This is a genomic window from Halomonas bluephagenesis, assembly GCF_054790765.1.
Window position 1 is genome coordinate 1,844,371 of the sequence record NZ_CP133631.1, and the last position, 57,671, is coordinate 1,902,041.

The following is a 57,671-nucleotide window of genomic DNA, read 5'->3' on the forward strand; positions in this document are numbered from 1 at the left end:
GGTACATGCCCATGGCGTAACCGCCAATGGCAAAAAACGCCCCGTGGCCCAAGCTCAAAATGCCCAAATAGCCCCATACCAAATCCACCGCCACTGCCAGCAGCGCGTAGCTTAAGTACTTGCCGAACAGGTTCACGGTGTAAGCATTGACGTGCAGCGGGTGGCCTTGGGGCACCGCTAAATGCAGTACCGTGACTAGCAGCAGTGCGGCAAACAGCACCCCAAGAAAGATCTGCGTAGCCCGTTCGCCAAACGGGCGGGTTAGCCAAAACTGGCTTGAAGATGAGTGCGTCATCATAGGTTAGCCCTCCGCAGCCCGGCCCTTCTGCGGGAAGAGTCCACGCGGGCGTTTTTGAATAAACAGAATGATAAATACCAGCACGATAATTTTGGCCAGCACGGCGCCTGCCCAGGGCTCCAACACTTGGTTGATAATGCCCAGGGAAAGCCCGGCCACCAACGTGCCCCACAGGTTACCTACGCCGCCAAACACCACCACCATGAACGAATCAATAATGTAGTTCTGGCCCAGGTTGGGGCCGACGTTAGTAAGCTGTGATAACGCAACGCCTGCCAAACCTGCGACGCCAGACCCTAACGCGAAGGTCATAATATCGACCCGCGTGGCGCGGATGCCCATGGAACGCGCCATGGCACGGTTTTGGGTCACTGCGCGTACTTCAAGCCCCAGGCGCGTGCGGCGCATAATCAGCATCAGCACGGCAAACACCACTAGTGCAAAACCAAGTACAAACATACGGTTAAGGGTCAGCGACAGGGCGTCGTTAATCACTAATGAACCGCTCATCCATTCTGGCGTTATAACCGTACGGTTTAGCGGTGAAATCACCGTGCGCACCAGTTGCTGTAAAATCAGGCTGATACCGAACGTCGCCAGCAAGGTTTCCAACGGGCGGCCTTTCAGGAACTGAATGACGCCTCGCTCAATGGCAATGCCCACAAGGGCGGCCACCATAAAGCCTGCGGGAATCGACAGAATTAGCGCCAGCCCCGGCTGGCCGGGCAAGAGCTGCTGCATCATCCAGGTGGTATAAGCGCCCAGCATGATCAGCTCGCCGTGGGCCATATTGATAACACCCATCACGCCGAAGGTAATCGCTAGGCCAATCGCTGCCAGCACCAACACCGAGCCAAGCGAAAGCCCGAAGTAGAGCGTTTCTAAACCACGATTAATTTTGAGATTCTGCTCAATGCTGATCAGCGCTTCATTGGCGGCATCGGCAATAATAGGGTCATCGCTATTAGCTGCCCGGCTAAGTGCGACTCGAACACGTGGATGCAAACTGCCTCGCAGCGTTTCAACGCCTTCAAGCTCGCCGCTTTCGACTTGGTAAATAGCTAACGCTTGGGTAAGTCTGCGCGTTACCTGAGCATCTTCTTCCTCAACGATCAGTTCACTGAGCGGTTCGGCCAGCTCTTCATCGACCTCACCCAATAGTCGGCTGGCTGAAGTACGACGGCGCTCAACATTTGGCGAATACAAATCCACTACGGCAATAGCGCTACGTAACTGATTACGCAGTGCATTGTTAATGCCAATACGATCTAAGTCACGCCGAGACATTTCACCAAGTGGTTCGCCGGTTAAAGCATCCGCAACAGGCCAGTCGCGACCTTGATTATCGAGCACCACCACAAAACGGCCGCCGTCAGTGCGCTGCAAGCGTCCATCCAACAATGACTGCAGCCAATCACGCGCGCGCTCGTCATCGCTTTGCAAAATAGCGATAATCGCTTCGCCTTTGGCTGGATAAGAACGCACATCTAGCGCTTCTAGTAGCTCAAGTGCCGCTGCGTCATCAGCCTCAGCGGTGCCGCTTGTTTGTGCCTGGGCGGTAACTGTGACGCTTAACAACAGCAGGCACAGCAACCCTAAGGAAAGGAAACGCCTCATGGGGTTCTTCCTTTGGTTATATTAGAAACAGTGATCTAAAAAAGGGAGGTAGCGTGCTCCCCCACCACTCAGCGTTTAACCAAGCAGCGAGGGATCATCATTTACTCAGCGAGGGCCGCTTCGGCTTCTTCTGCTGCGGTGCTACCACCACATGAGCCGTTCACCACGTTGAAGTTGCCGCACTCCATGGGCTTGCGCCAATCGGCAATCAAATCACGTGAGCCAGGCAAGTAGTCAGACCATGCATCGCCCGCCACAGTAGAGGGGGTTTGCCAGACGATATCGAACTGGCCGTTGTCCTGAATTTCACCAATCAGTACCGGCTTTGTGATGTGATGGTTGGGCATCATGGCCGCATAACCACCGGAAAGGTTAGGTACGGTGACACCGATAATGGCGTCTTTCACCGCATCGACATCGGTAGTGCCCGCTTTGCGCACCGCTTCGGCCCACATATTGAAGCCAATGTAGTGCGCTTCCATGGGGTCGTTGGTACCCGCCATATCATCGCCAGTGTACTCAATCCAGGCGTCGATAAAGTCGTAGTTGTCATCAGTATCGACGCTCATAAAGTAGTTCCAGGCCGCCAAGTGGCCGACCAGCGGCCCAGTATCAATGCCGGTGAGTTCTTGCTCGCCCACTGAGAAGGCAATGACTGGAATATCGGCAGCATCAATACCTTGGTTAGAAAGCTCGGTGTAAAACGGCACATTGGCGTCGCCGTTAATCGTTGAGATAACAGCCGTGGGTTTACCCTCTTCACCAAAGCGGCGTATTTCTGCCACGATATTCTGCCAATCTGAATGACCGAACGGCGTGTAGTTGATCATGATGTCCTCATCAGCGATGCCATGCTCATCTTTGAGGAAAGCTTCGAGGATACGGTTGGTGGTACGCGGATAGACGTAATCGGTACCCACCAGTGCAAAGCGCTCGATACCCACTTGATTGATCAGGTACTCAACCGCGGGAATTGCCTGCTGGTTAGGCGCGGCACCGGTATAAAAGACGTTTTCAGAGGACTCTTCACCTTCATACTGCACCGGGTAGAACAACAGGCCGTTAAGCTCTTCCACAACCGGCAGTACTGCCTTGCGGGAAACGGAGGTCCAGTTGCCGAAGATCACGTCGACTTCTTCTTGCGCCAGCAGCTCTCTAGCGCGCTCGGCAAATAGTGGCCAGTTAGAGGCGGGGTCGACAACGACCGCTTCAAGTTGGCGGCCCAGCAAACCACCCGCATCGTTCTGCTGCTCAATGAGCATCTCAACGGTGTCTTTGAGAACGGTCTCGCTGATCGCCATGGTGCCTGAAAGCGAGTGAAGGATACCGACCTTGATCGGATCGTCATCTTGGGCGATGGCCTGTGCACTGGCTCCCATGACGGCGGCAGTCATTAAGGCAGTAGCGAAACGGCCAACGGTACGAGGGTGTGTCTTGCGCTGCAATGTGGTCACTTGAACCTCCTTGCGCCCCTTATGACGGGGCTCGTTATTTGAGCTTCGCGGCCAAGGCTTCCCGTTATGTAACGTGGGTACGGACATTGCGGGGCTTGGTGCATCCACTAGCTATTAGCTTTTGCAAGGTTTGCGCCACACCAGAAGAAGAAACATTAAAAAACTTAAAATCAGAAGGTTAGCTTTAAAAAAAGCAGCCCCACTTTCACACACCGCACTATCGTGGCGCGCTAGCGCCCAAAAAATGCACGCTGTTTATGCACCACAACGGCACCTCGCACCAATAGTGCGCTTTCTGCTTTCCAGGCCTATTTATCTAACCAATTTCTTTCACAAAAAAAGCGCCCTAGGAAACCCTAGGGCGCTTTACGCTCATACTTGTGTTCTATTCAGCGGTAGGCAAACGCTTCGTGCGGCGCTTTTTCAGCAGCGGTAAACCAAGCGACAGCACAGCAATCACCAGTAACGACAGAGAAATCGGCTTGTCGATAAAGGTCATCCAATCACCACCGGAGATCTGCAGCGCGCGGCGCATAGACTCTTCCATGATGTTGCCTAGAATCAGCGCCAGAATCAGCGGTGCGGCGGGGAAACCAAACAAGCGCATCCCTAGGCCAACCAGGCCAAAACCCAGCAGCAGCAATAGGTCGAACACGCTGAAGCTCATGCCGTAAACACCGATCATGCAGAAGATCAAAATCAGTGATAGCAGCAACGGCTTGGGCAGATCGAGAATTTTGGCGATCAGCGGAATCAGCGGCAGGTTAAGTACCAGTAGGAAGATATTGCCGATGTACATACTGGCAACCACGCCCCAGAACACATCCGGGCGCTGCTCAAGCATCATCGGGCCAGGATTAACCCCCATCACCAGCAGTGCGCCAAGTAGTACGGCGGTGGTGCCCGAACCCGGCACACCCAAGGTTAACAGCGGTACAAACGAACCGGTACACGCCGCATTATTCGCCGCTTCCGGCGCTGCAACGCCCTTGATGTTGCCTTTACCAAACGTATCGCCATCTTTGGCAATGCGTTTTTCCATGCTGTAGCCAAGAAACGAGCCAATGGTCGCCCCGGCGCCCGGCAGTACGCCAGTAAAGAAGCCCAATACTGAACTGCGGCTAACCGGACCAGCAATCTGCTTCACTTCACTGCGGGTCAACTTCAACGAACCAATGGCATTACGAGGCGCTTCTTTACCACCGCCACCGCGCAGTAACATGTAAAACACTTCGGCTAACGCGAAGATACCCAGCGCGACGACCAGAAAGTCGACTCCGTCGAGCAGGTGAATAGAACCAAAGGTAAAGCGCTCGGTGCCGGTTTGCATATCAATCCCAATGATCGAGATCATTACCCCGATAACGGCGGCAATTAAGCCTTTGACCAGCGACTTATCGGATAACGACACAACCGCCGTTAAACCCAGCACCATCAGTGCGAAGTATTCAGCAGGACCAAAGCTCCCCGCCACTTTGGAGAGCAGTGGCGCAATCAACATCAGGAAAACAACAGAGATGGTGCCGCCAACGAAGGAGGAGTAAGCGGCAATGGCTAGCGCTTTACCTGCCAACCCTTGCTTGGCCATCGGGTAGCCGTCAAAAGAGGTCGCTACCGTTCCCGCCACACCAGGGGCGTTAAGCAAAATAGACGAGGTGGAGCCGCCAAAAATAGCGCCGTAATACACCCCAGCCATCAAGATCAACCCTGAAGAAGGCTCCATAGCAAAGGTAATCGGAATCATCAGCGCCAGCGCGCTGATCGGCCCAAGGCCGGGCAACATGCCAATAATGGTGCCAGCAAAGACGCCAGCAAAGACGTAAGCGATATTGATAGGCTCAAGCGCGATGCCAAAGCCATACATTAGATTGTTAAAGGCATCCATGGGAGTGTCTCTCTTTTAAACCCGCTAACAGTGGGCAAGCGCGGCTTGGTTAAAACGGCAGCACGCCAGTGGGTAGGTAAACATCCATTACCCGCGTCATGGTCAGATACAGCGCCAACACCACCCCAAGCGATGTTGCCAGATTGACCCCATGGCGACGGTAGCCGTAGTAGGCGGTTAGGCCAACACACAGCAGCGTCGAAGCCAGCACAAAGCCCAGCGGCACGAGTAAGAATGCGTAGGCAGCAATGGCGATGGCGGTCACGATCACGCGTGCCCAAGGCGTTAGCAGCAGAGGCCCCTGGGTTTCGGTTTGATCAATCTGATCGGCACCCGCAACAGGGCCGGGACGCTCAAAAAACAAGCACGCCGACAGCAACAACAAGGAGACACCTAACACTTTTGGAAACATGTCAGAATCCACCGGGCGGGGCAGCGGAAAGTTGGGAATTTGCCAGGCCATTGCCAGATAGGCAGCCGCCCCTAACGCCAACACAAGCGCTAGCCATTGGTTGGTATTGAATCGAGTCATGGGAAAGCTCTCCGAAGACGTCGTTGCTATTCAGCACGACCCTTGCGGTATCAGACGGAAGATCCCGGTGGCAAGCTGCCACCGGGGGGCCTCTGGGGCGTGCGCTTACTAACGCATCAGGCCCAGATCGGTCAATACGCTGCTGAACTGCTCTTGCTGCTCATCCAGGAAAGTAGCGAAAGCGTCGCTATCCTGGTAGGCATCAATCCAGCCCAACTGATCACTTGCTTCGCGCCATGCGTCAGTTTCGAGCATTTCAGCGAAGAGCGTTTCGTAGTATTCAACCGCCTCTTCAGGCATTTCGGGCGCGCCCATTACGCCACGCCAAATATCGAAGGTGTAGTCGTAACCCTGCTCTTGGTAAGTGGGAACGTCGGCCAAGCCGCCACCCAGACGCTCTTCAGAAGAGACGCCCACCGCGCGCAGCTGGCTACCTTCGCCAAGCTGGCCAACCGCTTCACCGGCACCGCCAACCACTGCTTCGATATGGCCACCCATCAGATTGGTCATGGCGTCGCCACCGCCCGAGAAGGGGATGTAGTTGACCGTGGAGGCTTCCATACCCGCCGCAGAGGCAAGACCAGCAACCGAGATGTGGTCCATCGAGCCCGGCGCACTACCACCGCCCACGCTTAAGCTAGGGTTCTCTTTGAGCGCTGTAAAAAGATCATCCAGGTTTTGATACTCGGAGTCTGCAGCGACCAAAATAATCGAATAGTCGGTATTGATGCGCGCAATCGGGGTGAAATCGGTGTGGTCGTAACGTGATGCACCTGCCAGCGGCACTAAAATCATCGGCGGACTGGTAGCAAAAAGTTTATGCGGATTGCCGTTATCACGGGCTACCTGAGCCCAAGCAACTGCACCGCCGCCGCCAGGCACGTTAATGGCGGCAAAGCTTTCGTCGGCCAGCTCTTCTTGCTGAATAACGCGGGACATGGTGCGCACTAGCGTATCCCAACCGCCACCTGGGTTGGCCGGGGCAACAAATTCAATCGAGCGACTCGGTGTCCACTCTTGGGCGCTGGCGGACGTCGTCATGGCGAGGGCAGCCATCGGTAAGGCAAGCACGGCAAAGCGCTTAAGGGGAAGCATGGTCATGGGCGTTCTCCACATTAGCTATATTGTTATAAATGGTTGTTGTCTACGTATCTTTGTGTGGTTACACCCTTCACATTAGAAGCCCGCCACTCCTAGCGACAAGCTTATGACCATTAATGGCAAAAAGTGCTTTGTGTGCGTTTTGTTCATTTTGTTCACGGCCTGTTTATAAAGGCTCGTTTACAGTGATTCCAGCCATGTTGAGGAAGATTCCAGCAGCCGATAACGCCGCTCGGGTCGGCCGACATCGCCGTAACCAATTTCTGCGTTAACCGCTTGTTCAGCCACTAAAAACTCCAAATAACGCCGCGCTGTCGAGCGGCTTGCCCCCATCACCTGCGCCACCTGCATCGCCGTCTGGGAATCACATTCGGCTGCCAGCGAATCCACCACACGGCGCAGGGTCAGGCGGTCAATCCCCTTAGGTAACGTGCGTGCAGCTACCCGCTGAGGTTCTCCTGGCTGCAGGCGAGCAAGCACATGGTCCAGTTCGTCTTGACTCATTTCAGCCCGATTAGCCAACGCCTCTCGCTCGCGGCGAAAACGCGTCAGCATTTGTGTCATGCGCGTCGCCTCAATCGGTTTAATCAAATAATCAAATCCCCCGCCACGCAACGCTTCGCTGATGGTTTCTACTTCGCGGGCAGCTGTCACCATGACGATATCCACATGCACATAGTCGCGGCGAATGGCCCATAAAAGCTCCAGGCCTTCCACATCAGGCAAGTAAGCATCTAATAAGATTAGTTGAATAGCCTCAGCATGCTGGGCCATTAGCGCCTTTGCCTCACTGCCGTTGCGCGCCATATCCACTACATAAAAACCGTCACTCTGCTCAATAAAGGCCTTGTGGATATCAGCAATGCGAAAATCGTCTTCGACGACCAAAATGCCGTATTGCGTCGTAGACATAGTCATTCCTCTTACTGGCGTCGTTATTATGATTTAAGTCGTCGTGGCTACTTGATCGCAAAGCGAACGATCCAGCACGGCAATAAAGCACGCACCGCCTAATTCGCTCTCTTCTAATGTCCCCTCGCCGCCGTGCTGACGGCACAGCCGGGCGACCAGCGCTAAACCAATGCCACGATGTTTACCGGTTTTGGTCGAAAACCCTTCTTGAAAGATCGATTCCGCATGCTCGCCGGGTACGCCAGAGCCGTTATCCTCTACCTCAATCAACAGCTGCTCCCCCAGATCCGTAAAAAATAGGCGGACTTTCGGGGTATCGCTGTTTGGGCCATTCAGCGCTGCATGGCAGGCATTATCTAATAAGTTGCCCACCACGCTCATCATCACCTCTTGCCCGGTAACCGTCAGCGGGCAGGAAAGCGAGCTCTGCTCATCAATTTCCAGTGCCACCCCCAGCTCCCGGGCACGGGTCAATTTACCCAGCAATGTGCCACTGAGTACCGCATCAGCCACGTGGCGCATTAAAAAGCTCATTTGCGCCTGAGCACGTTCGGTTTCGTGATGAATCAGCGCTAGCGCCTCGTCAGCCCGGTTAAGCTGCAAGAGCCCAGAAATGGTGTAAAGTTTGTTGGAAAACTCGTGAGCCTGGGCACGTAACATATCCACATCACGGCTTGCCTGGGGAAGTGCCTGGGGAAGATCAATAATTTCACGGCGACTACGAAACGTAGCAACGGCACCTTCAATCTCGCCTTCATGCAGAATGGGCACACGGTTGGCCACTACCGGATGGTCACCCAGCCACATTTCCTGGTCAAACTCCTGCTCGCCGTGCTTTAGCACCTCTATTAACCGCGAGTTGGGCACCACCTCACGAATCGGCTGCCCCAGTAATACCTGTTCATCCGATAACCCTAGAAAGCGTCGCGCCTGCTGATTGACCAAGGTGATCTGGCCATCGCGGTTAACCGCCAAGATGCCTTCGTGGATGGATTGCAAGATGGCCTCTTTTTCCATGGCCAAGCGGGCTATTTCATAAGGCTCTAAACCAAGAATGACCTTTTTAAGATGCTGCGAGAGCCAATACGCCCCAGCAAATCCCAGCAAAATCATCAGCGCTACCAGCGCCCACCCCAAGCTGGTATAGCGAGCCACATCCATATCAACCCGCTCCAGCATGAAGCCCACCGAAACCACCCCGATGATGTTGCCCTCTTCATCCCAGATGGGCGCTTTGCCCCGCATGGCGGTTCCTAGCGTTCCAGTGGCTTCCGATACGTATGACTGTCCGTGGATCAGCGCTAGGTCATTATCGCCACCCACCATTGGCTGTCCAATCCGCTCAGGCACTGGGTGCGAGTAGCGAATCGACTGAGCATTACCGACCACAACGTAGCGGGCACCAGTCTCGTGGCGAACTCGCTCAGCAAGCGGCTGAATAGTCAGCGAGGGGTTAGGTGTCGAGAAAGCATTAACAATTTGCGGCATGCCTGCCACGGTCTTGGCCACTGCCAGCGCCCGCTCGCCCATTTGATGGGTAATAATTTCTGCTTTTCGGTGATTCAGGTAGGTACCCTGCGCCAACAACATACCCGCCAATAGCAGGCCAACTAGCAACATGACCTGCAGGCGAAAACTTCGCTTGTACCAGCGACGCTTGGCGCGAGTGCGGCGCCAGCGCTGTAATTCAGCCAACGTACGAGGGCGTGGGGCGGTCATAAAGGAACTCACTAGACGCAACAGCGTCATTATGGCATGCAGCGCCAAGCGGCGTTAGCCGTTGCGTTTTTTCAATTGTTTGCTTATTTAGCAGCTACTGTTTTTGTTTTTATCGATATACTCACCACTTTTTAAGCGTGCATGACGACCTTTCATCCTGCAACATCCCGCCTCTCACAATGACCGATACTCACGGAGGAGTTACGTGTTGAGCTTATTAAGAAATGTTTTGCTGACTAGCTTGTCGCTATGGGCAACCTCCGCCGCCGCTTATCCGTTTTACGCCCCACCACCGCCACAAGATGATACGCCTGTGTTCAGTGGCGATGCCGAGCTTGGCTTTACCCATCTTTCCGGCAACACCAATAGCCAAACGTTGATTGGAAAGACACGACTGACGTGGCTAACGGGAGACTTCACTCACTCGCTGCGCGGTGAAGTGCGCAATGTGAGCAAGAACGGAGAAACCAGTGCAGAACAATATTTAGTGGCAGGGAGAGAGCGCTTTGACTTTAGCGGGCCCCACTACCTGTTTGGCTTTGCCCGCTGGGAAAAAGACCGCTTTGCTGGCTACGATCAGCAGCTTTCCGCCATTGGTGGTTATGGGCGTCAGCTGCTAACCGGCGAGCGGCATTCACTTTCGTTAGAAGCGGGGCCTGGATATCGAAATGACCGACTGCGCGACGCCGATAATGAACAATTGGCTGTTGCTTATACGGCACTCGACTATCGATTTGGTTTTTCGGATTACGCTGATATCGCTCAGGAAATGTCGGTGGAATATACCCGCAAGAACACCACAGCGCGTTCATTAACGGCACTGACGGCTCGACTTAATTCACGTCTTTCGCTGCGCCTTTCCCATGAAATCAAGCACAACTCGCAGCCGCCTGATGATGCCAATGAACGCACTGACAGCACTACCAGCGCGTCACTGCTATATCACTGGTGACACGCCATTGCTTACTTTATCAGCAACACTTTAATTTATTCACAATAATTATCAGGTAGTTAGCTTATTTTTCAGCCAATTACGGCAATTGCTAACCGGTTCACAATGGTGCATCACCAGCGCTCCTCGCACCATTTTCATGCAATTTTTCTTTCATCATTAGACCTTGGTCTATATTCGAGATATAATATTTTCAGTTTCCTGTCCTCGCGCCATTCCTTGAATGGCGCTTTTTTTTGTTTTGAAAACCGAGCGCATTTGAGCGTTAAGCCTGCTCACGCACGGTTTTGTTAAGCTCAATGGCCCCGCTTACCCAATCCCCATCAAACATAGGTGTTCTTAATGAACCAACCTGTCCACACCAGCGAGGGTTCTTCGCGGTTTTCCCTCGGCGACCCCATCGTACTGGTGCTTAGCATCGGTTTTATTGTGGCGTTTCTTGCCCTCTCCTTTTACGACATTGATCTTGTCGCCAACTCAATTAGTGCTGGCTTTGCCTGGACTGCCCTAGTGCTAGGCAGCTACTTTCAGTTGCTACTGTTACTGACCTTTTTTATTGCCATTGGCTTGGCAGTTACGCCAGCGGCAAAAGCCAAGATTGGCAATCTCGATACTCCAGAGATGAGCACATTCAAGTGGTTATCGATCATTCTGTGCACATTACTCGCAGGTGGTGGCGTCTTCTTTGCCGCCGGAGAGCCGATATATCACTTCGTAGTAACGCCACCTGCCTTTGACACCGAAGCAGGCACCGCCGAAGCCGTTTCAAGCGCCCTTGCCCAGTCGTTTATGCACTGGGGCTTTCTAGCCTGGGCGGTGCTTGGCTCACTGACCGCTGTAGTGCTCGCCCATGCCCACTATGTAAAAGGCCAGCCGTTACAGCCACGCACGCTGCTTTACCCCATTTTTGGCGAGCGCCTCATGCGCGGCCCGCTAGGTGGCTTGGTAGATGCCTGCTGCGTAATTGCACTGGTAGCAGGTACCGTCGGCCCCATTGGGTTTCTGGCTACTCAGGTCAGCTTTGGCTTGCATGAGCTGTTCGGCCCCCCCGAGGGCTACCCAGGGCAGCTCATTATCCTGGCGGTACTCGGCTGCATTTACGTGCTTTCTTCCATGAGCGGTGTTCATAGAGGCATTCAACTACTTAGTCGCTTTAACGTACTGCTGGCACTTGCCATTGGCGCGGTGATTGTTGTGTTTGGCCCCACGCTGTTTTTGGTCAACACCTATGTGTCAAGCATGGGCGCTTACATGAGTGAGTTCTTCACCATGGCAACTATGACCGCCGACACCGCCCCCGCCTGGTGGATGCAGTGGTGGACCGTCTTTTTCTTTGCTTGGTTTATTGGCTATGCACCGCTGATGGCAATTTTCGTGGCGCGTATTTCACGTGGGCGTAGTATTCGCGAGATGATTCTTGCCGTGGCAGTACTCGCCCCCATTGCTACCACCGTCTGGTTTACCCTGCTTGGCGGCTCGGGCATTTACTACCAGCTCACCGGCGTAATCGACCTGACAGAAGCGCTGAATAATTTCCAGTTTGATGTGGCGACGCTCACCGTGGCCCAGGCGCTCCCCGGAGGCACGTGGATGGCACTGGCAATTTTGTTACTGACTACGATTTTTGTGGCCACCACCGGTGATTCGATGAGTTACGCCATTGCGGTAGTGGGTGCGGGCCATGATGACCCGAGCCCTTACGTGAGTGCTTTTTGGGGGATTGCCATGGCGCTAATGGCAGCGGTGCTGCTTTACATGGGCGCTGGGCAGATTGGCGCTTTGCAGCAATTTATCGTGATTACCGCAATTCCCGTTTCACTAATTTTGCTACCATCGCTGTGGAATGGCCCGCAACCAGCCTATGCCATGGCGCGTGAACAAGGCATTATCGAGTAACGGTTTTTATCATAACCCTTCCAGCAGGCGTAGAATCATCTGCGGCTGCTGGGTGGCCTGAGCCAAAATCGCAATGCCTGCTTGCTGCAGAATTTGCGCTCGAATTAGATTGGAAACTTCACGGGCATAATCAGCGTCTTGAATACGCGACTGAGCAGCAGACGTGTTGATAATGTTGGTATTGAGGCCATCAATCACACTTTCGAAGCGATTTTGCACCGCGCCTAAATAGCTCCGCTGGCGATCCACCTGTTTGATAGCATCATCCATCGCCTTCAGCGGGCTTTCTGTTGCACTGCCATTATCTAAAACACTAAAGTTTTCCAGCCCCAGTGCCTGTCTATTCATGGCTGCAAAGCGCACCGCAATGCTATCGCCATCGTTAGCACCCACCTGAATATTTACCGACTTGGTACTATCAAACAACTTGATGCCGTTGAAGTTGCTCTGCTCGGCAATACGATCAATTTCTTCTAGGCGCTGATCAATCTCGTCTTGAATTGAAACAAGGTCATCAGAAGAGTTAGTGCCGTTAGCTGCTTGCACACTCAGTTCACGAATACGCTGCAAGTTATCGTTAATTTGGTCTAGCGAGCCTTCCGCTGTTTGCGCCATGGAAATACCATCGTTGGTATTGCGAATGGCTTGCTCCATACCACGCAGCTGAGCACTCATACGGTTGGCAATCGCCTGACCTGCAGGATCATCCTTGGCACTGTTGATGCGTAGCCCAGATGACAGGCGCTCCATAGCCGTCTGCATGGCTTGCTGGCTGCCACGCAGATTGTTCTGCACGATAAGAGACATCAGATTCGTGTTTAGGCTAAGCAACGCGCGCCTCCGTGGAAGGTCAGCCCGCCCAAAGATGGAGGACTACTTTTCTTATTATCGGCCACTAAGCAAAAATCATGAATATTCTCGTTGTTTAAGTGAACGGCAACTGGCTGTGAGCACTTCATCTACCGGACGACGCACGTAACTATGTTGGTAGTACCCCTCGTCGATGATTTCACCGTCCCACGCCACAATATCCAAGTCCATGGTTCTCGGTCCTGATTTGATGGGGCCACGTACACGCCCCAGGCGGTTTTCTACATCTTTTAAGTAGGCGCGGAAAGCGTCGTGATCAAGCGTTGTTCGCACCAGTAACGCCGCATTAAGAAAATCTGGCTGGTGTTGATAGCCAACCGGGGCTGTGCGAATCGCCTCTGAGCTTGCTATCAGCTCACATTCACTGCGCAAAATGGTCAGTGCTTCGTGAAAGTGATGTTCCGGCTCAATATTGGTACCGAGAGAGATTAAGCATTCATGGTAGGCCGTATCGGGCGTAGTGTTTAACGACGAGAGTGGCATAGCTGCATCCTAATCTTAGAGGCCCTAAATCTTAGAAACCCTACTCTTAAAGGCATAACCCGAAGACGGTGGTCGAGTCACATTGATGATACGTAAGATTAGCTGGCCTGTTATTTTGTTCAAGTCCTGTACAAGACATTGACAAACGCTACGCTCACGCAGAAAGTCATGCTTAACGCTTAGTACGTTGAAAAGTTAATCCACTTTGGGGAATCTTGCATGAGTTCATCTGCTGCACTTGTCACTGGCGGCGCCACACGTTTGGGGCGTTATTTCGCCGAAGCCCTGGCAGATAAAGGCTATGATATTGCCTTACACGTGAATAGCTCACGTGATGAAGCCGAAGACGTTGCTAAGACAATTCGCGCCAAAGGCCAGCGCTGCGAAATACTGCCGTGTAACTTTTTGAGCGACTCTCTTGAAGAGCTTGTGACAGCCGCCAAACAGCACTTCCCGAACCTAAATGTGCTGCTTAATAGCGCTTCTGCGTATGAGCCTGCTCCCATTGCAGACACCGACATGGCCATGCTGGAGACGCAATTTAGAGTCAATATGTTTACACCATTGCTGCTCACACGACACTTTGCAGACACCGTCGATAACGGCCAAGTTATTAACATCATTGACAATAAAGTGGCCTACCATCAATACCCTTATGCAGCATATTTACTGTCGAAAAAGAGCCTTGCGGACATGACGCGCATGGCAGCACTTGAGTTTGCACCACGGCTGCGTATTAACGGTATTGCTCCCGGCGTGGTACTGCCTGCCTCTCAACGCACCAGCGACTATATTCAATGGCGTATTGAAGGTATTCCCGTTAAACACCAGGGTAACCCCTCCCACCTTGTACAAGCTTTGCACTACTTATTAGACAATGGCTTTGTTGCTGGGCAAATTCTATTTGTCGATGGCGGCGAGTCGATCAACCTTGAAGGGCGTCATTCCGAAAACTATCCAGGCTAAAAGTAAAAGCCGTCTTTCGAACCTGTCTTCAAAAAACCCCTACGATATACGCTGCCGGCGCTTATTAAGAGCATCCGGCAGTCTTTTTGTGGCTCTCTGGTAAGCGCCGCACGATTTAACTAAAGGCCACATTTCACGTCTTCCATGGGCAGAAGGATTATCGGTAGACTCCTAAAAGTCGTCTGTTTTCAGCTGGCATACAACCCTTCGAGTCGACTATTCCAACAATAAAAAGGAATTTCTCATGGAAAAACTCGCGCAACGGCTGGGGCTTCGCACGGACCCTACTATTTTCTTTGCCTCTGCCGGATTAATGCTGCTATTTCTGGTGGCACTTATCGTTGCCCCAGAGGCTATCGGAAACGTTTTTGCCACTGGCCGCACCTGGGTGGTCACTAATCTGGGCTGGTTCTTTATCTTCGGGGTTAGTTTCTGGCTGGTTTTTTTGCTTTGGATAGCGTTGAGCCGTTACGGCAATATTCGCTTGGGCGGCGAAGACGACCGACCGGAATATGGCAACATTTCCTGGTTCACCATGCTGTTTGCTGGCGGTATCGGCACGGTATTGATGTTCTGGGGAGTCGCCGAACCAGTCTTTCACTTTGCTACCCCTCCCCACGGCGATATTGAGCCACACACGGTAGAAGCCGCCCGGGAGGCGATGGGCTTTTCGCTGTATCACTTGGGCTTGCATACCTGGACCATCTTCACCCTACCGGGGCTAGCCTTTGCCTACTTTATTTACCGTTACGACCTACCAGTACGTGTCAGCTCGGTGTTCTATCCGCTGCTCAAGGAGCGCATTTACGGGCCTATCGGTAAAACGATCGATATCTTTGCGGTGCTCGGAACGCTGTTTGGGGTGGCCGTTTCTATCGGGCTGGGCACTTCTCAGATTAATGCAGGGCTAAGCGAACTCTTTGGCATTGCTGATAGCGTGACCAGTAAAGTCGTTATCATCACCGTGCTAACGGCGGGCGCGGTAGCCTCCATTGCAGGGGGGTTGGATAAAGGCGTAAAGCTGCTTTCTAACGTCAATATCGGTCTGGCCGTAGGGCTGATGTTGTTTGTACTGTTTACCGGCTCTACCGTCTTTCTACTGCGCGGTATTATCGAAACGCTTGGCATTTATATTTCCAACATCGTGCCTCTGTCGTTTTGGAACGACACCTTAGCGCAATATACCCGGGAAGAAGGCAGTTGGGGCTGGCAGGGGAACTGGACAGTCTTCTACTGGGCCTGGACAGTGACATGGTCTCCCTTTATCGGCTTGTTTGTAGCACGCATTTCCAAGGGTCGTACCATCCGTGAGTTTGTCCTTGGTGTGCTGTTTGCGCCTTCTGTATTTACGCTAGTGTGGTTCGCCATTTTTGGCTGGTCGGCCATGGAAATCGATGGTATCGGTGCGGCCGCTCGCGAACAGCTGGGCGACCAAGCTGGCGTGATGACGGCCGCCGTCATGGATAGCGTGCCATTAGCGATGTTTGCGTTCTTCGAGCACTTCCCTGCTGCTACGCTGATCCAAGGACTTGCCGTCGTGATCGTGGCGATTTTCTTTGCCACTTCGTCGGACTCGGCTTCGTTGGTCATCGACCTACTGTGTACCGGCGACACGGAACCCGGCCCTATCCATCAGCGGGTATTCTGGGGAGTCTCGGAAGGTGCCGTTGCCGCCATGCTGATCATACTCGCAGGGGATGCGGGGTTAGTGGCGCTACAGCAAGTGATTACCGTCATTGGCCTACCGATTTTCATCATGGTATTTGCCATGGTGTTTTCGCTAATGAAGGCACTAATGAAGGAAAATATCAAGATTGTGCGGCCCCAGCAGGCTCCGAATCTGGATAACCTGTAAGCGGCTGCGACACGCTGCCTGCCACACAGTAGAGGTTGCGCACTAACAACAAAGCCGCCCAAAAGGGCGGCTTTGTCATCTAGTCAACCGTTTCAATGACCGGCATCCTAGCGCTTACACATCATCAACATCACCATGATCAGGCTTTAGGTGATCAGGCTCATGTGTGGACTGAACTGACTGGTTTGATGGCTGCTCGCTGTCCTGACGGATCTGCGACGTTTCCACCTTTTTACGCTCAGCAGTGGAATCCAACACACGCACATTAGCGGGTGGTGTTTTACCACCTTTTGTTTCACCGAAATAGAGCGTGGTATGCGGGAATGGAATCTCGATTCCTGCTGCATCAAAGCGCAACTTCACTAAACGGTTATAAGCACGCCCGACACCCCACTGATCGCCCGGCGTTGTTTTGATCACCACACGAATATTGACAGAGCTGTCGGCCAGCGCGGTAACGCCTGCAACCGTCAGGTCAGCCAGCAGTTTATGGCTGGGTTCTGCGCTCTCTTTCAGATCTTCGAACGCCAACTGCAGCTGCTCAATCGCCTCGTCAATGCTCTCGTTATAGCCAATACCGTATTCACCGACGTGGTTACCGTACTCACGCATATAGTTAGACACAGTATCAACGCTGGAGAACGGCACGATGTGGTAGGGGCCTGACAGATCGCGAATGCCTACTGAACGAATACTAAGCCGTTCAGCGGTACCAGTGACGCCGCCTACCGTCACCACATCACCGGTATTCATGGCATTTTCTACCTGAATAAAGACACCCGTAATTACATCCTGCACCAACTTTTGGGCACCAAAACCAATCGCCAAGCCCAGCACACCGGCACCAGCAATAAGCGGCCCGATATTAATGCCTATTTCCGATAATACGATCATGCCGGTAATCGTCACCATGGCAATCACTAAGGCGTTACGGAACAGACTCAGCAGCGTTTTAGCACGCGCAGAGGGTTCGCCATGCCCCGTTTCCGGGTTGAGCTTATGTTCGATCAAACTCGCTAGCCCCAGCCACACACCAAACGCAACGATCAGGATTATGGCGACGCTGGTAAGTTTCCCGACGAGGTTCGCGCCACGTTCAGAGGCATACCATGCCGCTAAGTTAAACACTCCCCAGGCATCCAGCACGACCATAATGACCGCTATTAATAACACGGTGCGCAGCACGCGTAAGGCATTGGGCACATAGCTATTTAAGCGCACTTCCAACATCGGTAGCTTACGACGCAGATCATCGGATAGCTGGATACGACGACCAATCGTTTGCGTAAGGAACGCCGAGATCAAAAGGCCGATGACCACGGCTGCCAATGTCTTCAATGTGGCAAACAGTACAAACGGCAATGCATCCCCAGGGCGTGTCAACGTAAGCACAAACACCATCAGGAAGTAGAGCAATGCGAATAAGTGCCAGGTTCGAGCAAACAGGTGCAGCGATACACGGCTGGCGGGCATCGTCGCTCGTGCTGCCATCTGGTCAAGATTATCACGCAGGCGTACGCGGTTTTTAAGCACGACACCTACCGCGTAGATGAAGGCCAACAGCATAATAAAGGTGCCGACTGCTTGGCCCAAGGTTGCCGCAATATAGAAATTAACCAGTGGCACGACCACCATAAAGCCATAGCCAACCATGCCAATTAAACGCGCTAACCAACGATTCCAGTAGGAAGCCTCTTTTGCTGAAATAGGTAACAAGCGCAGCCCTTCGTAGCGGGAAGAGAACAGCATACGCACACCGGCTTTCAACAGTTCAATAACCAAGAAAGCGTTCAGGAATAGCGAGGCACGAGTAGAGAGTTCACCTGTTTCGCCAATCGCAAACGTCGCTAACAAGTTCCCGCCCACGTAGGCAAAAGCGACCAACAACACATCTACGACGGCAGCAATAGCGACACACAACACCAAACGCAGCACGGGCGTTAAACCACTGCCCTGTTGAGACCAGCCACTGATTTTAGTGAATAACGGTTTAGCCAAACGACGGGAAAGTAAAAATATCGCGAACGTCGCAACAATCACGATACCTAGATTAATTGCCGCACTAACAAACGCGGCCATGTCGAAGGTACCCGCCCCTTGACCGGTAAACAGGCCACCTACAACGGACACCGCCTGCTCTATCTGGCCGCCAACATCCCCCACTACGCGGCTGGTTAGCTCTGCAAGCTGTCGAGGCAGTGATACATCCTCGGGAGCAAGGTCGCTACCTTGGGCGGCGGCCACCGGTGATAGCTCACTGGTCAGCTCGTTGGGTAACACTGACGCCTGGTTTCGCAACAGCTCAATTAGCTCCTGACGCGCCTGCTCATCTTCCAGCAGATCGGCAAGTGCCGAGTAGGAGGGCTGCTCTTCGACGTTAGCGGTGTCTTCACTGCCTGCACTTAGCGACGTTTGTGCCAACGCAGGCGTTGTTAGAAAGGCGAATAGCATCAATAACCAGACGCCTAGCCAGGGGAAAAAACGTAATGGCGTCACACCTAAACCTCCCTTTGGGTGAGTCTTTTACTCAATGTCATTATTAACTCATTTTATGCACATCATAGTGCACGCTATTCATATTGCACTCTACGTGGGTGCTAGGTTTGTATAAAAGACAAACAGGGTAACATGGAAAAAAGAGCGTGGCTCGCCACTAGCCTCGTCAATGTTTATTACGTCAACGCTACGAAAGTTGGCCATTATCTTTAGATTTACCCGCAAAGCGGCGCCAGCCATTGGTGGGCTAACGCCAACAACAGCCCATAGCGTGCCCCTTTGGCTACCACAATCCAAAGCAGTGCACGCCACCAGGGCAGCCTAAAGATACCTGCGAGCACAGTCAGGGGGTCACCAAGGACAGGTGCCCAGGAAAGCAGCAAGCTAACTTCGCCAAAACGCTTGTACCAACGCTCTGCGCGAGCTAGGCCAGCGGGCGACGCTGGGAACCAGCGGCGATGTTGAAACTGGCGAGCATAACGTCCCAGCGCCACATTGATCATACTGCCCAGCGTATTGCCAGCGGTTGCGACGAGCCACAGCCCAAGCGCGGACTCGCCTAAACCCCACAGCCGTGCCAACCACACCTCTGAGCCGCCAGGCAGTAAGGTGGCACTCGCTAGCGCCACCCAGAATAAGCTAAACATAATGGGTGCCGCCTTTGTCAGTCACTGCTGGTCCACGAAGCACTGCTCATCGGGGCAGTTGGCCACCCAGCTGTAGAGTGATTTCGTCGGCAATTGTGCGCACTAACGCACCCAACGCCAGCAGGCGCTCTTCAGGAATGCGTGCCATTGGCCCAGAGACTGAAATAGCCGCCAGCGGCGTGCCGTGCTCATCGTGAATGCAGGCGGCAACGCAATGTAAGCCCACTGCATGCTCCTCGCGGTCGCAGGCAAATCCCTGAGCACGAATAGTGGCCATTTCGGTCAACAGCTCATCGGATTGATGCAGGGTATTTTCAGTCACCCGGGCAAGGTCGTAACCTTTAAGCAGCGCGGTACGCTCGTCTTCGCTCATCCAGGCCAGTAAGGCTTTACCCACCCCTGAAGCATGCAGCGGCGCCCGCGAGCCTAGGCGAGTAATCATGCGCATCATCTGCGGCGACTCATGCTGGGCAAGAAATACCGCGGTTGCACCATCCCGAATGCCCAAGTTGGCAGTTTCGCCTGTTTCTGCGGTTAAGCGGCGTAGAAAGGGCCTGCTTTGGGTAACGACGTCGCGCGCTTCTAAAAAACTGTTACCAATGCGGAAAGTTTTAACATCAATACGCCAAAGCCCCTGCTCACTCTCTTGCGTCACGACCCCCTGACTCTGTAGCGCCTGCAACAAACGGTGAGTAGTGGATGGCGCGAGATCAGCCATCTCCGCCAACTCTGACAGGGCTAACCCTAATGGGCTTGCCGACAAATGCTCTAACAGCGTGAGGCCACGTACTAATGATTGGCTGTGCCCACCGCTCGGCTTGGTGGCCCCTGCCGGACGTCCGACTGACCTGCGCTTTACGTCACTCACCTTACTTTCTCCTGAAGGCGCCTCTCCTGAAGGCATAAAGTGGGGGAGGATAACGCGCCAGCGGGGCAGCTGTCGCGTTTACGGAAACAAATTCCACCAATGATATAGCGAGATTTACTAGCGATGGCGCCACTGAGGCGGGCGCTTGGCAATGAAGGCATCAATGCCCTCGGCTACATCGTCTGCCAGCATGTTGCACGCCATGGTTTCACCAGCAAAGGCATAGGCTTCCTCTAACGGCATGGCCAACTGACGGGCGAACATTGCCTTCCCAGTGCGCACCGCCACCGCGCTCTTAGCGCAAATGCTTGCAGTGAGCGCTTCCACAGTACTATCGAGTTCGCTCTCTTCGGCAACCCGATTAATGAGCCCCCAGTCGGCAGCCTGAGAAGCACTAATAAACTCCCCGGTCAGCAGCATTTCCATCGCCCGTTTACGCGATACGTTACGCGACAGCGCTACCGCCGGTGTCGAACAGAAAAGCCCCACATTGATCCCTGACACGGCAAAGCGGGCACTGCTAGCCGCCACGGCCAAATCACAGCTAGCGACGAGCTGGCAGCCAGCGGCCGTCGCAATGCCCTGAACTTTAGCAATCACGGGTACAGGCAAGTTAACGATGGTCTGCATTACCGCGCCGCAGCGAGCAAACAGCGCTTGGTAGTAGGCTTTATCAGGGTTCGCACGCATCTGCTTTAAATCATGTCCTGCGCAGAATGCCTTGCCGTTCGCGGCTAACACTACGCAGCGCACTTGCTCATTCTGAGCAATATCATCAAGCGCACGTTGCAGCGCCGTCAGCATGTCCTCAGACAGCGCATTAAAGCGTTCAGGTTGGTTTAAAGTAAGGGTCGTTACCCCTTGATAGTCAGTGCGTTGCAGCAGATCTGAAGACGCCAGTGGCGCATCTGGAGAGGCAGACATAGAAAGCTCCTAGACAGTCGAGTGTTGCTCAGTCTAGCGCGTACAAAAACTAATGTTGGCGAGATACGACCAAAGAGGCCTCCTGAGAAGCAGGAGGCCTCGTGAGTTACGTGTTTGCGCGGTTGCCCTTGCGATGGTTATAGCCTAGAGGATGAGGTTCGCCACGGGCCTTAGCCAGTTCGATTTGGCGTTGACGCTCTCGGGCGGCAGCGCGGGTTTTCTCGGGGAGTGAGTCGATGCAGTGGGGGCAACTGATGCCCGGCTCATAGGCCGACGACTGCATATCATCAAGCGAGATGGGCATACGGCAGGCGTGGCACTGCTCATGCTCGCCTTCGCTTAGATCGTGGCGCACCGTGACGCGGTTATCAAATACGAAACATTCCCCGCGCCATAAAGATTGCTCTTCCGGGACCTTTTCGAGGTAGTTCAGCACGCCACCTTTTAGGTGATAAACCTCTTCAAAGCCCTCTTTCAGCATAAAGCTGGAGGCCTTTTCGCAGCGAATGCCACCGGTGCAGAACATGGCGACTTTCTTGTGCTTTTCTGGGTTGTAGTGCTCACGCACGTACTCAGGAAACTCACGGAAGGTGGTCGTTTTCGGGTCAATTGCCCGCTCAAAGCTACCAATCGCTACTTCGTAGTCGTTACGGGTGTCAATGACCAGCACGTCTGGGTCGGAGATCACATCATTCCAATCTTCCGGTTCCACGTAGGTTCCAACGGTGTCGTTGGGGTCAATATCCGGCACGCCTAAGGTGACAATCTCTTTTTTCAGCTTCACCTTCGTACGATAAAACGGCGTTTCGTCGCAGTAGGACTCTTTATGGTCGATATCGCTTAAGCGAGGGTCGGCGGTCAGCCAAGTTAGCAGGCCATCAATGCCCTCGCGGGTGCCCGCCACGGTGCCGTTAATACCTTCTTTGGCCAGCAGCAGCGTGCCTTTGACGCCGTTATCGATCATCCTCTGGCGCAGAGGCTCACGCAGCGCTTCAAAGTCGTTCAGAGTGACAAATTTATACAGCGCCGCGACCACAATAGGCGGCGTTTGGGTGGTTTCCGTCATGGAATACTCCTGGTAGTCGCCCCCGCAAAGGGCGGACCGGGTAAATAAACGCGCATAGTTTAGCAAACAATTCATGCGAAGTGCTGCTCCGCCTGACAATGACGAGGGGCTGCGGGTCAATCATCAATTTATTCGATCGGACCGTCTAAAAAGCTTCACCCCACGCTCCAGGCGAGCGAGCGTATATTGGTGCTATTCCTTATGACGTTTTCGGAGCACACCATGCACATCCGTCGTTCTAATGAGCGAGGCTACGCCGACCACGGCTGGCTGCGGTCTTACCACACTTTTTCGTTCGCCAACTATGTGGATCCTAACCATATGGGATTCCGAGCGCTGCGGGTAATCAACGAAGACCGGGTAACCGGCGGCCAAGGTTTTGGTGCTCACCCCCATCGGGATATGGAGATTATCTCCTATGTACTGGAAGGGGAAATGGAGCATCGCGATAATATGGGTAACGGCGAGGGAATGCGCCCGGGCGATGTACAGCGCATGTCCGCAGGTACTGGCGTGCTGCACAGCGAGTTTAATCATTCAAAAGAGAACGGACTGCATTTCCTGCAGATTTGGATCGAGCCTGCCAAGCGTGGCATTACTCCTAGCTATGAGCAGAAGGCCTTTCCTACCGCTGAACGCCAAGGCCAGTGGCGCTTAGTCGCTTCTCAAGATGGTCGCGAAGGGTCGGTGAGCGTTAATCAAGACGTTAACCTTTACGCTGGCTTGTTCGATGCAGGAGAGCAAGCGACTGCACCACCGTCACGCTATGCCTGGCTACATGTGGTGAAAGGCACGGTTGACGTTAACGGTGAAACCCTCAGCGCTGGGGATGCTGCTGCATTTCAACCGCATGAAACATTCAGTGTGACCGGTGGACAAACGGCTGAAGTGCTGTTGTTTGATTTAGCCTAAACCAGTTTCAATCGCTGAAACTAATAAGCCTATAAACCAAAACGGCCCCGAAAGAGGGGCCGTTTTAGATGGTTACGCTGACAGCATCGTCTAGCTGTTATGCGCCGAGTAAAGCACGCGAATTTTCAGCGTGTGCTCCACTTGCTTCAACGCTTCTAAGGCTTTCGGACCGTAGGCTTTATCAACATCAATGACCACATAGCCCACTTTATCATTGGTTTGCAGGTACTGACCTGAAATGTTGATGCCGTTTTCAGACAGTACGCGGTTAATTTGCGATAGTACGCCAGGTACGTTGTCATGAATGTGCAACAGACGATGCTTATCTGGATGAGCAGGCAGCGCTACTTCTGGGAAGTTAACAGAGGTAACCGTGGTGCCATTGTCCGAATAAGTAATTAGCTTTTCAGCCACCTCAATACCGATATTCTCCTGGGCTTCCAGGGTAGAACCACCGATATGCGGTGTCAGAATCACGTTGTCCAGGCCGCGTAGCGGACTTTGGAACTCTTCATCATTGCCCTTCGGCTCTACCGGGAAGACATCAATGGCGGCACCGTTAAGCTTGCCAGCCTTAATCGCTTCTGCCAGTGGCTCAATCTCAACAACGCTGCCGCGGGCTGCGTTAATCAGGATGGCGCCCTGCTTCATGGCCGCGATCTCTTTCTCGCCAATCATCCAGCGCGTAGCAGGCAAGTCAGGAACGTGTAGGCTAACCACGTCAGAGCGTGCTAACAGCTGCTCCAGGCTCGCTACCTGATTCGCATTGCCCATGCCTAACTTGGTGATCACATCGTAATAGATGACGTTGAAGCCAAGCGATTCAGCCAACACTGAAAGCTGCGCACCGATGCTACCGTAACCAACGATACCCAGGGTTTTGCCCCGAGCTTCGTGGGAATTTTTCGCTGATTTCAGCCAGCCCCCTTGGTGAGCGCGCGCATTCTTCTCGGGAATGCCACGTAGCAGCATGATGGCTTCCGCCAGTACCAATTCTGCGACCGAGCGGGTATTGGAGTACGGCGCGTTAAATACCGCAATGCCGCGTTTAAGGGCTGCCGTCAAGTCAACCTGGTTCGTACCGATACAGAAACAGCCAACGCCCACCAGCTTTTCTGCCGCGTCAAATACGCGCTCGTTGAGCTGCGTACGCGAGCGAATGCCGATGAAGTGAACATCGCGAATCTTTTCGATCAGCGACGCTTCATCTAGCGATGTCGGCAGGGGCTCGATGTTCTCGTAACCTGCGTTGTGAAAATTGTCCACCGCGCTTTGGTGGACGCCCTCGAGCAGCAGGATCTTGATCTTGCTCTTGTCCAGGGACGTTTTGGCCATGGCTGAATCAACCTCTATGGTCGGCGGCATGCGCCGTGTATCGGTTCACGGGAGGCGCATATGGTAGCACAACCACTGCCACTCTCGGCGTCTTGAGATGATGAAAAGTGTGCGTTTACAAGATGAACCGGGCGCAAGTAGAAGAATTGACCACGGATGAGGGCAGACGCCACCCCCTTAGCTCGGTGTATACTGGGCGTTTATTTTTTGATAACACGGCTATAGCCATATTCGCCGCCCTTAAACAGCGTCAGGGCGCCAGCAAAATAGTAGGCCTTACCCAATGAGCGACAACACTCCACCTGCGCAAGATTTCGCCGCAACGGTTTCACAGCTTGAAACCATTGTGGAACGCCTTGAGTCCGGCGAACTCTCATTGGAGGACGCGCTGACCGCGTTTGAACAGGGCGTGCGACTTACCCGTGACGCCCAGCAGCGTCTCGACAACGCCGAACTAAAAGTTCGTGCATTAAGTGAAGACCGCGAGGGTAAGCTTGACGTTACCTCTTTTACGGCGGGTCCAGAGACGGACAATGCCACTAATCACGGCAACGACAGCGAGGAAACGCCGCCATGGTAACGACTGCTAATGCCTCTCCGCTGGCGACGCTGCGCCAGGCGAGCAATGCGCGGGTAGATGCCACACTTTCAGCCTTGTTTGACACCCAACCAGCCGTGGCGCCGCGGCTTGAAGCCGCGATGCGTCACGGCCTATTGGTAGGCGGCAAACGTTTGCGGCCACTGCTAGTGTACCTCGCAGGTAACGCATTAGGTGCGCGGGAAGACGCGTTGGATGCCCCCGCAGCAGCGATTGAGCTGATCCATGCGTACTCATTGATTCATGACGATCTCCCTGCCATGGACGATGACGACTTGCGTCGCGGCCAACCTACGGTGCATAAAGCGTTCGATGAAGCCACCGCAATTTTAGCGGGAGACGCGCTGCAAGCACTAGCCTTTGAGGTACTCGCCAGCCAACCTCATCCACGGCTTGGCAGCATGGTAACCACGCTGGCTGTTGCTTCTGGCCGGGCGGGGATGGTCGCAGGCCAAGCGCTAGATTTAGCCGCCGTAGGCGGCCACCCGGATGTGGATGCCTTGGCTCATATGCATGCCCACAAAACCGGTGCGCTGATTGTGGCTGCAGTGCGTTTAGGCGGGTTAGTCGCGGTAGATGAAAATGACCCACGGCTTGCCGCTCTGATTCGCTACGCCCGCGCCATTGGTCTAGCCTTCCAGATTCATGATGATGTCCTTGATGTGACGGGCGATACCGTCACGTTGGGCAAAGTCTCCGGCGCTGATGCCGCACGTGCCAAGCCGACCTATCCCAGCTTACTGGGGCTTTCAGGCGCACAGCATAAAGCAAATTCGCTTATTGAAGAGGCCATTGCCGCCCTCGCCCCGCTTGGCGAGCAAGCCGCACCGCTGGCTGATCTTGCCCACTATATGATCGAGCGCGACCACTGACATGCCTATGAAGTTGTTCGACGAGATTCCCCGCGAGCGCCCGGCGACGCCGCTGCTCGACTCTTTTGATCATCCCGCTGCGCTGCGGGCCATGAATGCTAAACAGCTTGCCCAGTTGGCTGACGAATTACGCGCCTACTTGCTATACAGCGTGGGTGTGACAGGCGGCCACTTCGGTGCAGGCCTGGGCGTTGTGGAGCTTACCGTAGCGCTGCACCACGCTTTTCATACGCCCAAGGACCGTTTGGTATGGGACGTAGGCCACCAAGCATACCCACATAAGATTTTAACCGGGCGACGCGAGGAGATGCTCAGCATTCGCCAGCATGGCGGCCTAGCAGCGTTTCCCCGCCGCACCGAATCCGAGTACGACACCTTCGGTGTAGGTCACTCCAGCACGTCGATTTCAGCCGCCCTGGGGATGGCCTTAGCCGCCCAGGCGCAAAACGATCCTCGTCGTGTGTGCGCCATTATTGGCGATGGCGCACTCACTGCAGGAATGGCGTTTGAAGCGCTGGCCCATGCAGGCCACGTTAACGCCAACATGCTAGTGGTGCTGAACGACAATGAGATGTCGATCTCGGAAAATGTTGGCGGCATCGCGACCTATCTAGCCCGTGTGCTGTCTAGTAAGCCCTTCCTTAAAATGCGTGAAGAAGGCAAAAAAGTGCTCTCCCATCTGCCGGGCGCACTCGAACTTGCCAAGCGCACCGAAGAGCATATGAAAGGCATGGTGAGCCCTGCCACGCTGTTTGAAGAGATGGGCTTCCACTACATCGGCCCAATCGATGGCCACGACCTGGAGGCGCTCACCGAAACATTGCGCAACCTGCGCGACCAGGACGGCCCTCAATTTCTGCATATCAAAACAGTTAAGGGTAAAGGTTTTCTGCCCGCCGAAGCTGACCAAATTGGTTATCACGCCATCACTAAGCTAGAAAAGCCCAGCGCCACTGCCAATGCGCCGCTGGTAAACCCACCGGCAACGCCCAAAACAGCGGCTAAGAAAAAGTACTGCAACGTGTTTGGCGACTGGCTGTGCGATATGGCGGCCACCGATTCACGGCTGATGGGGATTACCCCAGCCATGGGCGAAGGCTCGGATTTAATTCGCTTCTCCCAACAGTATCCTGAGCGCTATTTTGATGTCGCGATCGCCGAGCAGCATGCCGTGACGCTTGCTGCGGGCATGGCCTGCGAGAGCATGAAGCCTGTCGTGGCGATTTACTCCACATTCTTACAGCGCGGCTACGACCAGCTTATTCACGATGTGGCCGTCCAGAATCTAGACGTGACGTTTGCGATTGACCGAGCAGGCCTAGTCGGTGAAGACGGGCCAACCCACCACGGCAGCATGGATTTATCATTTTTACGCTGCATCCCCGGCATGGTTATTTTAGCCCCTGCTGATGAAGCAGAGTGCCGCGCCATGCTTAGCGCCGCCTACCATCACCCAGGCCCTGCAGCGGTTCGCTACCCTCGCGGCACAGGCCCCGGCGTAGCCATTCCGGAACACTTAGAGCCGTTGCCCATTGGCCAGGCACAGGTGCGCCGCGAGGCTGGTAACGAAGGCGTACGCATTGCATTGCTAGCGTTTGGTAGCGTCAACAGCGCCGCCGCAGAGGTTGCTGAAAAGCTCGACGCAACGCATATCAATATGCGCTCTATCAAGCCACTGGACCGAGACACCGTGCTGCATGCCGCTGATGAACATGAGCTGCTGGTCACTCTGGAAGAGAATGTGATCGCCGGTGGTGCAGGTAGCGCAGTGAACGAACTACTGCATGCTGAAGGGGTACAAATCGAGGTGCTCAATTTAGGCCTGCCTGACACCTTTGTTGAACACGGCACCCCTGCAGAGTTGCTACGCGACTGCGGCCTGGATGCCGACGGTATCGAGCGCGCTATCCGCGCTCGTCTCCCGTAACTTTTAACTTTTCAACGGTTGAGAACACCATGCTATTTTTGATTATCTTGTTTGGCCTGATTGGCTTGGCCGTTGGCGGCGTCTGGGGCCTGCTGATAGGCGGAGGGCTGGGCTGGTGGCTAGGACGACGGATTAGCCGCCGCTTAAACGCCGCCCGCACGCAAATCCAAGAAGGCTTTTTAGAATCGATCTTCTCGGTAATGGGTTGCTTGTGCCAAGCCGATGGCAAAGTCACCGATGGCGAGCTTGGCGTGGCCGAAAAGCTATTCGACCAAATGCACCTTCAAGGCGAACAGCGTGCCAAAGCGCGGGCCGCTTTTGAGCGCGGGCGCGCCGACGATTTCAACCTAGATGCAGAGCTGGCCAACGTTAATCGGCTGACCCAGCGCCAGCCGATTTTACGCCAAGTGTTTTTGCAAGTTCAGTTAACCGCCATTGCTGCCGACGGCGTGCTTCACCCTGCCGAGCACGAGATGATCCTGCGCGTGGCCCGCGGAGTAGGCTGTAGCGACGCCGAAGTACAGCAGATTGAAGCCATGCTTCACGGTGCCGCCGCGAATTCACAAGGTTCCAGCGAAGAGGCGCTAAAAGACGCCTACCGCGTACTTGGGGTGAATGAAGACGCCAGCGACGCAGAAATCAAGAAAGCGTACCGCCGCCTGATGAGCCAAAACCACCCAGATAAACTCGCCGGTAAAGGGCTGCCAGAAAGCATGCGTGAAGTGGCTCAGGCGCGCACCAGCGAAATTGGCAACGCTTACGAACGCATCCGTAGCGCCCGAGACCGGTAGCTCGACAGGTTTCTAAGCACTCGCTACAGTAAAGCCTCACCGCGCTGCTTAGGAGCCGCCTAATGATAACGCACTACAGCTTTCCGAACTCCCGCTCGGTGCGGGTTGCCTGGACACTTGAAGAGCTTGGGCTGGAATACCGCTGCCAGCATGTAGCGCTGGATAAAGGCGAGGGACAAACCGCAGAACACCTAGCCCGCCATCCAGATGGCAAGGTGCCCGTCATTGAAGATGGCGAGCTAACGCTGTTTGAGTCAGCTCCCATCTGCCGCTATCTCGCTGAACAATACGGTGACGACCGCCTATTACCAGAAAACGCCGCTGAACGAGCGCAGGTCGACCAGTGGCTAAGCTTTATCGTCACTGAAATAGAGCAGCCACTGTGGTTACAGGCCAAGCATAAGTTCGCCCTTCCCCAAGACCAACGCGTCCCCGCCGTACTGCCTACCGCCGCATGGGAGTTTCAGCGGGCACTGCAAGCGCTTGAGCGCCGTTATCATGGTCAGGAAACGTTGGTAGGCGATACCTTCACCCTGGCGGACTTATTCCTTACCCACACCTTAACGTGGGCAGTTGGTATGAAGCATCGCCTGCCTGAACCCCTGGCTGCCTACCGCACACGCCACGCTGATCGTCCAGCGCTAGCCCGTGCCATGGAAAAAGAGCAAGCGGCAGTTGATCGCTAAGTGACCGCTCGGTGGGGCAGGACAGTGCTGTAGACGGCAAAGTAGTGGCAGACACTTCCGGCAATCACAAACAGATGCCAGATAGCGTGATTGTAGGGGATGGCGCGCACGGCATAGAAGATCACCCCTAGCGTGTAGATGATTCCCCCTGCGGCAAGCAGAGCGATGCCGGCCACTGATAAATTGGCCGCCATCTCTCTAGAGGCCAGCACGATCATCCAGCCCATCAGTAAATAGATAGCCACGCGTAGTGCCGCGAAACGCTGTGGCCAAAGCAGTTTACAGCCAATCCCCACTAGCGCTAGCGACCACACGGCGGTGAATAAGACCCAGCCCGTGGTGCCGCGCATATTAACGAGCAGAAAAGGCGTATAGGTGCCCGCGATAAGTAAGTAAATCGCGCAGTGGTCAAGCATCTGGAAGCGTTGCTTCCAGCGCCGATTAGAAATGCCGTGATAGAAGGTCGAAGCGGTATAAAGCAGGACTAACGTAGCGCCGTACAGGCTCAGGCTGACAATTTTCCAAGGATCAACATGGGCAGCTAAGCTCGCGACTACCAACAGCACGACCATGCCCACCAGGCTGAGTACAGCACCAACCCCGTGGGTAATGCTGTGTAACCACTCTTCGACAATGCTGAACTCGCCTTGCTCTTGAGGCAGCACGTCACGCTGTTGTTCATCTTCGGCTTTCATCTTGGGGCACTCCTAACAACTCCCCCCGCTCACTATCATCCTTTACGTTCAATATCGACGTCGCTGGCCTGGGTAAAGTCGTCCAGCGCCATCATATGACCAAGTTTGCCAGCTTTCGTTGAGAGATAGTGTTCATTGTGCGGGTTCAGGCCAGTGGTAATCGGTAGGCGCTCAACCACATTCACCCCATCCCGGGTTAAGGCATCAACCTTTCTAGGGTTATTGGTCATCAGTTTTAGTGCCGTGATACCCAAGTGGTTAAGCATCGGCACACACAGGTCATAGCGACGCATGTCCGCACCAAAACCAAGCTGTTCGTTGGCTTCGACCGTATCGGCACCTTGGTCTTGCAGATGATAAGCGCGGATTTTATTCAGCAGCCCAATACCTCGCCCCTCCTGGCGCAGGTAGAACAGCACGCCACGCCCTTCTTCGGCAATACGCTTGAGCGCTTCTTGCAACTGATAGCCGCAGTCGCAGCGCATTGAGAACAGCGCATCACCAGTTAAACATTCAGAATGCACGCGCCCCAGTACTGGCTCGCCGCCGCTCACATCACCTAATGTTAAGGCGATATGGTCTTTACCCGTGGCTTCGTCTTCGAAGCCGTGCATGGTGAATGTGGCCCAAGGCGTGGGCAGCCGGGAAGTGGCAATGAAGCGAATGGTCACAGGTTACCTCGTTGATTAACCAAACCAGCTAACCACACCGGCGTTGGCAAAATAAGAAGACAGTTTACCAGGAAGCGGCGGTGGCCTCACGGTATCAACAGAGAGAGACGTTTTTAAGTACGTTTTTAAGTACAATTGCTATTTTCAAGCACAGTTATCTCCAAGTACCGTTATCTTCAAGTACGCTATTTCCCTTACAATGCGGGCAAACTTCTCAAGAGCAAGTGTTTATGACCACCACACCTTTGCAAAACGACCGTTTTCTTCGCGCGCTGGCTCGCCAGCCCGTCGACCGCACTCCGGTGTGGATGATGCGCCAAGCAGGCCGTTACCTGCCAGAATATCGTGCCAGCCGCGCCGATGCTGGTAGCTTTATGGATCTGTGCCGCAACCATGACCTCGCCTGTGAAGTGACGCTACAGCCCCTTGAGCGCTACCCGCTCGACGCCGCTATTCTGTTTTCCGATATTCTCACGATCCCAGACGCGATGGGCTTGGGGCTCTATTTCGAAACCGGTGAAGGCCCTAAATTCAGAAAAACGGTACGCACCCCAGAAGAGGTGGCAGCGTTAACGGTGCCCAACGCCGAGCGCGATCTCGATTATGTAATGCGTGCCGTTTCGACCATTCGTCGTGAGCTGAACGGCCGGATGCCGTTGATTGGCTTTTCGGGCAGCCCCTGGACGTTAGCCACTTACATGGTGGAAGGCGGTTCTAGCAAAGATTTCCGCCACTTGAAAACCATGCTTTACGATACGCCAGACACCATGCACCAATTGCTGGATACCCTGGCGCAGTCAGTAACCGACTACTTAAACGCGCAAATTCGCGCTGGCGCTCAAGCAGTACAGATTTTTGACACCTGGGGCGGAGCGCTATCAACACCCGCCTACCTGGAATTTTCGCTGCGCTACATGGAGCAAATTGTCTCCGGCCTGATTCGTGAGCACGGTGGCCGCCGCGTGCCGGTCATCCTGTTTACCAAGAACGGCGGCCAATGGCTTGAGCATATCGCCTGCGCTGGAGCCGATGCGCTAGGTATCGATTGGTCCACCGAACTTTCTGACGCCCGCGCACGGGTAGGCCATAAAGTGGCGCTGCAAGGTAATCTCGACCCCAACGTACTGTTCGCTCGGCCTTCTGCCATCCGCGCGGAAGTTGCACGGGTGCTGGAAAGCTATGGGCACGGCCCTGGCCACGTATTTAACTTGGGCCATGGCATCAGCCAGTTCACCAACCCTGATCACGTCACCGCCTTTATGGAGGCGCTGCACGATTTAAGCCCGCAGTATCATCAAGGCATTCCTACCCAAACGAACGCCCCGCGCCCAGGAGCAAAGTAATGAGCGATTTACGCGACGACCAGTGGTTTACCGAAGTATTTGATAGCCACGGCAGCGCTTTCTCGCTGAAAGTCACTGAGAAATTGCTGGATGTGCAAAGCCCCTACCAGCACCTGGAAGTGTATACCACGGAGACCTACGGCAACCTGATGGTGCTAGATGGCTGCGTAATGCTGACCGATCGCGACAACTTCCTCTATCACGAAATGATTGCCCACCCGGCGCTGTTCACCCATCAAGACCCCAAGCGGGTAGTGATTATTGGCGGCGGCGACTGCGGCACGCTGAAGGAAGTGCTGCGTCACCCTGGTGTTGAAAAAGTGACGCAAATCGACATCGATGAAGAAGTGACCAAGGCCGCCGAGCGTTTCTTCCCAGCGCTGGTAGAAGCTAACGGCGACCCACGTGCCGAGCTGTTGTTTGCTGATGGTGTAAAGTGGGTAGACGACGCTGCCGATGAGAGCATCGACGTGCTAATTATCGACTCCACCGACCCAGTTGGCCCCGCCGAAGGGCTGTTTAAAACCGACTTCCTGAAGCGTTGCCACCGTATTCTAAAAAATGGCGGCGTGATGGTGCAGCAAAGCGAATCACCGCTTTACCACAGCGGCTCTATTATTCGCGAACTGCGTAACGACATGCGTGAAGCGGGCTTTGATAGCGTGGCCACACTGCCCTTCCCACAGCCGGTTTACCCTTCTGGCTGGTGGAGCGTCACGTTGGCCGGTAAAGCGACCAGCGTTGAAAGCTTCCGCGAACAGGCTGCCGCTGAGCATGAAATGCCGCTACAGTACTACACAGGTGATGCTCACCGTGGTGCACTATCGCTGCCGCCTTTTATGCGTAAAGCCTTCGCATAACGCTGCGCCTGCGAATAGCCAAAAGGCCGAGCATTGCTCGGCTTTTTTTATGTGCTTACGATTATTTGCCCTTTCACGTTAAGGAATAACAAATGAAAACCGTTCGTTGGTTGGGAGTAGGAATTGGTGTTTTAGTACCCGCGATGGCTATGGCCAGCACGTTGGAAACCGTTCAAGAACGCGATAGCGTGCGCTGTGGCGTTAATGCCGCTCAGCCAGGTTTTTCATCGTTGGCTGACGACGACCAATACCGGGGCCTGGACACCGATGTGTGCCGTGCCATTGCTGCTGCGGCGCTTGGCGACGCGACAAAAGTAGATTTTGTACCACTCGACTCGGTAGAGCGTTTCACTGCTCTGCAGTCTGGCGAAGTCGATGTCCTATCACGCACCACGACCTGGACCTAAAGCCGTGACACAACGCTGGGAATGAACTTTACCGGCGTGAGTTATTACGATGGCCAAGCCTTTATGGTGGCCAGTGATCTAGGTGTGCAAAGTGCCAAAGAGCTTGATGGCGCAGCAGTTTGCACCCAGTCCGGCACCACCAGCGAACTCAACCTTTCTGATTACTTCCGCATCAACGGCATGACCTATGATACCGTCGTATTCGATGCACCCGAGCAATCTATTGCAGGCTTTGAAGCAGGCCGTTGCGACGTTTTAAGCTCCGACGCTTCCCAACTTTATGCCCAGCGGATGCAGCTTGCTGATCCCGACATGGCGGTCGTGCTCCCTGAAATCATCTCGAAAGAGCCGCTTGGCCCAGCCGTTCGTCAAGGTGACGACCAGTGGTTCAATCTTGTGAAGTGGTCACTGTTTGCCATGCTAAATGCGGAAGAGCTAGGCATCACCCAAGCCAACGTAGACGAGCAACTTAATTCGGAAAACCCTGATGTAATGCGCCTGCTTGGCCAAGACGGCGACTTGGGCGAGCCAATGGGCATCAACACCGATTGGGCGTACCAAATCATCAAGCAAGTGGGTAATTACGCCGATATCTTTGATAGAAACGTCGGTGCTGACTCTGACTTCAAGATTGCTAGAGGCTTAAACGCCTTGTGGAAAGATGGCGGTATTCAGTACGCCCCACCGATTCGCTAATCCGATTCGCAGATTCTAGGCTAAACGTAGGGAGGAATTAGCGGCATTGCACCAAAATAGAGCGACCAGTAGCCGCTAATGCGCTTTTTTGCACCCATTCTTTCGTATAAGTCGCTCATTTTGCGTTGAAAAGCGCTGAATATCGCGACATATCCTTTCTGGCATCTTCCTTGCTAGCTTTTAGTGTCATGCATCTGCATGCATAACGACATTAAATCGAGTAAGGGGAACGACCATGATGAATAAGAAACACTTGGTACTGCTGGCCTCCGCGGGTGCTATCACGTTGGCCGGTGTCGCCACTGCCCAAGCCGATACGTTAGAAGATACGATGGAGCGTGGCGCCGTGCAGTGCGGTGTCAGCGACGGCCTGCCAGGTTTTTCCGCCCCAGACGATGAAGGTAACTGGCAAGGACTCGACGTTGACGTATGCCGTGCTGTTGCAGCTGCCGTTCTCGGCGACGCGGATGCGGTGAACTATATTTCTCTGAACGCTGTAGAGCGTTTCACTGCCCTACAATCTGGTGAAGTGGACGTACTTTCACGCAATACCACGTGGACCACCACACGTGACACGACGCTGGGCCTCAACTTTACTGGCGTTAACTTCTATGATGGCCAAGGCTTTATGGTCTCCCGCGACCTGGGTATTTCCAGCGCGTCTGAACTGGACGGTGCCGCTATTTGTATTCAGTCTGGCACCACGACTGAGTTGAACCTAGCAGACTACTTCCGTGCCAACGGCATGGAGTTTGACCCCATCGTTTTCGATACCTCTGAACAAACCGTTGGCGGCTTCCAGGCTGGCCGCTGCGACGTTCTGACCTCCGATACTTCCCAGCTAGCCGCACTGCGTATTCAGCTAGATGACCCGTCTGGCGCGATGATTCTGCCAGACGTTATCTCTAAAGAGCCGCTCGGCCCAGTGGTACGCCAAGGCGACGATGTATGGTTCAACATTGTGAAGTGGTCGCTATTCGCAATGATTAATGGTGAAGAGTATGGCGTCACCAGCGAAAATGCCGAAGAAATGCTCAGCTCTGATAACCCTGATGTTGCCCGCCTGCTTGGTCAAGATGGCAACTACGGAGAAGGTATGGGCTTAGACGCTGATTGGGCCTACAACATCCTGAGCCAAGTCGGTAACTATGGTGAAAGCTTTGATCGCAACGTGGGTATGGGCTCTCCACTTGAGATTGAACGTGGTGTTAACGCCCTGTGGAACCAAGGTGGTTTCCAGTACGCACCGCCGATTCGCTAAGCGTCTCGTTTGACCCCGGCCCGCCGCCCCATTCTTCCAGGGGCCTTGGCGGGCCATTTGATTGACCGTCCGTATCGCGGAGACGCCTTCCATGTCCGTAAGTCCTAACACTCGCCCCGCTGGCCACAAGCCGCCGTTTTGGCGAGACCGTGCCAAACGTGCGCTTATCTTCCAGCTGCTGCTCGTCGCTGCTGTGGCAGCCTTTTTGCTCTACATTGTCGGTAATGTCCAAGACAACTTATCCGCACGTGGTATCACCACCGGGTTTGGTTTCTTGGGCAACACCGCAGGCTTTGGAATTGTGCAGAGTCTGATCGACTACTCTTCCCAAAGCACCTATGGCCGCACCTTCCTGGTCGGCTTACTCAATACACTGCTGGTAGGTGGCCTAGGGGTATTGGCTGCCACCATCATTGGCTTTATTGTTGGCATCGCCCGCCTGTCGCCTAACTGGCTACTGGCGCGCTTAGCCACCGCCTATATCGAAACCTTCCGCAACATTCCGCTGCTGCTGCAAATTTTCTTCTGGTACTTTGCCGTGCTACGCACGTTGCCGAGCGCCCGGGAGAGCATGGCATTTGGAGAAGCGATTTTTCTTAACGTGCGCGGGCTGTATTTCCCTCAGCCACTGTTTGAGTCTGGCTTTGGCTTAATCCCCCTCACCTTTCTTGTCGCCATTGTTGCCAGCATTGCGCTGGTTATATGGAATAAGCGTCGCCATGAAGCCACTGGGAAACGCCTGCCAGCTTACTGGATCTCGTTTGTGCTGATTTTTGGCTTACCCCTGTTAGTACTGGTAGCCACCGGTGTGCCAGTTACCTGGGAGATGCCGGAACTGCGCGGCTTTAATTTCCGTGGCGGTATCACGGTGATTCCCGAGTTCCTCGCCCTTTGGCTTGCCCTGTCGATCTATACCGCCTCATTTATTGCTGAAATTGTCCGCTCAGGCATCCAGGCGATTTCACACGGGCAAACGGAAGCCGCCCAGGCGTTAAGCCTGCCACGTAACCTGGTACTTCGCCTGGTGGTCATCCCTCAGGCGCTGCGTGTCATTATTCCGCCGTTGACCAGCCAATACCTGAACTTGATCAAGAACTCGTCGCTGGCCACTGCCATCGGCTATCCCGACCTTGTCTCGGTATTTGCAGGCACCACGCTGAATCAGACCGGCCAAGCCATTGAGGTCATTGCAATGACCATGGCGGTCTACCTAACCATCAGCCTGCTGGTGTCCATGTTTATGAACTGGTTCAACGCCCGAGTGGCACTGGTTGAACGCTAGGCCGACGGTGAGGATGTTCACATGATCCATAATCAAACAATCATTAAAGAGCGGCCAGCCCCCAGTAGTTCTGTCGGGGCGGTTGCCTGGCTACGTGCCAACCTGTTCAACGGCCCGATCAATACTATCTTTACCCTAATCGGGCTTTACATACTCTATTTGCTCGTGGTTCCCACCGTTCAGTGGGCGTTTCTGAATGCCGATTGGATAGGCACCACACGGGATGACTGCTCTCGGGAAGGGGCTTGCTGGGGCTTCATCAATGCACGCTTTACTCAGTTTATCTACGGCTTGTATCCCCGTGAGGAAATCTGGCGAGCCAACATTGTCTTTGCTGGCTTCTTTACGCTAATAGCGTGGCTGGCAATTCCCCGCCTACCCTTCAAACGTTGGGTAGCCGTGTTTGCCTTAGTCGGCTTCCCCATTGTTGCCTATGTGCTGCTGCACGGCGGTTACTTCGACCTTCCCCGCGTATCGACACACCGCTGGGGTGGTTTGATGCTGACTCTGCTGCTGGCCACCGTCGGCATGGTTGGGGCGCTACCAATCGGGATTGTGCTGGCATTGGGGCGACGCTCCAATATGCCAATCGTGAAAAGCTTCTGCGTGGTATTCATCGAGTTCTGGCGCGGGGTGCCACTGATTACCGTACTGTTCATGGCCTCGGTAATGCTGCCGCTTTTCCTGCCTTCCGATATGAGCGTCGACCGGCTAGTACGTGCACTGATCGGCTTAACACTGTTCCAAAGTGCCTACATGGCCGAGGTTATTCGTGGTGGCCTGCAGGCCATCCCTAAGGGTCAGGAAGAGGCTGCCGCTGCGCTAGGCATGACCTACTGGAAACGCATGGGCCTGATTGTGCTTCCTCAGGCGCTGAAGATGATGATTCCCGGCATCGTGAACACCTTCATTTCGCTGTTTAAAGACACCACCCTGGTCATGATCATCGGGCTATTTGACCTATTGGGGATCGTGCAAGCGGCGCTGGCCGACTCACGCTGGCTGGGCTTCTCACTGGAAGGGTATGTGTTTGCCGCCTTCATGTTCTGGATCTTCTGTTTCAGCATGTCGCGCTATAGCCAGTATTTAGAACGCAAGCTGCACACCGGCCATAAGCGCTAACGCCGCTTTTATTAACGATTTTTTAGCAGGATAAAGACATGACTCAAGCAGCCACCAACCTCTCTGGCACCAGTACTTCTGACCTGATGGTCGAAATGCGCGGCGTTAACAAATGGTACGGCGATTTCCACGTGCTGCGCGATATCGACCTAGAAGTAAAACGCGGCGAGCGCATCGTTATTTGCGGGCCTTCAGGCTCGGGCAAATCAACCTTGATTCGCTGCATTAACCACCTGGAAGAGCACCAGCAAGGTGATATCGTGGTGGGCGGTGTACCGCTCACCCAAGACGTTAAGCGTATCGAACAGATCCGCCGCAGCGTGGGTATGGTGTTCCAGCACTTCAACCTCTTCCCTCACTTAACGGTGCTGGAAAACTGCTGTATCGCACCGATGTGGGTACAAAAAAAGCCGCGCCGCGAAGCAGAAGAAATGGCCATGCAGTACTTAGAGCGGGTGCGCATTGCCGAGCAGGCACTTAAGTACCCAGGCCAGCTTTCCGGCGGTCAGCAGCAGCGGGTAGCCATTGCCCGCTCACTGTGCATGCACCCTGACGTGATGCTATTCGACGAACCGACGTCGGCTCTTGACCCGGAAATGATCAAGGAAGTGTTAGACGTTATGGTGGAGCTTGCCAATGAAGGCATGACCATGCTCTGCGTGACCCACGAAATGGGCTTTGCCAAAACCGTCGCCGACCGGGTGATTTTTATGGATCAAGGGCAAATTATCGAAGAAAACGCTCCCGAGCCTTTCTTCAATAACCCACAATCAGAACGTACCCAGCTATTCCTAAGCCAGATCCTGGGGCACTAAGTAAAGCGATTGGTAAACCAATGGGCCTCTTCGTAGGCCCGTTTTTATATCTAACGACGCTGGCTCATCGACACAAGAGAGACAATTTAAGATGGAAAAGCTATTTATCGACCGCGCCCCGCAGCCGATTGCTCCTTTTTCGCACGCTTGCCGAGTAGGCGATTTAGTGTTTATTACCGGCCAGATGCCCACCGTCCCGGAAACCAACGAAATGCTGCTGGGTACATTTACCGAGCAAACTCACCGCGTCATGCAAAACTTAGCCATTGTATTGGAAGAGGTGGGCAGCAGCTTTGAATACGTGGTTCAGTCACGGGTGTTTATTACCAACATGGGCCACTTTGACGAGGTGAATGGTGTCTACGCCAGCTACTTCACGCAGCCACTACCAACCCGCACTTGTATTGGTGTCACCGGTCTTGCTGGTGGGGCCGATGTAGAAGTGGATATGATTGCTTGGATTCCTCCCGCGCAAGAAACCGACTAACTCCCCAGCGGGGTAATACTGGCAGGCTGTAAGGCAGGTTGCTCGCGATGTTGCGTCAGCGGTTTGTTGGCAAGCGCTGTGAGCAGTATTTGTAACGGGTCGCCATGACTCACCACCAGTACTGTCTCACCTTCACAGCGGCGCTCTACCTCCTTAATCACGGCACACATCCTCGAGGCCACCTTGCTGACCGCCTCCACCTGATGCTGTTGATGGTCCGCATCTTGGGTATCTAGCGCCCATACATCCGGATAATACCGATCCGTTTGTCCATCGAACTCACCGAAGTAGCGCTCACGCAGGCGCTCCTCTTTCTCCAGTGTTAAGCCAAAGGCACAGGCGACTCGTTCAGCGGTTTGTGTAGTCCGCAAAAAGTCCGAGTGCACCACCTTCGTGGGAGTCGGCCACTGCCACTGCTCAACGACTGTCGATAGCTGCTGTTCACCCAGAGGTGACAAGCCGAAGTCGCAAAGCCCACGCTCAGGCGAACTAATAATGAGCCCTTGTTCGTTCGCCTGGCTGTGGCCATGGCGCATCAAGAGATAGCGGTTTCGCCAATGGTAGAAGGCGGTTGTGAAAGTGTTTGACATATCTTTGTAACAAATCCTAGATTGAAAGAGGTCGTTTTCGAAAAATAAACATCTAGCGCTACAAATGTCCACTTGCGAAACGCACGCTCAGCAAAAGAAAGCACAGAACTCGATCGTGGATAGCACAACACAAAAATAACGCACATAAGAGGCTAACTATGCAAACATCACGTTTCTGCAAGCGCCCGCTTGCTATGCTGGCGGCTGCATCATTGCTCCCCTTCGCACTGCTCTCTAGCCATGCCTTCGCCGAATGCGAACGCGGTGACCTTGATTCCCTTTACTGCGATGAAAATGGTGACATGGTCGCTGATCGCCCAAGCGATGAGTCAGAGTGGGCAAATCCAGACACCCTTATTTTTGCTTACACACCGGTAGAAGATCCTGCCATTTATTCGGATATCTGGCAGCCCTTTATTGACCATCTTTCTGACGTTACCGAACGCGATGTGCGCTTCTTCGCCGTTCAATCTAACGCCGCACAAGTCGAAGCCATGCGTAGCGGGCGCTTACACATTGCCGGCTTCTCAACCGGCCCTACTCCATTTGCCGTTAACTTGGCAGGCGCGGTACCCTTCGCATTAATGGGGTCAGATGACGGCCAGTTCGGCTACACCCTGCAGCTATTTACCCACGTAGACTCAGACATTGAGAGCCTGGAAGATCTCAAGGGCAAGCGTGTTGCCCACACCTCACCAACGTCCAACTCCGGTAATCTAGCGCCGCGAGCCTTACTGCCAGAGCTTGGCATTACCCCCGACGAAGATTACGACGTGGTCTACTCCGGCAGCCATGACCAATCAATGCTGGGCGTGGTAGCACGGGACTACGATGCCGCCCCAGTGGCTTCTGAAGTGGTCGAGCGCATGGCAGCCCGCGGCCTATACGATGAAGATGATGTACGTCTAATTTTCGAGTCTGACCGTTTCCCTACCACCTCCTATAACTACGCCCATAACTTACACCCGGACCTTGTAGAAAAAATCGAGGAAGCCTTCTTTACCTTCGATTTCATTGGCACCGAGCTTGGCGAAGAGTTTGAAGGCGTCGAGAAGTTTATTCCGATTAATTACAAAGATAACTGGCAAGTGATTCGCACTATTCAGGCGGCAAACGGCGTGAGCTACACGCCAGACAACCTGGAGTAATAGCGGCCGCGTCGTCACTGATGGCGCGGTTATTCATCTTCTGATGGAAGCCATCACATGCTGGAAATTACGAATCTGGTCAAGCGTTATGGCCACAACGAGGCGGTGCTGAAGGGCCTCGATCTTAAGGTAGAGGACAACAGCGTTGTTTCTATCGTTGGCGCGTCCGGTGCTGGTAAAAGCACTATGCTCCGCTGCATCAATCGGTTAGTAGAACCTACATCGGGCTCTATCAAACTCAACGGCGCCGAACTGGTTAACGTGAAAGGCGCTGAATTACGCCGTGCCCGGCGTAAAATTGGCATGGTCTTCCAGGGCTTTAACTTACTTGACCGCCTTACCGTCATGGAGAACGTACTCGCTGGGCGGCTTGGCTACGTTAATCTCTACCAAGCAATCTCACGGCGCTACCCCCAAGCCGATATAGAGCGCGCCTTTACCCTTATGGAGCGCGTTGGGATTGCTCATTACGCCAATAAACGTGCCGATGAGCTTTCCGGCGGTGAGCGCCAGCGCGTCGGGGTGGTACGAGCATTAATGCAAGAACCCGACCTGTTACTGGCCGACGAACCAACGGCGTCGCTAGACCCGCGCACGTCCGAGCAGATCATGATACTGCTGCAGAGCCTTGCCAGTGAGCTTTCGCTGCCGGTATTGATCAACATTCACAACGTTGCTCAAGCAAAAACCTACACTGAGCGTATTGTCGGTTTACGCCACGGCAAGATGATTTTTGATGGGTTGCCCGCGGACTTTAATAAAGATGCGCTCGATGCTATCTATGGCGGTATTGAAGCACCTGACGATGCAATAACCGAGCAGCCCGATGCTCATACAGAGGAGCCACGACATGACGCCGTCTGACTCCCCCGCTTCTCCGCGCACCTGGAAAAAGCCGCCTTTTATTGCCAATCCCGTCATCCGTTACGGCATTTTTATTGTCGCAGCGATTTATCTGGTGTGGGCTTTCGGTTCTTTACCGTTTAATTGGGCGCGCATTTCAGAAGGCTTACCGCGGGCAGCGCGCATCTTTAGCGGAGGCTTCCCACCCAGCTTGGAACGATACGAGTTGCTGCTGACAGGGTTTAAAGAGAGCTTCCAAATTGCCATTCTCGCCACATTGCTAGGCGTTTTCCTATCGATACCGTTTGCGGTGATGGCCGCTCGTAACATTGCACCAATGCCCATTTACGTTATTGGCCGCGCGGTCATTATTATCTCGCGCAGCTTCCACCCCGTTATTGTGGCCATCTTATTCGTGGCGGCCGTTGGGTTTGGGCCACTGGCAGGTATTTTAACGCTTACCCTCTACTCCATCGGTTTTGTTGGAAAGTTGTTAGCAGAAGAAATCGAAGAGATTGACTGGGGGCAAGTAGAGGCCATGCGTGCGGCAGGTGCAGGCTACATTGCTACGTTGTATTACGCCGTCTTTCCTCAAATATTACCCCGCCAGGTCGGCCTGTCGATGTACCAGCTTGATAGCAATCTTCGCGCCTCTGCGGTGGTTGGGATCGTCGGTGCAGGCGGGATCGGTGGCACGTTAATGAATGCCTTTGGTCGTTATGATTACGACTTCGCCTTTGCGATTCTGCTGGTCATTATCGCGGTTATTTTGCTTAGTGAAGGCATCAGCGGCTGGGTGAGGAAAAAAATATGGTAGATCACGCACAGCAACTTGCCGACCGCGTTTGGCATCGCTACGACCGTAAAGAGCGGCTCATCCGCTACGCCGTGCTGCTGGGCACGTTAATGCTGGTGTTCTGGGCGGTTCGCGATATTGATATTTTCTGGCCCTGGGTATGGGACGCTCCCAATCAAATGTCTAACTTGGGTGCGCGCATGTGGCCACCCAGCGCTGCCGGGCTAAACAGTATTCTCAACGCCCTGCTTGAAACGGTACATATCGCGACGTTAGCAACATTCCTCACTATTTTCCTAGCCTTGCCCGTGGCCTATATCGCCGCACAGAACACCACTCCCAATCGTGTTTGCCTGTGGCTAGGGCGCTTTATTCTAGTATCAAGCCGCTCGGTGAATACGATTATATGGGCGCTGTTATTTGTGGCTATTTTTGGCCCCGGCGTGCTGGCAGGGATTTTAGCGATTGTGTTTCGCTCAATTGGCTTTATCGGCAAGTTAATGGGTGAGGCGATTGAAGAAATCGACCGGCGACCGGTGGAAGCGATGGAAGCTACCGGTGCTTCCAAGGCAAAAGTGGTTGCCTACGCCATTGTGCCCCAGGTGATGCCAGCCTTTTTTGCCATTGTGATTTTGCGCTGGGATATTAATATCCGTGAATCCACCGTGCTAGGACTCGTTGGCGCAGGCGGCATTGGTGTGATTCTTCAAGGAGCTATCGACACCTTTGCCTGGCCGACGGTCGCCACCATTTTGATCGCGATTATTATCTTGGTACTGATTGGCGAAGCCATTACAAGTCTACTGCGCAGCAAGGTACTTTAACCCCCCAACAACGTACTTCGCCACTCGCAAGTGTTTGACCAAACGGCAAACGCTTGCCATGGTTAGAGGGTAACTAACGACAAGGAGGACGTACGACGATGACCACCTATATCGTGGTAGCTGACGCCGCCCGCGCACGTATTTTTACCCGTGATGCGTTGAATCTCGCCGAGCATGAAAGCCTTGTACACGCAGCAGGCAGGCTGCACGAAGGTGATTTAATCACCGACCGCCGCGGTGCCGATGTCCATGAATCCACGTCAACGTCATCGCGCTCGTCTGGAGAAGAGGGCGCTGCCTCGCAGCATGAAAACGAGCTATTCGCCAAAGAAGTCGCCAAGCGCTTATATGACGCCCGCGTCGATAACAGCATGGAAAAGCTTATTATGGTCGCGCCGCCTAAATTTCTCGGCTTGCTGCGTGAAAAACTTGATAACACCACCCACAAACTGGTCATTCACACGCTTTCAAAAGATTTGAGTAAAGCGTCCCTGGCCGATATTCAAAACGCCGTTAGCGACTTACGCTAATACTTAAAACATCACCCTCTCTTTTCCACTAAACGTGCTTTTCTACTAAAGAAGTGGTCGTTCTTGCCGATAGTCGTCTGACCCCTGACGATTTAGAGAGCGACCATGTTTTCCTCCCTACGAGCCCGCATCTTACTAGCCGCCCTCACGGCCATTATTGTAGCCCTCATCATTAATGGCATAGCCAGCTATACCACCGTCAAGCATCACAATAACCAACAGGTAAGCAGCAACCTAGATGCCGTTGTAAACGGCAATACTCAGGCGATTAATGAGTGGTTTAACGCCCGCTATACCATGCTGGCCAGCATGGATGATGCTGTCAGCAACAGCGACCCGCTTACCGCACTGCGTCAGTTGGCTGACTCCGGCAGTTTCATGACTGCCTATATAGCTTACCCCTCTACGTCCGATGCTGTTTTTTCTGATAACTGGCAGCCGCCCAGTGACTATGACCCTCGCCAACGGCCCTGGTATCAAGACGCTGTCAACGCCAAAGACACCATTATCACAACGCCTTATGTCGATGCCCAAACGGGGGGATTAATTGTTACCTTTGCACGCCCTTTCTACCGTAACGGACAGCTTGCTGCTGTCATCGGCGCCGATATCACGATTGAAGATGTTATTGCTATTGTGGCCAGTATCGCCCCGACGCCATCAAGCTTTGGCTTTTTGACGACGGAAGATGGCACGCTCGTGGCACACCCTGATGCCGCGTTAACGCTTGAGCCTTCCTCAGTGTTGAGCAGCGATCTTACCAACGCTAGTTTGGCTCAGATTATCCAGGCCGAAGAGCCTCAAGCGCTTGAGCTGCAAAACAGCAGCAAGCTGCTTATGGGCAGCACTGTGGGTGGCAGCAGCGGCTGGCAGTTAGTGGTGGCGCTTGATGAACACGAAGCCACCGCAGGCCTACGTGCCATTGCGACAACCTCGATTATTACGCTGTTAGTCGTCGCCGCCATCACCGCGGTGGTATTCGGTTTGTTGCTGTCACTGCTACTTCGCCGCTTACTCGGTGTGCGTAGCGCGATGGACAACATTGCTTCGGGAGAAGGTGATTTAACCCAACGCCTACCGGAAGAGGGCAACGATGAGGTCACTCAAATTGCCAGCGCTTTTAACCGCTTTGTCGGCAAAATGGAAGCCGTTCTGATTGATGTCCGTACGAGCAGTGAAGCGGTTCATCACGCAGCCAACGAAATTGCCATGGGCGGTCAAGATTTATCGCGCCGCACCGACAACGCTGCCTCTAGCCTGCAGCAAACGTCTGCGTCGGTTGAGCAAATCACCAGCACTGTTCAGCACACCGCTGCGTCCGCCCAGGAAGCCAACCAGCTCTCCCATGCGGCTTCAAACGTCGCGAAGGAAGGAGGACAAGTGGTGGCAAATGTCGTCACGACAATGGAAGACATTTCTAAAGCCTCTAATAAAATTGGTGAAATTGTCACGCTGATGAACAGCATTGCCTTCCAAACCAATCTGCTGGCACTCAACGCCTCCGTGGAAGCGGCCCGTGCCGGCGAACATGGCCGCGGCTTTGCTGTGGTGGCCGACGAAGTTCGCAAACTGGCGGGGCGTAGTAGCGAAGCTGCCAACGATATTCAAAAGCTAATCGAAGACTCACAAACCAAAGTCAACAATGGCACTTCTCTGGTACAAAATGCGGGTACGACGATGCAGGATATTGTTGCCCATATCACCCGCGTTACCGATGTGCTGGAGGAGATTAACGCAGCCACCAGCGAGCAAAGCGACGGCATTAATCAAGTCAATATCGCCGTTGCCGAGCTTGATCGCATGACCCAGGAAAACGCCGCGATGGTTGAGGAGTCCACCACCGCCGCCGAGCAATTAAAAGAGCAAGCTGAACATCTCGCGGGGACTATCAGCAGTTTTAAGCTGTCCCACACCGCTACACCTGCTTTGCAAGTGCCCTATCAAGCACCTGACAGCCAACGTCGCCATATCGCCTAGGGATTACACTATGCATTTTCGCTCGTTACGCTCTTTTGTCGTGGCACTAGCAGGCCCTTGCCTGTTAGCCATCGTGGCCGCCATGGTGGTGTATAACTTGATCGCCGCCGCTCACACCCAACAAACCGTGGATGACCACACCAGTGAGCTCATGGAAGGCGCGCTAGATGCCCGCTTAAACGCCATTGCCGATGCGGAAGGCCAACGCATTCAGCGCGAGCTGGACAAAGCGATGACGCTGGCCAGCCAACTAGCCACGACCAATGCGTTAATGGGCATGGAAGATGCAGAAGGCCAACGCGCGCTGTACTTAAGCCGCCGACAGCTCTCGAATCTTGTCCGCCAAACCGTCGCCGATAATCCTGATCTATTGGATGCCTATATCGGCTGGGAGCCCAACGCCTTTGGAGATGACGCCCGCTACGCGGGTGACGAGCGCTACGGCCATGACGGAAGCGGCCGCTTTATGCCCTGGTGGTACCGCACCGATGATGGCGAGCTGGCGATACTACCGCTAGGTGAGGACATGGAGAGCGAAACTCCCCTTGCCAGCGGCGTGCGCGAAGGTGAGTACTATCTGTGCCCGCGTGAAACCTTGGCTCCCTGTATTATCGACCCCGCGGCTTATGATTTCGGCGGCGAGACCCAGCTAGTCACCTCGTTCAATGCCCCCATCTTGGTAGATGGTGAATTTCGTGGGGTGGCAGGGATTGATTTGGCGCTTAACTTTATCCAAACCTTATTAAGCGATGCTAACCAGACGCTTTATGATGGTGCGGGACGAATGACACTGGTAGCCGGGCGTGGCGGCTTGGTAGCCGATACCGCTAGCGAAGAAGCCCTAGGATCACCCGCTAGCGATTCGCTAAGCGACACGCTATTGGCAGGTATTAAACAGGCAGTGTCGCAGGGCAGCCTCCATAGCAGCATGGCCGACGGTATGCTTCAGCGCTATCAGCCCATCACCCTTGGCAATACAGACCAGCCTTGGGTCTTGGTACTACAGCTCCCTGAGTCAGTGGCACTGGCCGAACTGAACGCTTTGCAAGACGTACTCAGCGAGCAGCGCCAGCAAAACACGCTAGGCATGTCACTGGTGGGTCTGCTACTGGCAGCCATTGGTGTCGGCGCACTGTGGTGGATTGGTGGACGAATCGCACGTCCTCTTAAGCGCCTGGCTAACCGTATGGAAGAGATCGCGACAGGGCATGGCGACCTTACCCAACGTTTGCCAGTTCATGGGCGCGATGAAAGCGCAGCGGTAGCAGAACAGTTCAATGCCTTCGCGGAGAAAATCCAAACCATCTTGCTGGATGTACGGCGCAGCAGCGAAGCAGTCAACCATGCGGCCAATGAGATTACCCAAGGTGGGCACGATCTTTCACGGCGTACCGAACAGGCCGCCGCCAGCCTGCAACAGACCTCTTCAGCCATGGAAGAGATCAGCAGTACCGTTGGCCACACCACTCACGCCTCTCAGGAAGCCAGCGGACTTTCTCAAACCGCCTCTGAGCTAGCGTCCCGCACTGACAGTGCGTTTGAGCAGGTGGTCGCCACAATGACGGATATTCGCACCAACTCTGATGAAATTCAGAGCATTGTCAGCGTCATTGATGGCATCGCTTTCCAGACTAACCTACTGGCGCTAAACGCATCCGTAGAAGCTGCCCGTGCTGGGGAGCATGGTCGTGGTTTTGCCGTCGTGGCTGATGAGGTACGTAAACTCGCCTCGCGCAGCAGCGACGCTGCCAAAGATATTCGCCAACGTATTGATGCCTCAGCCGGTAAGGTAGAAAGCGGCACACAAATGGTGCGCGATGCCGAAGCCGCTATGCATGAACTGGCTCAAAGCGTGACGCGTGTTACTCAAATGCTGGGCGATATCAGTACGGCCGCGCGAGAGCAAAACGACGGCATCAGTCAGGTAAGCATTGCCGTTACCGATCTAGACCAGATGACTCAGCAAAACGCAGCCCTAGTGCAGGAGTCCACCACCGCCGCCGAACAGCTTAAAGATCAGGCGAATCGGCTCGATGCACTGGTAGGTGGGTTCACGCTTGAAGCACATGACAGCCGCCATACACAGGGCCAGCGCACACTGCCTGCGCCAGCGCTGTCACAACACTAAACTGCTATAAAATCAGGCCGCCGGGGCACCGACGGTAGCGGAAGTTTATCGCTACCACTGGCTCTGGCGGTCATTATCCTGCCCAGGCCTTATTTTGAGGCTCCCGCTGTTATGTCACCCCTGTTCGCGTGCTTTAAGCCAGCGCGTATTTTCCTCGTCTAAAAATCTGCATTGACCGTAGCGTACACCTAAAGTCGTATCCGTCGACGCCGATAGCATGACAGCAGACGTTACCTACCAAGCGGTCAACTTCCGACCTTACTTTACCTAAATAGCGAGACTTAATTAATGCTGTCGTCCCTACGCTTGCGCATCATGATGATCACTTTGCTGGTGATCACGCTAGCACTGACTATTAATGCCTCGGTCAGCTACCTGACCTTGCAGACACATAATGACCAGCAAGTAACCCGACAGCTGGCATCCATCGCACAGGGGAACGCCCTGGCAATTGAAGAATGGATTGATGCCCGAGCCGCCATACTAGAAGCAGCGCGCATGCCCGTGATTGATAATGACCCGCTTGCGCCACTCGCCCAGTTAGCAGAGTCAGGCGGGTTCTTAGCGGCCTTTTACGGCCAATCTGATGGTAGTCATCTTTCTTCCGATGGTTGGATACCAGGCAGTGATTATGACCCACGACAGCGTGACTGGTACCAAGCAGCAACAAAGCAGGATCGTACTATCGTCTCGCTGCCTTACGTGGACGCTAATAGCAATCAGCTAGTGGTTACCTTTGCGACGCCAGTCAAGCGTAATGGCCGTTTATATGGGGTGATCGGCGGCGATGTCGTCATCGACAACCTCGTCAGCCAGGTCACCGCTATTCAGCCAACGCCTTCGAGCTTTGCCTTTCTGAGTAGCGGTGGCGAGACAGTGATTGCGCATCCCAACGCTGCGTTGGCTCTCGAGCCGCTGAGTCGAATTAGCGACACCTTATCTCCTGAGGCTATCAAGCAGCTGAGCGCTGCCCAGGAGGAGTGGAAGCCTGTCCAAGTCGACGGCCAGACTAAGCGACTATCAGTGATCTCCATCGCCGGTACCGACTGGGAGCTCGGCGTGGCGTTAGACGAGCGTGAAGCCACTGCAGGATTGCGCGCCATCCTCAAGTCTTCATTGTTCACGTTAATAGCCATCATTGCTGTCACGGCTCTACTGCTGAGTTTGTGGCTCAAGCGTGCGTTCGCTGGCCTCGAACGAGCCCGAGATGCCCTAAATGACATCGCTAGTGGTGAAGGGGATCTGACCCGCCGACTTCCAGAACAAGGCCGCGATGAAGTGGCCCAAATTTGCGGTGCCTTCAACCGTTTTGTAGGCAAAATGGAAGCGGTCTTGATTGATGTGCGCACCAGCAGTGAGTCGGTGCACCATGCCGCTAACGAAATTGCTCTGGGCGGCCAGGATCTATCCCGCCGTACCGATAACGCGGCTTCTAGCCTGCAGCAGACGTCTGCCTCGGTGGAACAGATAACCAGCACGGTGGAACACCCCGCCGCCTCGGCTCAAGAAGCCAATCAGCTATCCCATAAGGCCTCGAAAGTCGCTAAAGAGGGCGGCCAAGTGGTCGCCAATGTGGTCACCACGATGGAAGATATTTCCCAGGCCTCCCATAAAATTGGTGAAATTGTCACGCTAATGAACAGCATTGCCTTCCAAACCAACTTACTGGCCCTTAACGCCTCCGTAGAAGCCGCCCGGGCGGGGGAACATGGCCGTGGTTTTGCGGTCGTTGCCGATGAAGTACGTAAATTAGCAGGGCGTAGTAGCGAAGCCGCCAACGATATTCAAAAACTCGTTGAAGATTCACAAAGCAGAGTCAATAACGGTACCGCATTAGTGCAAAATGCCGGTGCCACCATGCAGGATATCGTCGCTCATATCATCCGCGTCACCGATGTCCTAGAGGAAATCAACTCCGCTACTAGCGAGCAGAGCGATGGCATCAAGCAAATCAATATTGCAGTGTCTGAACTTGACCGTATGACCCAAGAAAATGCTGCCATGGTGGAAGAGTCCACCACCGCTGCTGAACAGCTGAAAGAGCAAGCCAATCATCTTAAAGGCACTATCAGCAGCTTCAAGCTGTCTCAACACCCCCCGGCTCCCCTAACAGTCAATTCGACCAACGTTTTGCCGTCGTATTGAGTAACTATCGTATTGAGTGACTAAGGAATCGGCGGGAGTGGAATATCATCACTGCGCTTGGCACCCGCGGTCATCTCGCGGCAAAGTCGCAAGAACTCTCGTACCCCCGTGGTAAGATACTTGTGGCGGGGCCAGATGAAAGTGAACTGACGTTTTAAGTCTAATTCCGGTGTTGGCAGAGGCACTAAGCTGCCGCGCCGGAACGCATCACGCAGTGCTAGCCTGGAAACGCAGCCAATGCCTAGACCCGATTCCACCGCCCGCTTAATACCCTCGGTATGTTCAAGCTCCAACAGGGTATTAAACCGGCTACGCCGGTGGCGCGCGGCGTGTTCAAGAGTCATGCGAGTGCCAGAGCCCTCCTCGCGCATAATCCAGTCTTCACGCAACAGTTGTTCCAGCTCAAGATGCTCGCGCCCCGCCAACGGGTGGCGCGGCGAGCAGAACACACACAGCTCATCTTCCACCCAGGGCTGGCTAATAATCATATCGTCGTCGCACTGCCCTTCAATCAGCCCTAAATCAAGCGAGTGCTGGCGCACACTCTCAATAATGTGACGCGTATTGCGCACCGCAAGACGCACCCGGCTGCCGGGGTAGCGCTGCATGAAATCGCTAATTAATAAGGTCGCTAAATAGTTGCCTATGGTTAGCGTCGCGCCCACATCCAACGCGCCCACGCCTTGCTGGCCGCGCAACAGTTCTTCTACCTCCTCCGCCCTATCTAGCAGGGCAACCGCTTTCGGCAACAGCTGAAAACCTAACGCATTAAGCTTCAACCGCTTTCCCATGCGATCAAGAAGCTGGCAGTCAAATTGACGCTCAAGCTCCGCTAGCGACGTGCTGGTGGCAGACTGGGACATCGCGAGGGCACGCGCTGCCTGGGAAACACTTTCGTGCTGGGCGACCGCCACAAAGACTTCCAACTGGCGCAGGGTGTAATGCATAGCAAGAACCTATCTTGTTTCGGCAGCATATCTATTTTTTAGATAAGTGTTATCAGTATAATTTGCTTAACAGATATATCTCTCTTTATTTAGAATTACCATCAACATATTTAGCCATCTTTTATGCTTTTTTAGAATATGGCAGACGAGGCTTAGGCCACTCTGCCCAATGGAGGAGTTAGCATGAGCAAGTTTGCCCTGGAAGAAGTCCTCAGCGTTCACCACTGGAACGACACCCTGTTCAGCTTCCGCACCACTCGCGAGCGTAGCCTACGCTTCAAAAATGGTCAGTTTGTGATGATTGGCCTGGAAGTGAACGGTAAACCGCTGATGCGTGCTTACTCCATTGCTAGCCCTAACTACGAAGACCACCTAGAATTTTTCAGCATCAAAGTGCCCGATGGCCCGCTCACCTCGCGCTTGCAGCACCTTCAGGTCGGTGACCAAATTATGGTCAGCCGAAAGCCTACAGGCACGCTGGTATGCGATGACCTGCTACCGGGCCGCAACCTTTACATGCTTTCCACCGGCACGGGCCTTGCACCGTTTATGAGCCTGATCCAAGACCCTGAAGTGTACGAGCGCTTTGAAAAAGTGGTGCTGGTACACGGCGTGCGCGAAGTGTCTGAACTGGCCTACGCCGACTTTATTACCAAAGAACTGCCTGCTCACGAATATCTAGGCGAAGAAATTGCCGAGAAGCTGGTGTACTACCCTACGGTAACCCGTGAAGAGTTCCACACTATGGGACGCCTGACCGATCACATTCGCAGCGGCAAGCTGTTTGAAGATACCGGCCTTCCGCCGATTGATCCGCGCCAAGACCGCGCGATGATTTGTGGCAGCCCCGCCATGCTCGACGACACTAGCTCACTACTAGACGAATTGGGCCTGAATATTTCCCCGCGCATGGGCGAGCCGGGCGATTACGTGATCGAGCGTGCCTTTGTTGAGAAGTGAGTAGTGAGTAGTGAGTAGAAAAATTCTAGTCGCTAATACAAAGCCCCTGCTGGAGATGATCCACAGGGGCTTTGTGCTGCTTACTGCCTACAGTTCAAACAACTTACTGCTTTTTACTTACCATTCACCACTCACAGTTAACAAACCTAAACCGCGTCTTTACCGGTTTCACCGGTACGAATACGGATTACCTGCTCCAGCGGCATTACAAAAATTTTGCCGTCGCCGATTTTGCCAGTATTGGCAACCTGAGTGATGGCATCGATTCCCTGTTCTGCCATATCGTCATCTACCGCGACTTCCAGCTTTACTTTAGGCAGAAAATCCACCACGTACTCTGCACCACGGTATAGCTCTGTGTGACCTTTCTGGCGGCCAAAGCCCTTCACTTCCGTTACCGTAATGCCCTGCACGCCGATATCAGAGAGCGATTCGCGTACGTCATCAAGCTTAAACGGCTTGATAATGGCTGAGATCAATTTCATTGCGACATCCTCTAGCTTGGTGGCCTTTTATCAAAGGTTGGCGGGACACTGCTGTTAGCCAAGCCCGTTACTATTAAGCATACACCGCTACTGGCAGAGAATAAAAAATCAACGCAAATGTGCAGTGAGAGTGTACCAAGACAAAAAGGCCTCCCACGTAGGGAGGCCAAGGGAGCACGCCAGCTCATTTCATTAGCACGAGCTTATTTCTTAACGCTAAACTCGGGGTAGGCTTCAAGACCGCACTCAGCGATATCGACACCTTCATACTCTTCTTCTTCGCTAACGCGGATACCCATGATGGCTTTCAGCACCAGCCACACCACTAAGCTAGCGACGAATACCCAGCCAAAGATACCAACGATACCGATCAACTGTGCGCCGAAAGAAGCATCGCTATTGGTCAGCGGCACCGCCAACACACCCCAGATACCCACAACACCGTGTACCGAGATAGCGCCGACCGGATCATCTAGCTTGAGTTTATCTAGCGTAATGATAGCGAAAACAACGATCAAACCGCCCACCGCACCAATCACAGCAGCGCCTAGCGCAGAGGGGGACAGCGGATCAGCCGTAATCGCCACTAGACCAGCCAATGCACCATTAAGCGCCATTGTAAGATCCGCTTTACGGAACCACAGCTTGGCAAGAATCAGTGCAGCGAGCACGCCACCGGCAGCGGCCGCATTGGTGTTAACAAACACCTGAGCAACATTGTTGGCAGAGCTGATGTCAGACATTTTCAGCTCAGAGCCACCGTTAAAGCCGACCCAGCCCATCCAAAGAATGAAGGTACCCAACGTGGCCAGCGGCATGTTAGCGCCTGGAATCGCGTGGATAGAGCCATCTTTGCCGTACTTACCCTTACGCGGACCAAGTACCAATACACCGGCTAAGGCAGCGGCGGCACCCGCCATGTGAACAATGCCGGAACCCGCATAATCGGAGTAACCGACTTCAGACAACCAGCCGCCACCCCATGTCCAGTAGCCAGATACCGGATAGATAAAGGCTGTCATCACAACAGCGAAGGCCAGGAATGCCCACAGTTTCATACGTTCAGCAACCGCACCCGACACAATCGACATGGCAGTGGCAACAAACACCACCTGGAAGAAAAAGTCAGAGCGCATTGAGTAGTAAGGCGCATCATCACCGCCTGCGGTCACTGCATCAACGCTGTTTTCAGCGCCGATTAAGAAACCAAGGTTGGGTAAGAAGCCACCCGCGCTGCTGGAATACATGATGTAGTAACCGACCAACAAGTACATGGTGCAAGCAATCGCAAACAGTGCGATATTTTTGGTCAGGATTTCGGCGGTGTTTTTGGAACGCACCAAGCCAGCTTCAAGCATTGAAAAGCCAGCGGCCATCCACATTACGAGCACGCCGCAAATCAAGAAGTAAAACGTATCGAGCGCATAGCTCAAATCAGCTAACTCATTCATGAGGAGTTCCCCGTTGTATTAAGAGAAGTTATACGTAAAAGGCAGGCCGGAAAGCGTTACACGGCGTCAGCGCCGCGCTCACCAGTACGAATACGGATCACATCTTCTAATGGCGTTACAAACACCTTGCCGTCACCGATCTTGCCGCTGTTAGCTGCGCTGCAAATAGCATCAAGAACGCTCTCCAGACGCGCATCATCGACAGCAACTTCTACTTTTACTTTGGGTAGGAAATCGACGACATACTCTGCGCCACGATACAGCTCGGTATGCCCCTTTTGACGACCAAAGCCTTTAACTTCAGTCACCGTGATGCCCTGAACGCCGTTGTCGGCGAGCGCTTCACGAACGTCGTCAAGCTTGAATGGCTTGATGATAGCGGTGATGAGTTTCATCCCGGATCTCCCCTGCTGGATTAGGTAGCGGCAGCGCCGCCCGAATTAAGTACTTATCTCGTTAATGCGCATACCGTGCCACCCAGCTTTTTTTTCTTATAAGTCAGCAGTTTGTTTCATGAAATTTAAGATTATCCGATGACAAGGAAGACTTAGTAGCACCCGCGATCGCCTACTTGCACCATAAAAGAACATTAATAAAAGCGAGGCGCTTCATTTCGATGCAATCCATCGATACAGAAAGGCCAGACGCTAATTTGCAAACGACGCATGCGCATCGACGGCGGGGTGCGTATCCTTATTAGTAAGCAGTGCACATTTATGCGTGGTCATTTAAGGAGAGAGCTATGGCGCCTCAAGATCGCATCAGCCGTTTAGCCCAGCAGATTGGGGATCGTTTACAGAATGCGTCCCAAGCCCCGGAAGATATTCAGAAAGGCGTACAGCAGGTGGTACGTGGCGCCTTTGACAGACTGGAGCTGGTGTCACGGGAAGACTTTGATATTTTGATGGATGTACTGCAGCGCACGCGTTCCCGCGTTGAAGCCCTGGAGCGCCAAGTGGCCAGCCTTGAGGCAGCGGTGGAAGCCTCTACCTCAACAAGCAGCACCCCGGTTGAAGCAGAAGCGCCGCCGACGCCCGTTCAGCCACACAGCACTAAGAGCGAGGGCACCAAGACCGAAAGTACTAAAACCGAAAGTACTAAAACCGAAAGTACTAAAACCGAAAGCCCCGAACCGCCTAAAGCGGATACCTAAGCGTAAGCGACATACTATTGCCAGCGGCGAGCGGCTCCCTGCCGCTGGCTTTCCCACCTATTAATAAGAATCACTATCATTGACATTCGAATTGATGGTGATATCTTGTCTATGCGCTAACTTTTTTGCCTCTTTTTGAGCACCAATTAAGGGCAGCCGTACAAAGCAGTCCCATGTTGATACACGTATTGGATGGGTAACTGCACCAAGCTGCTCTCACCTCGATCACTAACGCCACGATGCCACAGCAGCAACGCGCTTCAACGCCTGAAATCACTTCCCAAGCGCTTTTGCAGCTTGGCCAGCGCTTTGGAATTCACTACCGCATTGAAGATTCACCTAGCCCTCTTAGCCCGGTAGCGCTTGGCCATGTTCACGATGTCAGGCTCTCGCAGGCACTCCACCTGACACTTTCTGACCTGCAGGTGGAACGCACTTATACCTCTACTTCCTACCAGAGTGTGCCATGGTTTATCAGCGTTATTTTGGAAGGGGAGATCAGTGTTCAGTTAGGCGAGACACCCTATCGACTAACGGCGGGCGATGGTTTTTGCGCGCATTTTGATGCCCAACACCCGCTCATTGTTATCCAGCCTGCCCAACCCCGCTTGCGCACTGTCAATGTCGCGGTATTGGCGACGTCCTCCCTTGCGCTACCGCCCCCCCCAAACAGCCCGCAATTTCATATTTGGCAGTTACCTGCTGCGCTAAGGCAAACGCTGTGCACCACCATAGAGCAACCAGCCGCAGCTTGGCGTCAATCACTGTTATGGCAAGGGCTGGCGCTGCAGCTCTTGGGGCTTGGACTACCAGAGCATCTCGAGCGACAGCCTAAATCCCCCAAGCTTTCCCAGCGTGACCGACGCTGCATCGCCGCGTTGCATCAGCAAATCACGAAGTACCCCGAGCAGCGCTATCACCTGCAAACATTGGCCAAAGAAGCGGCGATGAGCCCCAGTAGCCTGCGTCAGAAATTTCACGTTTGTTATGGCTGCTCAATTTTTGAACACCTGCGCGCTTCCCGGCTGCACAAAGCTTATCGCGATCTAGAAAAGGGGTTTAGCGTGCAACAGGCTGCTCATGCGTGCGGCTATCGCCATGCCAGCAACTTTGCTACGGCCTTCAAGCGCCAATTTGGTATGGCACCTCACAGCATGCAGCGCTAACCATAAACATCGTGACGTTGCCCCTGCATGCCCGGCACCTCCTGCAGGTACCCAGGTGCAGCCATCTATCACCAATAGTTCCTTCCTTCCGCGGCATTTGGCAGCACGCATAACTAGTTTGGCATTGCGCATACCTTTTGAGACTCGCAAAAGGCAATAATTCTCATTACTTATTTTTCCTTGCTTCCTCGGCCCACAGGAACTCTTCATGTCGTCAACACAACGCCTCTTTCTCCTCTCTCCATTTAGTAGCGCCCTGCTGATAGCCTTTACCGCCACTCCGGCTTTTGCACAGCAGGCTGCCGAGCTAGCAACGGTCACCGTTACCGCCCAGCAGGCGGCTACCAAAGTCACCACCCCTTTTATCGAAACGCCCCAAAGCGTTTCTAGCATTACCCGTGAACAAATGGATCACCGCGGGGTGAGCACCGTTCAGCGCGCTACCGATTACACGCCGGGTGTTTACAGCAACCAGGTCGGTGCCTCCAATCGCTTCGATTACCTGGTATTGCGCGGGTTTTCTGACGGCAGTTTGAGCAATACCTTCTTAGATGGCTTAAAGGTCATGGGTGATGCCAACTCCCATAGCAGTATGCGCATCGATCCGTGGTTTCTAGACAGCATTGAAGTGGTGCGAGGCCCCGCCTCGGTGCTCTACGGCCGCGCGTCACCGGGTGGTGTGGTGGCGCTAAACAGTAAGCGCCCTGAATTTGAACAAAGCGGTGAGTTACGTTTTCGGGTAGGCAACAATAACCAGCGCAGTGCCGCCTTTGACCTCACTGGGCCGATTGGCGCAGAACAGCGGGTGGCGTTTCGCCTGACCGGCATTGCCAGTACCGCCGACACCCAGTTTGGCCCCGCCGAAGAAGAGCGCTATGCCATTGCGCCCCGACTAACATGGGATATCACCGACGACACCAGCCTAACCGTAGAAGCTTATCTTCAAGATGAGCCAGAAGGCGGCTACCACTCCGGCGTGCCCTATGAAGGAGCGGTAGTACCAAGAAATGGCAAGAAGATCAGTAATAACTTCTTCGATGGCGAAGCCGACTACAACGCCTACGAGCGTACTCAGCGCATGGCTGGCTATACCCTGGAACATCGCTTTAATGACGACGTAACGGGCCGCCAGCTACTACGTTATCTCAATTCCGATGTGGTGCTTAACCAAGTCTATGGCTATGGCTGGACGTCACCCACCTCTGATGAATTAACCCGCTACTATTC

At 53.9% G+C, this 57,671-nt stretch carries 52 protein-coding genes and 1 pseudogene (2 of these 53 only partly in view); 30 read left to right on the top strand and 23 right to left on the bottom strand.

Annotated features, from left to right (window positions below; all coding sequences use genetic code 11):
* From urtC to REH51_RS08095, 8 genes are all read right to left on the bottom strand, one after another.
* Positions 1-298 carry the 5' portion of an urea ABC transporter permease subunit UrtC gene (gene urtC, locus REH51_RS08060; protein ID WP_009723146.1) on the bottom strand. 848 nt of this gene lie to the left of the window's left edge, so only the first 298 of its 1,146 coding nucleotides appear in the window; the start codon lies at positions 296-298; its stop codon lies off the left edge, out of view.
* A 3-nt stretch (positions 299-301) separates the two neighbouring features.
* Positions 302-1,915, bottom strand: coding sequence for an urea ABC transporter permease subunit UrtB (gene urtB, locus REH51_RS08065; protein ID WP_009723147.1), 1,614 nt, complete (start codon positions 1,913-1,915; stop codon positions 302-304).
* A gap of 101 nt (positions 1,916-2,016) precedes the next feature.
* Positions 2,017-3,369: an urea ABC transporter substrate-binding protein gene (urtA, locus tag REH51_RS08070; protein WP_498937507.1), complete on the bottom strand. Its 1,353-nt coding sequence runs from the start codon at positions 3,367-3,369 to the stop codon at positions 2,017-2,019.
* A 385-nt stretch (positions 3,370-3,754) separates the two neighbouring features.
* The gene (locus REH51_RS08075; RefSeq protein WP_498937509.1) at positions 3,755-5,254 is read right to left on the bottom strand and encodes a tripartite tricarboxylate transporter permease; all 1,500 of its coding nucleotides are present in this window, start codon (positions 5,252-5,254) and stop codon (positions 3,755-3,757) included.
* 49 nt (positions 5,255-5,303) lie between these two features.
* On the bottom strand, positions 5,304-5,786 hold the full coding sequence (locus REH51_RS08080) for a tripartite tricarboxylate transporter TctB family protein (RefSeq protein ID WP_498937511.1): 483 nt from the start codon (positions 5,784-5,786) through the stop codon (positions 5,304-5,306).
* A 108-nt stretch (positions 5,787-5,894) separates the two neighbouring features.
* Complete coding sequence (locus tag REH51_RS08085; RefSeq protein WP_498937513.1) at positions 5,895-6,887, bottom strand: Bug family tripartite tricarboxylate transporter substrate binding protein; 993 nt, start codon at positions 6,885-6,887, stop codon at positions 5,895-5,897.
* Positions 6,888-7,067: 180 nt separating this feature from the next.
* Positions 7,068-7,799 (bottom strand): response regulator, encoded by a 732-nt coding sequence (locus REH51_RS08090; protein WP_498937515.1) that lies wholly within the window; start codon positions 7,797-7,799, stop codon positions 7,068-7,070.
* Between the two features lie 33 nt (positions 7,800-7,832).
* Positions 7,833-9,518, bottom strand: coding sequence for an ATP-binding protein (locus REH51_RS08095; RefSeq protein WP_498937517.1), 1,686 nt, complete (start codon positions 9,516-9,518; stop codon positions 7,833-7,835).
* Positions 9,519-9,726: 208 nt separating this feature from the next.
* Between REH51_RS08095 and REH51_RS08100 the strand changes: the two genes are divergently transcribed.
* Both REH51_RS08100 and REH51_RS08105 read left to right on the top strand, forming a co-directional pair.
* Positions 9,727-10,470, top strand: a complete 744-nt coding sequence (locus tag REH51_RS08100; protein ID WP_009723156.1) for a DUF481 domain-containing protein — start codon at positions 9,727-9,729, stop codon at positions 10,468-10,470.
* A 342-nt stretch (positions 10,471-10,812) separates the two neighbouring features.
* Entirely contained in the window at positions 10,813-12,366 is a 1,554-nt protein-coding gene (locus REH51_RS08105) for a BCCT family transporter (RefSeq protein ID WP_498937519.1), read from the top strand.
* 9 nt (positions 12,367-12,375) lie between these two features.
* Here REH51_RS08105 and REH51_RS08110 read toward each other — a convergent pair whose 3' ends face one another.
* Together REH51_RS08110 and folK are read right to left on the bottom strand one after the other, a co-directional pair.
* Positions 12,376-13,197 (bottom strand): flagellin N-terminal helical domain-containing protein, encoded by an 822-nt coding sequence (locus REH51_RS08110; protein WP_498937521.1) that lies wholly within the window; start codon positions 13,195-13,197, stop codon positions 12,376-12,378.
* Between the two features lie 75 nt (positions 13,198-13,272).
* On the bottom strand, positions 13,273-13,719 hold the full coding sequence (gene folK, locus REH51_RS08115) for a 2-amino-4-hydroxy-6-hydroxymethyldihydropteridine diphosphokinase (RefSeq protein WP_009723159.1): 447 nt from the start codon (positions 13,717-13,719) through the stop codon (positions 13,273-13,275).
* A 219-nt stretch (positions 13,720-13,938) separates the two neighbouring features.
* Here folK and REH51_RS08120 point away from each other — a divergent pair, with 219 nt between their 5' ends.
* Both REH51_RS08120 and REH51_RS08125 read left to right on the top strand, forming a co-directional pair.
* Positions 13,939-14,685 (top strand): SDR family NAD(P)-dependent oxidoreductase, encoded by a 747-nt coding sequence (locus REH51_RS08120; RefSeq protein WP_009723160.1) that lies wholly within the window; start codon positions 13,939-13,941, stop codon positions 14,683-14,685.
* A 244-nt stretch (positions 14,686-14,929) separates the two neighbouring features.
* Positions 14,930-16,540 (top strand): BCCT family transporter, encoded by a 1,611-nt coding sequence (locus REH51_RS08125; protein ID WP_498937523.1) that lies wholly within the window; start codon positions 14,930-14,932, stop codon positions 16,538-16,540.
* 114 nt (positions 16,541-16,654) lie between these two features.
* On the opposite strand, the gene ybiO is transcribed toward REH51_RS08125, so the two are convergent.
* From ybiO to trhO, 5 genes are all read right to left on the bottom strand, one after another.
* Positions 16,655-19,036: a mechanosensitive channel protein gene (gene ybiO, locus REH51_RS08130; protein ID WP_498937525.1), complete on the bottom strand. Its 2,382-nt coding sequence runs from the start codon at positions 19,034-19,036 to the stop codon at positions 16,655-16,657.
* A 215-nt stretch (positions 19,037-19,251) separates the two neighbouring features.
* Positions 19,252-19,683, bottom strand: a complete 432-nt coding sequence (locus tag REH51_RS08135) for a YqaA family protein (protein WP_498937527.1) — start codon at positions 19,681-19,683, stop codon at positions 19,252-19,254.
* 46 nt (positions 19,684-19,729) lie between these two features.
* Positions 19,730-20,551, bottom strand: coding sequence for an IclR family transcriptional regulator (locus REH51_RS08140; protein ID WP_498937529.1), 822 nt, complete (start codon positions 20,549-20,551; stop codon positions 19,730-19,732).
* A 117-nt stretch (positions 20,552-20,668) separates the two neighbouring features.
* On the bottom strand, positions 20,669-21,475 hold the full coding sequence (locus tag REH51_RS08145; RefSeq protein WP_009723165.1) for an enoyl-CoA hydratase: 807 nt from the start codon (positions 21,473-21,475) through the stop codon (positions 20,669-20,671).
* Between the two features lie 106 nt (positions 21,476-21,581).
* Positions 21,582-22,541, bottom strand: a complete 960-nt coding sequence (trhO, locus tag REH51_RS08150) for an oxygen-dependent tRNA uridine(34) hydroxylase TrhO (RefSeq protein ID WP_009723166.1) — start codon at positions 22,539-22,541, stop codon at positions 21,582-21,584.
* 222 nt (positions 22,542-22,763) lie between these two features.
* Here trhO and REH51_RS08155 point away from each other — a divergent pair, with 222 nt between their 5' ends.
* Positions 22,764-23,453, top strand: a complete 690-nt coding sequence (locus REH51_RS08155; protein ID WP_498937530.1) for a pirin family protein — start codon at positions 22,764-22,766, stop codon at positions 23,451-23,453.
* Between the two features lie 90 nt (positions 23,454-23,543).
* Here REH51_RS08155 and serA read toward each other — a convergent pair whose 3' ends face one another.
* On the bottom strand, positions 23,544-24,788 hold the full coding sequence (serA, locus tag REH51_RS08160) for a phosphoglycerate dehydrogenase (protein ID WP_498937533.1): 1,245 nt from the start codon (positions 24,786-24,788) through the stop codon (positions 23,544-23,546).
* Positions 24,789-25,071: 283 nt separating this feature from the next.
* Here serA and REH51_RS08165 point away from each other — a divergent pair, with 283 nt between their 5' ends.
* From REH51_RS08165 to REH51_RS08185, 5 genes are all read left to right on the top strand, one after another.
* Positions 25,072-25,368 (top strand): exodeoxyribonuclease VII small subunit, encoded by a 297-nt coding sequence (locus tag REH51_RS08165; RefSeq protein ID WP_009723170.1) that lies wholly within the window; start codon positions 25,072-25,074, stop codon positions 25,366-25,368.
* The gene (gene ispA, locus REH51_RS08170; RefSeq protein ID WP_009723171.1) at positions 25,362-26,258 is read left to right on the top strand and encodes a (2E,6E)-farnesyl diphosphate synthase; all 897 of its coding nucleotides are present in this window, start codon (positions 25,362-25,364) and stop codon (positions 26,256-26,258) included. Before REH51_RS08165 ends, ispA begins: the two co-directional genes overlap by 7 nt.
* 1 nt (position 26,259) lies before the next feature.
* Positions 26,260-28,185, top strand: a complete 1,926-nt coding sequence (gene dxs, locus REH51_RS08175) for a 1-deoxy-D-xylulose-5-phosphate synthase (protein ID WP_498937534.1) — start codon at positions 26,260-26,262, stop codon at positions 28,183-28,185.
* A gap of 29 nt (positions 28,186-28,214) precedes the next feature.
* Positions 28,215-28,976 carry a co-chaperone DjlA gene (djlA, locus tag REH51_RS08180; protein ID WP_009723173.1) on the top strand — a complete coding sequence of 254 codons (762 nt, stop codon included), beginning with the start codon at positions 28,215-28,217 and terminating at the stop codon, positions 28,974-28,976.
* A gap of 62 nt (positions 28,977-29,038) precedes the next feature.
* Positions 29,039-29,662: a glutathione S-transferase family protein gene (locus REH51_RS08185; protein WP_009723174.1), complete on the top strand. Its 624-nt coding sequence runs from the start codon at positions 29,039-29,041 to the stop codon at positions 29,660-29,662.
* Here the strand turns inward: REH51_RS08185 and trhA are convergent.
* Positions 29,659-30,357, bottom strand: a complete 699-nt coding sequence (gene trhA / locus REH51_RS08190) for a PAQR family membrane homeostasis protein TrhA (RefSeq protein WP_009723175.1) — start codon at positions 30,355-30,357, stop codon at positions 29,659-29,661. The two genes, REH51_RS08185 and trhA, sit on opposite strands and share 4 nt — an antisense overlap.
* A gap of 35 nt (positions 30,358-30,392) precedes the next feature.
* Complete coding sequence (gene ribA / locus REH51_RS08195; protein WP_009723176.1) at positions 30,393-31,028, bottom strand: GTP cyclohydrolase II; 636 nt, start codon at positions 31,026-31,028, stop codon at positions 30,393-30,395.
* 230 nt (positions 31,029-31,258) lie between these two features.
* Between ribA and hemE the strand changes: the two genes are divergently transcribed.
* The 8 genes and pseudogenes from hemE (at position 31,259) to REH51_RS08235 (ending at position 39,301) form a co-directional block, all read left to right on the top strand.
* Positions 31,259-32,371 carry a uroporphyrinogen decarboxylase gene (gene hemE, locus REH51_RS08200; protein ID WP_009723177.1) on the top strand — a complete coding sequence of 371 codons (1,113 nt, stop codon included), beginning with the start codon at positions 31,259-31,261 and terminating at the stop codon, positions 32,369-32,371.
* Positions 32,371-33,231: a polyamine aminopropyltransferase gene (speE, locus tag REH51_RS08205; protein WP_009723178.1), complete on the top strand. Its 861-nt coding sequence runs from the start codon at positions 32,371-32,373 to the stop codon at positions 33,229-33,231. The genes hemE and speE overlap by 1 nt, the downstream gene beginning before the upstream one ends.
* A 92-nt stretch (positions 33,232-33,323) precedes the next feature.
* Positions 33,324-34,334, top strand: a pseudogene (locus tag REH51_RS08210) (amino acid ABC transporter substrate-binding protein).
* A gap of 235 nt (positions 34,335-34,569) precedes the next feature.
* Complete coding sequence (locus tag REH51_RS08215; RefSeq protein ID WP_009723180.1) at positions 34,570-35,595, top strand: amino acid ABC transporter substrate-binding protein; 1,026 nt, start codon at positions 34,570-34,572, stop codon at positions 35,593-35,595.
* 91 nt (positions 35,596-35,686) lie between these two features.
* Entirely contained in the window at positions 35,687-36,877 is a 1,191-nt protein-coding gene (locus REH51_RS08220) for an amino acid ABC transporter permease (protein ID WP_498937537.1), read from the top strand.
* A 21-nt stretch (positions 36,878-36,898) separates the two neighbouring features.
* Positions 36,899-37,999 carry an amino acid ABC transporter permease gene (locus tag REH51_RS08225; RefSeq protein WP_498937538.1) on the top strand — a complete coding sequence of 367 codons (1,101 nt, stop codon included), beginning with the start codon at positions 36,899-36,901 and terminating at the stop codon, positions 37,997-37,999.
* A gap of 86 nt (positions 38,000-38,085) precedes the next feature.
* Positions 38,086-38,814 (top strand): amino acid ABC transporter ATP-binding protein, encoded by a 729-nt coding sequence (locus REH51_RS08230; RefSeq protein WP_009723183.1) that lies wholly within the window; start codon positions 38,086-38,088, stop codon positions 38,812-38,814.
* Between the two features lie 91 nt (positions 38,815-38,905).
* Positions 38,906-39,301: a RidA family protein gene (locus REH51_RS08235; protein ID WP_009723184.1), complete on the top strand. Its 396-nt coding sequence runs from the start codon at positions 38,906-38,908 to the stop codon at positions 39,299-39,301.
* On the opposite strand, the gene REH51_RS08240 is transcribed toward REH51_RS08235, so the two are convergent.
* Entirely contained in the window at positions 39,298-39,891 is a 594-nt protein-coding gene (locus REH51_RS08240; RefSeq protein ID WP_009723185.1) for a histidine phosphatase family protein, read from the bottom strand. The two genes, REH51_RS08235 and REH51_RS08240, sit on opposite strands and share 4 nt — an antisense overlap.
* Before the next feature lie 158 nt (positions 39,892-40,049).
* On the opposite strand from REH51_RS08240, the gene phnD reads away from it, so the two are divergent.
* From phnD to REH51_RS08280, 8 genes are all read left to right on the top strand, one after another.
* A complete protein-coding gene (phnD, locus tag REH51_RS08245) occupies positions 40,050-41,039 on the top strand; it encodes a phosphate/phosphite/phosphonate ABC transporter substrate-binding protein (RefSeq protein WP_009723186.1) in 990 nt (329 codons plus the stop codon).
* A 57-nt stretch (positions 41,040-41,096) separates the two neighbouring features.
* Positions 41,097-41,903, top strand: a complete 807-nt coding sequence (gene phnC / locus REH51_RS08250) for a phosphonate ABC transporter ATP-binding protein (RefSeq protein ID WP_009723187.1) — start codon at positions 41,097-41,099, stop codon at positions 41,901-41,903.
* Entirely contained in the window at positions 41,890-42,699 is an 810-nt protein-coding gene (gene phnE / locus REH51_RS08255) for a phosphonate ABC transporter, permease protein PhnE (protein ID WP_009723188.1), read from the top strand. The genes phnC and phnE (REH51_RS08255) overlap by 14 nt, the downstream gene beginning before the upstream one ends.
* Positions 42,693-43,502, top strand: coding sequence for a phosphonate ABC transporter, permease protein PhnE (phnE, locus tag REH51_RS08260; RefSeq protein WP_009723189.1), 810 nt, complete (start codon positions 42,693-42,695; stop codon positions 43,500-43,502). The genes phnE (REH51_RS08255) and phnE (REH51_RS08260) overlap by 7 nt, the downstream gene beginning before the upstream one ends.
* A gap of 98 nt (positions 43,503-43,600) precedes the next feature.
* Positions 43,601-44,032 (top strand): host attachment protein, encoded by a 432-nt coding sequence (locus REH51_RS08265; protein ID WP_009723190.1) that lies wholly within the window; start codon positions 43,601-43,603, stop codon positions 44,030-44,032.
* 105 nt (positions 44,033-44,137) lie between these two features.
* Entirely contained in the window at positions 44,138-46,009 is a 1,872-nt protein-coding gene (locus tag REH51_RS08270) for a methyl-accepting chemotaxis protein (protein ID WP_498937540.1), read from the top strand.
* A 10-nt stretch (positions 46,010-46,019) separates the two neighbouring features.
* Entirely contained in the window at positions 46,020-48,137 is a 2,118-nt protein-coding gene (locus REH51_RS08275; protein WP_234667974.1) for a methyl-accepting chemotaxis protein, read from the top strand.
* Positions 48,138-48,425: 288 nt separating this feature from the next.
* A complete protein-coding gene (locus REH51_RS08280) occupies positions 48,426-50,282 on the top strand; it encodes a methyl-accepting chemotaxis protein (RefSeq protein ID WP_498937542.1) in 1,857 nt (618 codons plus the stop codon).
* Positions 50,283-50,302: 20 nt separating this feature from the next.
* Here REH51_RS08280 and REH51_RS08285 read toward each other — a convergent pair whose 3' ends face one another.
* Positions 50,303-51,229, bottom strand: coding sequence for a LysR family transcriptional regulator (locus REH51_RS08285; protein ID WP_498937544.1), 927 nt, complete (start codon positions 51,227-51,229; stop codon positions 50,303-50,305).
* Positions 51,230-51,412: 183 nt separating this feature from the next.
* On the opposite strand from REH51_RS08285, the gene REH51_RS08290 reads away from it, so the two are divergent.
* On the top strand, positions 51,413-52,189 hold the full coding sequence (locus REH51_RS08290) for a ferredoxin--NADP reductase (protein WP_009723196.1): 777 nt from the start codon (positions 51,413-51,415) through the stop codon (positions 52,187-52,189).
* A gap of 146 nt (positions 52,190-52,335) precedes the next feature.
* Here REH51_RS08290 and REH51_RS08295 read toward each other — a convergent pair whose 3' ends face one another.
* From REH51_RS08295 to REH51_RS08305, 3 genes are all read right to left on the bottom strand, one after another.
* On the bottom strand, positions 52,336-52,674 hold the full coding sequence (locus tag REH51_RS08295; RefSeq protein WP_498937546.1) for a P-II family nitrogen regulator: 339 nt from the start codon (positions 52,672-52,674) through the stop codon (positions 52,336-52,338).
* Between the two features lie 203 nt (positions 52,675-52,877).
* Positions 52,878-54,125, bottom strand: a complete 1,248-nt coding sequence (locus REH51_RS08300; RefSeq protein WP_498937548.1) for an ammonium transporter — start codon at positions 54,123-54,125, stop codon at positions 52,878-52,880.
* Between the two features lie 56 nt (positions 54,126-54,181).
* Positions 54,182-54,520, bottom strand: coding sequence for a P-II family nitrogen regulator (locus tag REH51_RS08305; RefSeq protein WP_007112359.1), 339 nt, complete (start codon positions 54,518-54,520; stop codon positions 54,182-54,184).
* 347 nt (positions 54,521-54,867) lie between these two features.
* Between REH51_RS08305 and REH51_RS08310 the strand changes: the two genes are divergently transcribed.
* The 3 genes from REH51_RS08310 to REH51_RS08320 all read left to right on the top strand — a co-directional run.
* Positions 54,868-55,278 carry an accessory factor UbiK family protein gene (locus tag REH51_RS08310; RefSeq protein WP_009723198.1) on the top strand — a complete coding sequence of 137 codons (411 nt, stop codon included), beginning with the start codon at positions 54,868-54,870 and terminating at the stop codon, positions 55,276-55,278.
* Positions 55,279-55,517: 239 nt separating this feature from the next.
* The gene (locus tag REH51_RS08315; protein ID WP_009723199.1) at positions 55,518-56,444 is read left to right on the top strand and encodes an AraC family transcriptional regulator; all 927 of its coding nucleotides are present in this window, start codon (positions 55,518-55,520) and stop codon (positions 56,442-56,444) included.
* A gap of 208 nt (positions 56,445-56,652) precedes the next feature.
* A protein-coding gene (locus REH51_RS08320; RefSeq protein WP_009723200.1) for a TonB-dependent siderophore receptor crosses the window boundary here: on the top strand, positions 56,653-57,671 show its 5' portion. Its footprint extends 1,084 nt past the window's final position; 1,019 of the gene's 2,103 nt are visible here — the first part of the coding sequence; it begins with the start codon at positions 56,653-56,655; its stop codon lies off the right edge, out of view.

Coding starts and splice junctions, on each gene's coding strand:
- urtB (WP_009723147.1), bottom strand. CDS start 1,915: ATGAGGCGTTTCCTTTCCTTAGGGTTGCTGTGCCTGCTGTTGTTAAGC.
- REH51_RS08075 (WP_498937509.1), bottom strand. CDS start 5,254: ATGGATGCCTTTAACAATCTAATGTATGGCTTTGGCATCGCGCTTGAG.
- REH51_RS08080 (WP_498937511.1), bottom strand. CDS start 5,786: ATGACTCGATTCAATACCAACCAATGGCTAGCGCTTGTGTTGGCGTTA.
- REH51_RS08085 (WP_498937513.1), bottom strand. CDS start 6,887: ATGACCATGCTTCCCCTTAAGCGCTTTGCCGTGCTTGCCTTACCGATG.
- REH51_RS08090 (WP_498937515.1), bottom strand. CDS start 7,799: ATGTCTACGACGCAATACGGCATTTTGGTCGTCGAAGACGATTTTCGC.
- REH51_RS08095 (WP_498937517.1), bottom strand. CDS start 9,518: ATGACCGCCCCACGCCCTCGTACGTTGGCTGAATTACAGCGCTGGCGC.
- REH51_RS08105 (WP_498937519.1), top strand. CDS start 10,813: ATGAACCAACCTGTCCACACCAGCGAGGGTTCTTCGCGGTTTTCCCTC.
- folK (WP_009723159.1), bottom strand. CDS start 13,719: ATGCCACTCTCGTCGTTAAACACTACGCCCGATACGGCCTACCATGAA.
- REH51_RS08120 (WP_009723160.1), top strand. CDS start 13,939: ATGAGTTCATCTGCTGCACTTGTCACTGGCGGCGCCACACGTTTGGGG.
- REH51_RS08125 (WP_498937523.1), top strand. CDS start 14,930: ATGGAAAAACTCGCGCAACGGCTGGGGCTTCGCACGGACCCTACTATT.
- REH51_RS08135 (WP_498937527.1), bottom strand. CDS start 19,683: ATGTTTAGCTTATTCTGGGTGGCGCTAGCGAGTGCCACCTTACTGCCT.
- REH51_RS08145 (WP_009723165.1), bottom strand. CDS start 21,475: ATGTCTGCCTCTCCAGATGCGCCACTGGCGTCTTCAGATCTGCTGCAA.
- trhO (WP_009723166.1), bottom strand. CDS start 22,541: ATGACGGAAACCACCCAAACGCCGCCTATTGTGGTCGCGGCGCTGTAT.
- REH51_RS08155 (WP_498937530.1), top strand. CDS start 22,764: ATGCACATCCGTCGTTCTAATGAGCGAGGCTACGCCGACCACGGCTGG.
- serA (WP_498937533.1), bottom strand. CDS start 24,788: ATGGCCAAAACGTCCCTGGACAAGAGCAAGATCAAGATCCTGCTGCTC.
- REH51_RS08165 (WP_009723170.1), top strand. CDS start 25,072: ATGAGCGACAACACTCCACCTGCGCAAGATTTCGCCGCAACGGTTTCA.
- ispA (WP_009723171.1), top strand. CDS start 25,362: ATGGTAACGACTGCTAATGCCTCTCCGCTGGCGACGCTGCGCCAGGCG.
- dxs (WP_498937534.1), top strand. CDS start 26,260: ATGCCTATGAAGTTGTTCGACGAGATTCCCCGCGAGCGCCCGGCGACG.
- djlA (WP_009723173.1), top strand. CDS start 28,215: ATGCTATTTTTGATTATCTTGTTTGGCCTGATTGGCTTGGCCGTTGGC.
- REH51_RS08185 (WP_009723174.1), top strand. CDS start 29,039: ATGATAACGCACTACAGCTTTCCGAACTCCCGCTCGGTGCGGGTTGCC.
- trhA (WP_009723175.1), bottom strand. CDS start 30,357: ATGAAAGCCGAAGATGAACAACAGCGTGACGTGCTGCCTCAAGAGCAA.
- hemE (WP_009723177.1), top strand. CDS start 31,259: ATGACCACCACACCTTTGCAAAACGACCGTTTTCTTCGCGCGCTGGCT.
- speE (WP_009723178.1), top strand. CDS start 32,371: ATGAGCGATTTACGCGACGACCAGTGGTTTACCGAAGTATTTGATAGC.
- REH51_RS08215 (WP_009723180.1), top strand. CDS start 34,570: ATGATGAATAAGAAACACTTGGTACTGCTGGCCTCCGCGGGTGCTATC.
- REH51_RS08220 (WP_498937537.1), top strand. CDS start 35,687: ATGTCCGTAAGTCCTAACACTCGCCCCGCTGGCCACAAGCCGCCGTTT.
- REH51_RS08225 (WP_498937538.1), top strand. CDS start 36,899: ATGATCCATAATCAAACAATCATTAAAGAGCGGCCAGCCCCCAGTAGT.
- REH51_RS08230 (WP_009723183.1), top strand. CDS start 38,086: ATGGTCGAAATGCGCGGCGTTAACAAATGGTACGGCGATTTCCACGTG.
- REH51_RS08235 (WP_009723184.1), top strand. CDS start 38,906: ATGGAAAAGCTATTTATCGACCGCGCCCCGCAGCCGATTGCTCCTTTT.
- REH51_RS08240 (WP_009723185.1), bottom strand. CDS start 39,891: ATGTCAAACACTTTCACAACCGCCTTCTACCATTGGCGAAACCGCTAT.
- phnD (WP_009723186.1), top strand. CDS start 40,050: ATGCAAACATCACGTTTCTGCAAGCGCCCGCTTGCTATGCTGGCGGCT.
- phnC (WP_009723187.1), top strand. CDS start 41,097: ATGCTGGAAATTACGAATCTGGTCAAGCGTTATGGCCACAACGAGGCG.
- phnE (WP_009723188.1), top strand. CDS start 41,890: ATGACGCCGTCTGACTCCCCCGCTTCTCCGCGCACCTGGAAAAAGCCG.
- phnE (WP_009723189.1), top strand. CDS start 42,693: ATGGTAGATCACGCACAGCAACTTGCCGACCGCGTTTGGCATCGCTAC.
- REH51_RS08265 (WP_009723190.1), top strand. CDS start 43,601: ATGACCACCTATATCGTGGTAGCTGACGCCGCCCGCGCACGTATTTTT.
- REH51_RS08270 (WP_498937540.1), top strand. CDS start 44,138: ATGTTTTCCTCCCTACGAGCCCGCATCTTACTAGCCGCCCTCACGGCC.
- REH51_RS08275 (WP_234667974.1), top strand. CDS start 46,020: ATGCATTTTCGCTCGTTACGCTCTTTTGTCGTGGCACTAGCAGGCCCT.
- REH51_RS08280 (WP_498937542.1), top strand. CDS start 48,426: ATGCTGTCGTCCCTACGCTTGCGCATCATGATGATCACTTTGCTGGTG.
- REH51_RS08285 (WP_498937544.1), bottom strand. CDS start 51,229: ATGCATTACACCCTGCGCCAGTTGGAAGTCTTTGTGGCGGTCGCCCAG.
- REH51_RS08290 (WP_009723196.1), top strand. CDS start 51,413: ATGAGCAAGTTTGCCCTGGAAGAAGTCCTCAGCGTTCACCACTGGAAC.
- REH51_RS08295 (WP_498937546.1), bottom strand. CDS start 52,674: ATGAAATTGATCTCAGCCATTATCAAGCCGTTTAAGCTTGATGACGTA.
- REH51_RS08300 (WP_498937548.1), bottom strand. CDS start 54,125: ATGAATGAGTTAGCTGATTTGAGCTATGCGCTCGATACGTTTTACTTC.
- REH51_RS08305 (WP_007112359.1), bottom strand. CDS start 54,520: ATGAAACTCATCACCGCTATCATCAAGCCATTCAAGCTTGACGACGTT.
- REH51_RS08310 (WP_009723198.1), top strand. CDS start 54,868: ATGGCGCCTCAAGATCGCATCAGCCGTTTAGCCCAGCAGATTGGGGAT.
- REH51_RS08315 (WP_009723199.1), top strand. CDS start 55,518: ATGCCACAGCAGCAACGCGCTTCAACGCCTGAAATCACTTCCCAAGCG.